The sequence below is a fragment of the Gammaproteobacteria bacterium genome, assembly GCA_041395445.1.
GTDB lineage: Bacteria > Pseudomonadota > Gammaproteobacteria > Xanthomonadales > Marinicellaceae > NORP309.
In genome coordinates this window covers 1-42,624 of the sequence record JAWLAO010000011.1, presented here as the reverse complement: position 1 = coordinate 42,624, position 42,624 = coordinate 1, and the positions used below count along the sequence as shown (strand labels likewise).

The 42,624-nt window shown below is 37.5% G+C and carries 50 protein-coding genes and 1 tRNA gene; 22 read left to right on the top strand and 29 right to left on the bottom strand.

Annotated features, from left to right (window positions below; translation table 11 throughout):
* Positions 1–329 (top strand): hypothetical protein (locus tag R3F25_13265; protein MEZ5497768.1); only part of this gene is annotated, 329 nt, incomplete at its 5' end.
* A 39-nt stretch (positions 330–368) separates the two neighbouring features.
* Here R3F25_13265 and R3F25_13260 read toward each other — a convergent pair.
* The 3 genes from R3F25_13260 to R3F25_13250 all read right to left on the bottom strand — a co-directional run bounded on the left by R3F25_13260 (position 369) and on the right by R3F25_13250 (position 2,584).
* Positions 369–764 (bottom strand): hypothetical protein, encoded by a 396-nt coding sequence (locus tag R3F25_13260; protein ID MEZ5497767.1) that lies wholly within the window; start codon positions 762–764, stop codon positions 369–371.
* A gap of 22 nt (positions 765–786) precedes the next feature.
* On the bottom strand, positions 787–1,035 hold the full coding sequence (locus R3F25_13255) for a hypothetical protein (GenBank protein ID MEZ5497766.1): 249 nt from the start codon (positions 1,033–1,035) through the stop codon (positions 787–789).
* A gap of 1,078 nt (positions 1,036–2,113) precedes the next feature.
* Entirely contained in the window at positions 2,114–2,584 is a 471-nt protein-coding gene (locus R3F25_13250) for a hypothetical protein (protein MEZ5497765.1), read from the bottom strand.
* Between the two features lie 337 nt (positions 2,585–2,921).
* Between R3F25_13250 and R3F25_13245 the strand changes: the two genes are divergently transcribed.
* Complete coding sequence (locus R3F25_13245) at positions 2,922–3,191, top strand: GNAT family N-acetyltransferase (GenBank protein MEZ5497764.1); 270 nt, start codon at positions 2,922–2,924, stop codon at positions 3,189–3,191.
* 66 nt (positions 3,192–3,257) lie between these two features.
* On the opposite strand, the gene R3F25_13240 is transcribed toward R3F25_13245, so the two are convergent.
* Positions 3,258–3,776 (bottom strand): hypothetical protein, encoded by a 519-nt coding sequence (locus tag R3F25_13240; GenBank protein MEZ5497763.1) that lies wholly within the window; start codon positions 3,774–3,776, stop codon positions 3,258–3,260.
* A gap of 79 nt (positions 3,777–3,855) precedes the next feature.
* Here R3F25_13240 and R3F25_13235 point away from each other — a divergent pair, with 79 nt between their 5' ends.
* From R3F25_13235 to R3F25_13215, 5 genes are all read left to right on the top strand, one after another.
* A complete protein-coding gene (locus R3F25_13235; protein MEZ5497762.1) occupies positions 3,856–4,398 on the top strand; it encodes a DUF1697 domain-containing protein in 543 nt (180 codons plus the stop codon).
* Between the two features lie 116 nt (positions 4,399–4,514).
* Positions 4,515–6,725, top strand: coding sequence for an NADP-dependent isocitrate dehydrogenase (locus R3F25_13230; GenBank protein MEZ5497761.1), 2,211 nt, complete (start codon positions 4,515–4,517; stop codon positions 6,723–6,725).
* Positions 6,726–6,989: 264 nt separating this feature from the next.
* Positions 6,990–7,199 carry a type II toxin-antitoxin system VapB family antitoxin gene (locus tag R3F25_13225; protein ID MEZ5497760.1) on the top strand — a complete coding sequence of 70 codons (210 nt, stop codon included), beginning with the start codon at positions 6,990–6,992 and terminating at the stop codon, positions 7,197–7,199.
* Entirely contained in the window at positions 7,196–7,561 is a 366-nt protein-coding gene (locus R3F25_13220; GenBank protein MEZ5497759.1) for a type II toxin-antitoxin system VapC family toxin, read from the top strand. The genes R3F25_13225 and R3F25_13220 overlap by 4 nt, the downstream gene beginning before the upstream one ends.
* 2 nt (positions 7,562–7,563) lie before the next feature.
* On the top strand, positions 7,564–8,034 hold the full coding sequence (locus tag R3F25_13215; protein ID MEZ5497758.1) for a hypothetical protein: 471 nt from the start codon (positions 7,564–7,566) through the stop codon (positions 8,032–8,034).
* A gap of 1,783 nt (positions 8,035–9,817) precedes the next feature.
* Here the strand turns inward: R3F25_13215 and R3F25_13210 are convergent.
* The 7 genes from R3F25_13210 to R3F25_13180 form a co-directional block, all read right to left on the bottom strand.
* Positions 9,818–10,156, bottom strand: coding sequence for a glycosyltransferase family 2 protein (locus tag R3F25_13210; GenBank protein MEZ5497757.1), 339 nt, complete (start codon positions 10,154–10,156; stop codon positions 9,818–9,820).
* Positions 10,157–10,708: 552 nt separating this feature from the next.
* Positions 10,709–11,008: a hypothetical protein gene (locus R3F25_13205; protein MEZ5497756.1), complete on the bottom strand. Its 300-nt coding sequence runs from the start codon at positions 11,006–11,008 to the stop codon at positions 10,709–10,711.
* Between the two features lie 598 nt (positions 11,009–11,606).
* Complete coding sequence (locus tag R3F25_13200; GenBank protein MEZ5497755.1) at positions 11,607–11,909, bottom strand: hypothetical protein; 303 nt, start codon at positions 11,907–11,909, stop codon at positions 11,607–11,609.
* 415 nt (positions 11,910–12,324) lie between these two features.
* On the bottom strand, positions 12,325–12,615 hold the full coding sequence (locus tag R3F25_13195) for a pilin (protein ID MEZ5497754.1): 291 nt from the start codon (positions 12,613–12,615) through the stop codon (positions 12,325–12,327).
* A gap of 335 nt (positions 12,616–12,950) precedes the next feature.
* Positions 12,951–13,415 (bottom strand): pilin, encoded by a 465-nt coding sequence (locus R3F25_13190; GenBank protein ID MEZ5497753.1) that lies wholly within the window; start codon positions 13,413–13,415, stop codon positions 12,951–12,953.
* A 220-nt stretch (positions 13,416–13,635) separates the two neighbouring features.
* On the bottom strand, positions 13,636–13,827 hold the full coding sequence (locus tag R3F25_13185; GenBank protein MEZ5497752.1) for a hypothetical protein: 192 nt from the start codon (positions 13,825–13,827) through the stop codon (positions 13,636–13,638).
* 946 nt (positions 13,828–14,773) lie between these two features.
* The gene (locus tag R3F25_13180; protein ID MEZ5497751.1) at positions 14,774–15,100 is read right to left on the bottom strand and encodes a hypothetical protein; all 327 of its coding nucleotides are present in this window, start codon (positions 15,098–15,100) and stop codon (positions 14,774–14,776) included.
* Between the two features lie 853 nt (positions 15,101–15,953).
* Between R3F25_13180 and R3F25_13175 the strand changes: the two genes are divergently transcribed.
* The 4 genes from R3F25_13175 (at position 15,954) to grxC (ending at position 18,300) form a co-directional block, all read left to right on the top strand.
* On the top strand, positions 15,954–16,166 hold the full coding sequence (locus tag R3F25_13175) for a shikimate kinase (GenBank protein ID MEZ5497750.1): 213 nt from the start codon (positions 15,954–15,956) through the stop codon (positions 16,164–16,166).
* Between the two features lie 34 nt (positions 16,167–16,200).
* Positions 16,201–17,289 carry a 3-dehydroquinate synthase gene (aroB, locus tag R3F25_13170; GenBank protein MEZ5497749.1) on the top strand — a complete coding sequence of 363 codons (1,089 nt, stop codon included), beginning with the start codon at positions 16,201–16,203 and terminating at the stop codon, positions 17,287–17,289.
* Positions 17,244–17,960, top strand: a complete 717-nt coding sequence (locus R3F25_13165; GenBank protein ID MEZ5497748.1) for a hypothetical protein — start codon at positions 17,244–17,246, stop codon at positions 17,958–17,960. The genes aroB and R3F25_13165 overlap by 46 nt, the downstream gene beginning before the upstream one ends.
* 73 nt (positions 17,961–18,033) lie before the next feature.
* The gene (gene grxC, locus R3F25_13160) at positions 18,034–18,300 is read left to right on the top strand and encodes a glutaredoxin 3 (GenBank protein MEZ5497747.1); all 267 of its coding nucleotides are present in this window, start codon (positions 18,034–18,036) and stop codon (positions 18,298–18,300) included.
* A 12-nt stretch (positions 18,301–18,312) separates the two neighbouring features.
* On the opposite strand, the gene R3F25_13155 is transcribed toward grxC, so the two are convergent.
* The 11 genes from R3F25_13155 to aroQ form a co-directional block, all read right to left on the bottom strand.
* Positions 18,313–19,380 carry an AI-2E family transporter gene (locus tag R3F25_13155; protein ID MEZ5497746.1) on the bottom strand — a complete coding sequence of 356 codons (1,068 nt, stop codon included), beginning with the start codon at positions 19,378–19,380 and terminating at the stop codon, positions 18,313–18,315.
* A gap of 85 nt (positions 19,381–19,465) precedes the next feature.
* Complete coding sequence (locus R3F25_13150; protein MEZ5497745.1) at positions 19,466–20,743, bottom strand: hypothetical protein; 1,278 nt, start codon at positions 20,741–20,743, stop codon at positions 19,466–19,468.
* Positions 20,744–20,886: 143 nt separating this feature from the next.
* Positions 20,887–22,182 (bottom strand): phosphoribosylamine--glycine ligase, encoded by a 1,296-nt coding sequence (gene purD / locus R3F25_13145; GenBank protein MEZ5497744.1) that lies wholly within the window; start codon positions 22,180–22,182, stop codon positions 20,887–20,889.
* Between the two features lie 11 nt (positions 22,183–22,193).
* Complete coding sequence (gene purH, locus R3F25_13140; GenBank protein MEZ5497743.1) at positions 22,194–23,777, bottom strand: bifunctional phosphoribosylaminoimidazolecarboxamide formyltransferase/IMP cyclohydrolase; 1,584 nt, start codon at positions 23,775–23,777, stop codon at positions 22,194–22,196.
* A 70-nt stretch (positions 23,778–23,847) separates the two neighbouring features.
* Entirely contained in the window at positions 23,848–24,090 is a 243-nt protein-coding gene (locus tag R3F25_13135) for a helix-turn-helix domain-containing protein (protein ID MEZ5497742.1), read from the bottom strand.
* Positions 24,090–24,377: a DUF3426 domain-containing protein gene (locus R3F25_13130; GenBank protein ID MEZ5497741.1), complete on the bottom strand. Its 288-nt coding sequence runs from the start codon at positions 24,375–24,377 to the stop codon at positions 24,090–24,092. Before R3F25_13130 ends, R3F25_13135 begins: the two co-directional genes overlap by 1 nt.
* Positions 24,344–24,916 carry a zinc-ribbon domain-containing protein gene (locus R3F25_13125; protein ID MEZ5497740.1) on the bottom strand — a complete coding sequence of 191 codons (573 nt, stop codon included), beginning with the start codon at positions 24,914–24,916 and terminating at the stop codon, positions 24,344–24,346. Before R3F25_13125 ends, R3F25_13130 begins: the two co-directional genes overlap by 34 nt.
* A gap of 31 nt (positions 24,917–24,947) precedes the next feature.
* On the bottom strand, positions 24,948–25,823 hold the full coding sequence (prmA, locus tag R3F25_13120; protein ID MEZ5497739.1) for a 50S ribosomal protein L11 methyltransferase: 876 nt from the start codon (positions 25,821–25,823) through the stop codon (positions 24,948–24,950).
* A 1-nt stretch (position 25,824) separates the two neighbouring features.
* Positions 25,825–27,171: an acetyl-CoA carboxylase biotin carboxylase subunit gene (gene accC / locus R3F25_13115; GenBank protein ID MEZ5497738.1), complete on the bottom strand. Its 1,347-nt coding sequence runs from the start codon at positions 27,169–27,171 to the stop codon at positions 25,825–25,827.
* A 9-nt stretch (positions 27,172–27,180) separates the two neighbouring features.
* A complete protein-coding gene (gene accB / locus R3F25_13110; GenBank protein MEZ5497737.1) occupies positions 27,181–27,648 on the bottom strand; it encodes an acetyl-CoA carboxylase biotin carboxyl carrier protein in 468 nt (155 codons plus the stop codon).
* Positions 27,649–27,665: 17 nt separating this feature from the next.
* A complete protein-coding gene (gene aroQ, locus R3F25_13105) occupies positions 27,666–28,115 on the bottom strand; it encodes a type II 3-dehydroquinate dehydratase (GenBank protein MEZ5497736.1) in 450 nt (149 codons plus the stop codon).
* A 208-nt stretch (positions 28,116–28,323) separates the two neighbouring features.
* On the opposite strand from aroQ, the gene R3F25_13100 reads away from it, so the two are divergent.
* The 10 genes from R3F25_13100 to R3F25_13055 all read left to right on the top strand — a co-directional run bounded on the left by R3F25_13100 (position 28,324) and on the right by R3F25_13055 (position 34,347).
* Positions 28,324–29,241, top strand: coding sequence for a hypothetical protein (locus R3F25_13100; GenBank protein MEZ5497735.1), 918 nt, complete (start codon positions 28,324–28,326; stop codon positions 29,239–29,241).
* A gap of 12 nt (positions 29,242–29,253) precedes the next feature.
* Positions 29,254–29,330, top strand: a tRNA-Arg gene (locus R3F25_13095).
* A 189-nt stretch (positions 29,331–29,519) separates the two neighbouring features.
* Positions 29,520–30,776: an integrase arm-type DNA-binding domain-containing protein gene (locus tag R3F25_13090; protein MEZ5497734.1), complete on the top strand. Its 1,257-nt coding sequence runs from the start codon at positions 29,520–29,522 to the stop codon at positions 30,774–30,776.
* A gap of 96 nt (positions 30,777–30,872) precedes the next feature.
* Positions 30,873–31,877 (top strand): hypothetical protein, encoded by a 1,005-nt coding sequence (locus tag R3F25_13085; GenBank protein MEZ5497733.1) that lies wholly within the window; start codon positions 30,873–30,875, stop codon positions 31,875–31,877.
* Positions 31,878–32,044: 167 nt separating this feature from the next.
* Complete coding sequence (locus R3F25_13080) at positions 32,045–32,233, top strand: AlpA family phage regulatory protein (GenBank protein MEZ5497732.1); 189 nt, start codon at positions 32,045–32,047, stop codon at positions 32,231–32,233.
* Entirely contained in the window at positions 32,233–32,613 is a 381-nt protein-coding gene (locus R3F25_13075) for a hypothetical protein (protein MEZ5497731.1), read from the top strand. The genes R3F25_13080 and R3F25_13075 overlap by 1 nt, the downstream gene beginning before the upstream one ends.
* Complete coding sequence (locus R3F25_13070; protein ID MEZ5497730.1) at positions 32,606–33,103, top strand: hypothetical protein; 498 nt, start codon at positions 32,606–32,608, stop codon at positions 33,101–33,103. Before R3F25_13075 ends, R3F25_13070 begins: the two co-directional genes overlap by 8 nt.
* A gap of 257 nt (positions 33,104–33,360) precedes the next feature.
* Positions 33,361–33,513 (top strand): hypothetical protein, encoded by a 153-nt coding sequence (locus tag R3F25_13065; GenBank protein MEZ5497729.1) that lies wholly within the window; start codon positions 33,361–33,363, stop codon positions 33,511–33,513.
* A 122-nt stretch (positions 33,514–33,635) separates the two neighbouring features.
* Positions 33,636–33,938, top strand: coding sequence for a hypothetical protein (locus R3F25_13060; GenBank protein ID MEZ5497728.1), 303 nt, complete (start codon positions 33,636–33,638; stop codon positions 33,936–33,938).
* 49 nt (positions 33,939–33,987) lie between these two features.
* A complete protein-coding gene (locus R3F25_13055) occupies positions 33,988–34,347 on the top strand; it encodes a hypothetical protein (protein MEZ5497727.1) in 360 nt (119 codons plus the stop codon).
* Positions 34,348–34,422: 75 nt separating this feature from the next.
* Here R3F25_13055 and R3F25_13050 read toward each other — a convergent pair whose 3' ends face one another.
* The 7 genes from R3F25_13050 to R3F25_13020 all read right to left on the bottom strand — a co-directional run bounded on the left by R3F25_13050 (position 34,423) and on the right by R3F25_13020 (position 40,043).
* On the bottom strand, positions 34,423–34,731 hold the full coding sequence (locus R3F25_13050) for a type II toxin-antitoxin system MqsA family antitoxin (GenBank protein ID MEZ5497726.1): 309 nt from the start codon (positions 34,729–34,731) through the stop codon (positions 34,423–34,425).
* A 1-nt stretch (position 34,732) separates the two neighbouring features.
* Positions 34,733–35,035, bottom strand: coding sequence for a type II toxin-antitoxin system RelE/ParE family toxin (locus tag R3F25_13045; protein ID MEZ5497725.1), 303 nt, complete (start codon positions 35,033–35,035; stop codon positions 34,733–34,735).
* Positions 35,036–35,124: 89 nt separating this feature from the next.
* A complete protein-coding gene (gene radC / locus R3F25_13040; protein MEZ5497724.1) occupies positions 35,125–35,622 on the bottom strand; it encodes a DNA repair protein RadC in 498 nt (165 codons plus the stop codon).
* A gap of 174 nt (positions 35,623–35,796) precedes the next feature.
* Positions 35,797–36,216, bottom strand: a complete 420-nt coding sequence (locus R3F25_13035) for an HD domain-containing protein (protein ID MEZ5497723.1) — start codon at positions 36,214–36,216, stop codon at positions 35,797–35,799.
* 66 nt (positions 36,217–36,282) lie between these two features.
* The gene (locus R3F25_13030; protein MEZ5497722.1) at positions 36,283–37,167 is read right to left on the bottom strand and encodes a hypothetical protein; all 885 of its coding nucleotides are present in this window, start codon (positions 37,165–37,167) and stop codon (positions 36,283–36,285) included.
* Between the two features lie 81 nt (positions 37,168–37,248).
* The gene (locus R3F25_13025) at positions 37,249–37,650 is read right to left on the bottom strand and encodes an OsmC family protein (GenBank protein ID MEZ5497721.1); all 402 of its coding nucleotides are present in this window, start codon (positions 37,648–37,650) and stop codon (positions 37,249–37,251) included.
* On the bottom strand, positions 37,647–40,043 hold the full coding sequence (locus tag R3F25_13020; GenBank protein ID MEZ5497720.1) for an ATP-binding protein: 2,397 nt from the start codon (positions 40,041–40,043) through the stop codon (positions 37,647–37,649). The genes R3F25_13025 and R3F25_13020 overlap by 4 nt, the downstream gene beginning before the upstream one ends.
* Before the next feature lie 77 nt (positions 40,044–40,120).
* Between R3F25_13020 and R3F25_13015 the strand changes: the two genes are divergently transcribed.
* Positions 40,121–42,624: bifunctional aspartate kinase/diaminopimelate decarboxylase (locus R3F25_13015; GenBank protein MEZ5497719.1), on the top strand; the 2,504-nt coding region annotated here is incomplete at its 3' end.

Here is a 42,624-nt window from a genome sequence, read left to right as displayed (position 1 = left end):
TCTGGATTGTCTCTCCGCTCCTGCTTCGAGCCCCTCGGGTCGCTTCGCGTGGCAAAACGGCTGTCCTGCCGTTTGGTCCCTGGTCAAGCCAGAGGATGACAGGATGGGATATCTCGACTACACTGGATATGACGATGTTTTGTAACATTCCCCTCAATCCCCTTTCAAAAGGGGAGGTTTTTATCGTGTCTTTTCCTCAGATGCACAACATTAAAAAGTATATCGGAAGTTCTGTTTTTGAGATACCTGCCTACGCAGGTATGACGGTTTTTACTTTCAAAAGGATTGGTTGGTATCAGCTATTCATCCAACATTATTTTAAAAGTTAATAACTTTATCCAAAAAATTACCAACTACCCGAATGTTATTTATCCAAACACTTCCAAAATTCTGTTTTTATTAACCTCTTTATCAACAAGGAACTGTATAGCCAATTCCTGACTGTATTTTTTAGAATCGTCACTTTCGCACATGCCATTTTCAGAAAGTGGTTTAAGTCCGAGTTTTTGTCTTTTGGCGTTGACTTTGTTTTGATAATCTTTGCTCATTGGGTTTATGCCTCGTTGTCTGTCTTTAGCATCGACATTGTCATCAAGCATAAAGTCGAATTCTTCGGGAAATAAAACGCCATGAATCGAATTGTGCAATCGTTCAAAATTTTCACGGCAGTTCATGATTTTCTGTAATAACTCCAGTTGATTGTCAGACAACCCTTTTTCCAGTTGTTTTTGTTTTTTGACTTCTTCTTTTTTGAGTCTGTTCATAATATTTTCCTCTGTTTAGTATTTATAAATCTTCAATTTTGACTCTGATCGTTCCATTGTTTTCTTGCATTCGATTAAGAGCCCATTGGACAAGCAGGTCGTTTTCAAATTCGTCTTCTGTCTGTCCTCGTTCACGAGCAATCAAGCGAAATAATTCATCTTCAGACATGCCGTTTTCTTTGGCAAAAGTCTTAAAGAAATCTTTATCATTTTTGCCACGGAGTTGGTATTGCTTTTTGAATTCGTCTTCGATTTTGATTTCTTTAGTCATAATAACCTCTTTATGTTTGTATCTAAATCGTGCTTGTTATTTCTGCAAAGGAGAAAATAACGGTGTTTTCATCAGATTCCCGCCTTCGCGCACTAGTGTCCGGTTAAATTTTTAGAGTATGTTCTGAAAGCATTGCAATGTTTAGTTTATAAGCATTTGTTTTTCCTTGCCGTCGATAAAGTAGTATTTATTCTGTTTTTATGAATAATCCATTTATAATTGTAAATCGATTAACATTCACCATTTATTATGCTTTTTGGACAATTTCATACCAAATAACTTATCAGTGGTTTTAATACTCAATAGCCACTATCATTGAACACTTCAAAATGAAACGCTCTACATTTTTCAGAAGCTTACAGACGTATCAGGCCTAAACAAATTTGTGAATCTAGGGTCATTCTCATCCACATAAATAGTAACATAAGGTCTTTATTGATTTTGATTCTCCCCGCCGGGGCTGTGGGCATTAGATGAATGATTTGGTCTGACATTGGAATTATGGCCTGATCTTTCTCCAATGTTTCCATTTAACACTTTCATGATATTATTGTGCACGAACGAAACCAAAAGCCTATATGTTTTAGATTATACGTATAACTTGGATAAAACAATGAATCCTTTTTCATTGTTCGTGCAAACTAATATCATTAAATTTTGTTAAAGAAACATTGAGAGCAAATGAGGCTATAATTCCACAGACCAAATCATTCATCTAACCCACAGCCCGGCGGTGGGAATCAAAATCAATAAAGACTTATGGTTCTATTTATGTGGATAAGAAGCCCATCAGATTCACAAATGTTTAATCGTAGTGCTTAATGCTTCTGAAAAACAGCGTTTCACGTTTGAATTATATGATAGCTAGTTGAAACTAAAAACATATTTTGGTTTGAGAATGCCGTAAAGCAATATGTGTGATAAGTTTTGAATGAAATTGCTTGCAATTTAAAGCATCAAATGGTCAAAGAAAATCGTTTCAAACTCTTCAACATGGATTTTTAAGTCTGAAAACTGGTTATATACCGCAAAACCAAACATTGCAAGCTTCAAACAACTCTAAAAATTTAACCGGACACTAGTGCGCCTTCGCGGGAATGACGATATTTTTAAAATTTGTACATTTTGGGTTTATGCACCCGGGGTTTATTCCAATTACCATCACATGCCTGATATCCCCATCTTCATAAATCACATCAGATCCCATGGGCATGTTTATTGGTTCCTGGCATTTGTCACAGGTTCTGTGACCACATTTTTGGCAGAACCATGGATGTAAATTTTGTTTGAATAGTTCGATTGCGTTGTTAATGTTAGATTGTGACCATATCGACCATATTCCCCACACCACAACATAAGTCTCAGGATTTTCACTCAGTTTAAATGATTGAAAAGGGTAGTCTTTATTACCGCCACCCTGAAACTTTTTTGATAATTTTATCCCTCTAACTCGCTGATGAACAATTCGCTTTCCACCGACTTGTTCAATGGTTTTGTTACAAAAAATACAGTTGGGTGCCGGTAAGAGTTTTTTTGTTTTTGCATTCATGGTTTTTTCCTCGCTCCTGAATAATGAAAAAAGCAGGACGGATTGAGGAGCAAGCAAACGCCACGCTTTAGCCGTATTTGTGAATCGCCCGCAAGTTGTCTATTAAATCGGCGATATTCCTTTTGGAACAGTTTTAATTATAGACAGTTCATTCTCAAAACCTGAGAATGGTTGAAAATTTCAGTTTTTTTTTGATATTTTTAACAATATTCAATATAAATACTATGTAATATCTGAGAAATCATATGACAATTAAAAATTTAGAAGTTGAAATTATTCCCTGGCAACCGGAGCTGGCAGAGTATTTTATTCAATCAACGAACAATGGGTCAGTGATATGTTTGTCATGGAGGCGATTGATGAGCAAGTATTGTCACAACCTCAAAAACACATCATCGATAAGGGTGGACAAATTTGGTTTGCCAGAAATCCTGAACTGGGGATTATCGGAACCTGTGCAGTCAAAAAATACGATGAAGGTTGGTATGAACTCACCAAAATGGGTGTTTTGGAGTCATCCCGTGGATTAAAAGCCGGTGAGATTTTGTTGAAAAAAGTCATAGAAGATTGTGAGAATAATCCGGATGTAAAACTCTGTTTCTGCTAACCAATAAAATCTGCGAAGCTGCTATTCATCTGTATGAGAAAAATGGTTTTGTGCATGATGAAATGATTAAGCAGAAGTTTTCCGGAATTTATAAACGCAGTAATGTTTATATGCTTTATACAGGCAAGAAGTTATAGAATCGAGCAAAGTCTCTAGAATTTTAATCCCAAACGTACTTCCAACTGCCATCAGGTTGTTTTTCCAAACGGTGTGGAAAATTCCCTCTCCGGATTTCAGATTTCCGTCTTTATCAGTGTATTCGTACTGATATTGACCATAGGTGTAGGCTAATTCTTTAGATTCGGCGACATCAATAAAATCCGGTTTCCAGAGAAATTTACTAAATACGATAGAGTGATTATCAAAATATTGAGCAATTTCTTCTTTGCCTTTATATAGCTTATCATTTCTCATAATGACTGCATCATCAGCTGCAAAGTGCAGGAATGCAGTTTTTAATCCTTTTTTGGTCGCCATTTCGTTGAAAGCCGCTTCTGTATCGAAGATTTCTTTTCTCAAAAAATCTAATGTTTCGCCTGCCATTGCTGCACCTGTTATAAAAACTAAAACGATTATTTTAAACATGAAATTCCTTGCTGAAATATCAGATACTCACAATCTTACGCTAAAATGTTTATAAATTTGAAAAACAAAACGATAGCCTATGAAAAAAGTAGCCATTCTGCGTGGAATTAATGTCAGCGGCCACAAAAAAATTAAAATGGAGGATTTAAAGAAGATGTTTGAGGATTCAGGTTGTACTGATGTGACAACCTATATTCAAAGTGGCAATGTGATATTTAATTCAGAGATAGATAACAACTCAGAGCTGAAACAAATTTTAGAAAAAGCCATAAAAGACACCTTTGGCTTTGATGTTCCTGTAATTATCCGCAGTCATGAAGATTTGCAAAATATTTTGAATAATACTCCATGTGGCTCAATCAACTTGGAAGCTGATGGAGCAAAATATCTATTAACAATGCTGGCGGAAGCACCTGATACCGACAAAGTCGAAACACTGATGAGCTATGTTAAAGAGCCGGAACAATTGGTTGTAAAAGAAGAAAATATTTATCTCTATTGTCCTAATGGATATGGAGAGACGAAACTCTCCAATGTTTTTATCGAGAAAAAACTCGGAGTGCAGGCGACAACCCGTAATTGGAAAACCATCACCAAATTACATGATATGTGTGAGGGATGACCGCATAGACTTTAGTTTAAATTAAAGAGAGCAATTTCTTCAACTCTGTTATCTGTTCAGCAAATCCATTATAATGTCAGGTTGATATTCAGAATAAAATTACTGAGAGATTTGCAATGACAAAACCAACCATCATCTACACACTAACTGACGAAGCGCCGGCTTTGGCAACAGCTTCTTTTTTACCTATCGTACAGAAATTCGTACAAACTGCCGGCATCAATGTCGAAACCAGCGATATTTCTTTGAGTGGAAGAATTTTAGCTAATTTTTCCGATTATTTGACGGATGAACAAAAGCAATCGGATGCTTTGGCAGAACTCGGAGTTTTGGTGAAAAAACCGCAAGCCAATATCATTAAACTTCCTAATATTTCAGCATCAGTTCCGCAATTGAAAGCTGCCATTGCCGAGTTGCAAAGTAATGGTTATGCAATTCCTGATTATCCGGATGAACCGGCGAATGAGAAAGAAGTTGAAATCAAAGCCCGATATGCGAAGAATCTAGGTTCAGCAGTTAATCCGGTTTTGCGTGAAGGAAATTCCGATCGTCGTGTGGCTGCTCCGGTTAAAGCTTTTGCAAAAGCCAATCCGCACTCAATGGGAGCATGGAACTGTGATTCCAAATCTCATGTAGCACACATGACTGATGGAGATTTCTATTCCAGCGAGCAATCCGTTGTGATGGATGCTGAAGATGATGTTAAGATTGTTTTGAAAACCGCTGATGGCGAAACTGTTTTAAAGCAAAGCACACCATTGCAAGCGGGAGAGGTTATTGATTCCTCTCGTATGAGTGTTAAAGCCTTACGAGCCTTTTTTGCCGAACAAATCAGAGAAGCAAAACAGCAGGGTGTTTTGTTTTCATTGCATTTGAAAGCAACCATGATGAAGGTATCCGATCCCATCATGTTCGGACATGCAGTAAAAGTTTTCTTTGCCGATGTTTTTGATAAACATGCTGATACTTTTGAGCAATTAGGTGTGAATGCCAATAATGGTTTTGGTAATGTTTTGAACAAAATTTCAGAGCTGGATGAAAATAAACGCTCCGAAATTGAAGCGGATATTGAAAAATGTTTCGCTAATGGACCGGATATGGCAATGGTTGATTCTGACAAAGGGATTACCAATTTGCATGTGCCTAGTGATGTGATTATTGATGCCTCCATGCCGGCAGCGATTCGCACTTCGGGCAAAATGTGGAATAAAGACGGCAAACCACAGGATATGAAAGCCTGTATTCCGGATCGTTGTTATGCCGGAATTTATCAGGAAATCATCAGTTATTGCAAAGAACACGGTGCTTTTGATGTCACTACAATGGGCAATGTTTGTAATGTTGGCTTGATGGCACAAAAAGCGGAAGAGTACGGCTCGCATGATAAGACTTTTGAAATTCCACAAGCTGGAACAGTACAAGTTATCAATCAAGCCGGTGATGTTTTAATGCAACACGAAGTTGAAAAAGGCGATATCTGGCGCATGTGTCAAACCAAGGATTTGCCGATTCAGGATTGGGTTAAATTAGGTGTCACTCGTGCGAGAAACACCGGAAGCGCCGCTGTTTTCTGGCTCGATTCCAACCGAGCTCATGACAGAAGCATTATTGCAAAAGTTGAAAAATATCTGCCTCAGCATGATACAAGCGGATTAGAAATTTCTATCAAATCACCGATTGAGGCGATGAGATACACCTGTGAACGAGTCACAGCAGGCTTGGATACGATTTCTGTCACAGGCAATGTTCTGCGTGATTATCTGACCGATTTATTCCCGATTCTGGAACTGGGAACTTCAGCAAAAATGCTTTCAATTGTTCCATTGCTCGCCGGAGGTGGCTTGTATGAAACCGGAGCTGGCGGTTCCGCTCCTAAACATGTTCAACAATTTGTCAGTGAAGGACATTTGCGTTGGGACTCACTTGGTGAATTTCTGGCATTGGCTGTTTCCATCGAAGAAATCGGTCTCAACGGCAATGCCAAAGCAAAAGTTTTGGCAAAAGCATTAGATAATGCGACCGCCAAATTTCTGGAAACCAAGAAATCCCCATCGCGCAAAGTCAACGAAATTGACAACCGTGGCAGTCATTTCTACCTGACAATGTATTGGGCTCAGGCTCTGTCCGAACAAAATGATGATTCCGAACTCAAGTCACAGTTCACTCAATTAGCAAAAGATTTATCCGATAATAAGGGTAAAATCACTCAAGAATTGCTTGATGCTCAAGGTGATGCAGTCGATATTGGTGGATATTACTTCCCGAACCCTGAAAAACTATCCAAAGCCATGCGTCCGAGTGAGACTTTGAATAGGTTGATTGGTTAATTTTTTATCATTCATATTGTAAAAATTGTAGGGTGGGCTGCGCCCACCTTACGGCTAAGCATAGCGCATGGAGAAAAATTCTTCTGGAAAGAATTTTCACGCAAGCCCTCAGGGATGATGGTAAGCATCATGGATGATACGCATAGATATCAACAAGATTTCTCGATTCGCTTCGTTGACTCGAAATGACGGAAAAAGGAAGAACCAATCATACAGATCAACAGATAATTGCAATTTTAAATCGGCTATCGTATAATTTATCGTATGAAAGTTACAGCATTAATATCCGATGAATTAATTGAAGAAGTGAAAAGATTGACAGAGGGGAAAAATATTACCGAGTCAATCACTATTGCTTTGCGTGAATGGGTTGAAAACCAAAAGCACAACAGGGATGATTTATCTCAATTTGTTGGAATTTGGAAAGACAGAGATATTTCAAAAGAATCTATACGAAAAGAAGCCTGGAAATGATTGTTTTAGATACTTGCGTATTAATTGAGGTTCTTAAAGGCAATCTGAAAGTTCTGGAAAAGTTAAATTCTAGCGACCAGCAATTTGTTATTTCTTCAATTTCAGAAATGGAACTCTATTATGGAGCATTAAACAAAAAAGAATTACTCACTTTGGAAAAGTTTTGTTCCAAGTTCAAAGTGATACATATCAACTCCAATATTTCAAAAATATCTATTAAACTTATCAAGCAATACGCAAAAAGTCATCAACTGGATATTCCAGACAGTTTAATTGCTGCCACTTGTTTAGCCGGTAGTTTTAAACTTTACACTCTAAACATTAAAGATTTTAAATATATTGAAGGTTTGGTACTGTATTAACGATGAATAAAATAAAACAAATAATAACTATTTCCCTATTTTTGATTCTCATAGGTTGTTCTTCCGAGCCCGAACTCACCAAAGACCAACTCCTCAAACAATCTATTGAACGATTGGAGCAGCGATTTGAAGCGAGAAAACTGGGTGAAATTGTTGAATATGTGAGTAAAGACTATCAAGACGATTCCGGACGTAAATATGATGACGTCAAGCGAGTTATTCAGCTCCAACTCATGCGACACAAAACGGTGCATATTTTTTCAGTAATAAAGGATATACAGTGGGCGGATGATTCCAATGCAACCGTTCAAATCACAGCCGCCATGGCAGGCAAACCAATAACTGATCTGAGTTTATTACCGACACTTAGAGCAGATATGCTTAGCTTTACCGTTGATTTTGTTCTTGAGGATGAGGTTTACAAAATCCAATCCGCATCATGGACCTGGGCAACTCCGACGGATTTTTTGTGAGTATCATATTTAATTGTGTTAAACTTAACAGCTAAATGACATAGGCTAACTGATGGACTCCAATAAGAACATTCTGAGTGATTTAAAAGGGGATAAATATACTTCCAAGAATCCAATTGCAATAAAACTGCTGAATAACTTTTTTAATACAATATCTTCGTTGTTGAAGCTAATAGATCCCAATGATATCAATTCAATGACTGAATGTGGTTGTGGAAAGGGACAAGTTACACAATTTATTACTGATAACATTAAGTTAAAATCCGTAAATAGTTTTGATATATCAGAAGAGGATTTTATTTGTAAAGTAATAATATCAAAGAATATGTTAACTTCTATACTAAAAGTATTTATGATATCGATATAAATGAAAAAGCAGATTTAATTGTTTGTTGCGAAGTATTGGAACATTGGATTTTCAGATAAAGCACTGAAAAAAATGTCAGAGCTAAATGCGAAGTATTATTTGTTTAGTGTTCCCAACGAGCCACTTTGGTGTATTTTGAACTTTCTTCGAGGAAAATATATTAGACATTGGGGAAATACTCCTGGACATCTAAATCATTGGAGCACAAAAGATTTATTCAAACAGTGGGAAAATATTATGATGTAATAGAGGTTAAAGCCGTTACCATGGACTATGTTATTAGCACAATTAAAAGTAATCTCCAACAATCAGCACCTATTTCTTTTTATCAAATACACTGTAGTTGCCTTTTCTTTTTATTTTTTACTGAATGTTGTCTATAACAATAGCCAACATATTTTTGATATTTTCTGAAAATCATTTGTAACATTTTACATTAACCATCTTATTTTGTTCAATTATTTATGTATTCTTGTTATTAATACTAGCCAATAGTTGGAAGTGCATATTGAACTTTCTTGAAAATGAAATAATAAATACAGCAGTTGTCTCAGTTTATTTAAAAGTCAGATATACAAATATCTTCCAGGGAATATTTTTCATTATGTAAATAGACAAGCATCCGCTTCACAACGGTATTTCACATAAATCGTTATTCAAGAACAGTTTTTGAGGCGTTTTCTCTGATCATTTCTGCAATATTATGTTCAATTTTAATTATTATTAATACTCATAAGAGTTGGAATAATATCCAGTTATTTTTTATTTTTATTACATTTTTATAGTAGGAATCGTCGGCTAGTCAAAACTATTCAGCTTTCTCAAGTTTATTATTTGGTGTATTTTATCTGTATAGGAGTCATTTGTTTTCTGGTATCAAGTGTTAGAAGTGCAAAATCTAGTAGCAACATCTTGTATTGCTATTTATGCATTGTGCTTGGCTTGCTGGATTTATCATTCAGGAACCCCAGGAGAGCTAGGTGTTAGAGAAAGTGTTTTTATCTTGCTTTCTTCCAGTCAAACAAACTCTACTTTGCTTGATTACTATTATCGCCACCATGAGAATTATTACAACTTTAGGTGAATTCATTATAATTTTGTTTCGAAGTTTGATTCATCTTCCTCAGAGCGATGCATTAGATTCGTAATTGTTCTGATATTAACCCCATCAAGAAGATTATGATCAAGAGGTGCTAAAAGTAAAACACCCATATTGGTAAACCTGCCATCAGTAAAATAGGTATAAATATAATATCCAGCCCCATAATAAATGTTAACAAACTAGCCGGGAAGAATAGTTTCAAGGGAGAATAAAGAGTCCCTATTTTAAAAATTATCAGAAAAAAGCGAGAGCCATCTTTTAATAGATTGATCATGAAACTTTACCTTTCCTTTGGTGTAAAAATTGGCATATATTTAACAGAAAATCCGGCCCTGAAAACGCCATGGTAATCGTTGTTGGATAAGAAAAACCATTAGGTAGTAAATACAAAAACTAAACTTTTTGGCATTCACAATTCTTAATCCAGATGTTAAATCTTCAATTTTATGTCCCGTCATGTATGATGCAATGCGATTATACAAGCCATTGCCAAACAATCTTGTCAGTGATGCCTGAGATTTACTATCTCTGGCACCAACAATCATGTCATAGTGACCAGAGTTATATTCATCAATTAACTTTTTAACATCTTCAACACGATGTTGACCATCGGCATCCATGAAAATCAGAACATCGCCTTTTGCATTTCTCACACCTGTTTTAATAGCGCACCATTCCCTTAGAGTAAGGGTGGTTAACTACATTTATATTATTTTCCAGACAAACTGGTTCTGTATTATCAGTAGAGCCATCGTTACAACAATTATTTCTGAAACTTTTTTATTTTGACTAAATCAGGCAATAAAGAAGTAAAACCCTGTGATTCATTCTTTGCAGGAATTATTATCGATATATTCTGTCTTTCGGTAATTTTTTTCATTAAACAAACTTCATTTATATAATCCCTATCAGTATACCTAAACCTAAATTGTTTTAGCATTTCTTCTAACTTTAAAATGACCAAATTGGCATAATCATGCTGATTCTTTTTCTATATAAATATTGGTAAATTAATAACATCTGCAAAAAAAGCATAATCATCCAAGTACTTTATTGATAATAATGGATAAACTTTCTCAAATTCATTTTCAGGGAAAATAGAATTTTAAATTTGTTAACTACATTTCTGACCTTATTAATTTAATTCCATTAGAATTATCCAGAGTGTTTAATAAGTTCTCCAGATTCATTGGTAATATCCAATATTAGGAACAATCATCATTGTATAATACTTCTAACAACCCATAAATTGATGCAGCATCATGTTTTGTAACTCTATTTTGTCTGATGTAATTATTCAACTGGGAGAAGTCTTCTTTTTTTATGCTACTATCCATACATTTAAGATTAATCAGATTCACTCTCAAAGAAATGTCTCTATGTCTCTTGATAGAGTCCTCCAATAACTCTATGGCGAGGTTTGTATTCCTGTTCATATAGTGATATCTAACCATCTCATCTATAGCACGAATAGAATTTGGATATTTTTCTTGAGTTGCTAGCATTAGTTCTGTAGTATCAGACCACATATTGGTTCTTTTATATGTTAAAGATGACAATATGATTATAATTGAATAACAGCAATATGGTTCAAATAATATTTATTAATTTCTTATAGATGAAAATTGCAACTGGAAGAAATATAAACAATGCAGGCAAATAATTTCTGTGCTCAAATGCCAACTCAAGCGGAATAAAACTGGATTCTAAAACATGTGAGACAAAATAAAATAGAACTGAGAAAGCTATCAGTGGATATTTTTTCTTATTAATACCGAGGATACGATTAGTAATATAAAAATAATTGAAAAAATAGTTGTTATTGGATTGATTAAAGACTTGGATATTTCAACTCCATCAAAGAATACACCCTCTAAAATAGCTGGGGAAAAATAAATTATATAAATAATAAACAAGAATGCGAGTTCCGTCATCAGCCTTTCTATAAGTGTAAGTCTCTCAGAGTATCCGGAGAGAATATTGTTAAACAAAATAGCAAAACCGAGTACAATAACAACCAAAGGCAGAATGAATATGACCTCTACGCAACTTGTTCATGTTAAAGAGTTGTTTTGTTTAGAACCAAAAACTCAATTAGCATATCTATAAAAACGGTAGTATAATACCGTTTTCTTTGCTTAATGTTGCCAGAAAGTACAAACATATAGCCCTAAATATATAAAAATATGACTTCTTGCTATTTTTGTACTTCTCATCTCTTCCTTTCAAATAAAAAAACAAACCCAGCAATACAAAACTGGTTGGCAACATAGCCATTCTTTGGATTACATATAAAGTTGTAGAAACAAAGTAAGGATGAAGTAGCCAAAATGCCATAGTTATTAAAGCCACATTTCTGGCAAATGATTCTTTATCTGTATTAAGTGCAATTATTTTATATGTCACCAGATACAGTAGAACTCCATTTATTAGATGTATAAATAAGTTGAAAACCTTAAAAGAAAATGCATTTACAGTCAGAGTTGTAGTATTGAGCAAGAAAGAAAGCGTGGAAACAGGTCTTTTCAGAGGTCCGGCATCATAACTTAATATGTATCACTTATGAGTGCATCAACACCCTCAGTTGGAATATATTTCAATATTCCTGAGGTTTGGCAAATCATCAAACAAATAACCCCCTAAAAGTCCAGGAAAATAAGAAAATATTGTTAATGATACAGTACAAATTACTAATATGTAGTATCTCATACAATTGGTGTTGTATCTAATTAGAGTTAATACTAAGTTAAAAAAAACCCACAAACAAATCTGTGGGTTTTAAAATCAATGAGTAAAAATATAATACTGAATTAAGCTATATTTATACACATCCACCTGGTTTATGTGCAGGATCAACTATAGTTGTAGTACATGCCCAAGTCAAACTTCCTCCAGCGTCCGTAGGAGTTAAAACTATATTAGCACCTGAAATATCCGGATCAGTACCACCAATCAAGCATGTTAATACTCCACCAGCTGACACAGTAACACTCGTTACATTAGGTCCAGTAATAGTATTTGCTGCACTCATGAATGCAGTTGCGTTATTCGTTATCAAAGCCAATGAGTTAGTAGCACTCCAACGCTCGAGGACATCTGGATACCTTTCCACCAGCCATAATAGCTAAGCACTCACCTGCTTTAGTACGAGTTGAATAATCACGATATGCAGGAATTGCATAAGCCATCAAAATACCGATAATCTAAATAACAATCATTAACTCAATCAGAGTAAAACCTTGTTGTTTTCATTTTATTTACCTCTCTAAAAAAATAATTTTGATTTTAAGAAGGGTCTGGAGTCACCTCGTAAAAACCTTCTTTCCGTCCTTTGATTGTTAGAGTAAATCCTTCAGCACTCAAATACAAAGGTACATTTGTATATTTTATACTATTTGAGAATTTCATCACCACAAAATCAACCGATATTTTCCTTTTGTAAAAAATCTATCCAAGAAAATGACAATTATTGTCATTACAAACAACCCCTGGTTTGTGTGCTGGATCTGGGATGTTGGTTGTACATACCCAAGTCAAACTTCCCACACCTGGGGTTGGTCTCAAAATAATATTTGAGCCAACTATAGCAGAATCCGTACCACCTATTAAACAAGTTACAACACCTCCCGCAGATACAGTAACACTTGTAACATTTGGTCCTGTAATTGTATTTGCGGCAGCTAGAAAAGCTGTAGCATTATTTGTAACCACAGCCAAATTATTTTCTGTATTCCATAATTCTGAAATTGCTGCTTTCGCTGAACTCATCATTGAAAGGCACTCTTTTCTTTGTCGGGTTGCATAATCTCTGTATGCAGGAATAGCATAAGCCATTAAAATACCAATGATTGCAATAACAATCATCAACTCTATTAAAGTAAAACTAGTAGTTTTATTAACTGAACCAAACATTCTGACACCTCAAAAAATTATTTGTTACATTAACGTAAACAATAATATAATAAGTGACGTTTAATGCTTATGTTCAACGGACTCGAATTTTAGTTACAATACATTTTTCAGGAAAAAGTGTGGTCTATTTCTTAAAATATGGAATAATTAAAATTACAATAAATTGACACAAATTGTTGCATTTACCTATTTTTATTGAATTTATCCCAGACCGAAAGTTTCATCTTTTTACGAAATCGACAGATAGATGAATATGATCTCTGAAAACAATCGTATTATCATTGACTGCATAACAATGCTTTTTTGGACAAACGATATCTTCCATATTAATAAAATCGACATCCTTATAACTCATTGATATTTCATTTTGCCAATCCCATGTTTCACTTTCAATCATCTCATGAACAGATATCCAGACTGATTTTGGAGAACTCTTGATAACAATCTGCTTCCATCAAACATAAATAATTGGACTAAAGCTCATTTCTGGGGTTCCTGCAATTATCTTAATTTCATCTGAAAATAATAACAATTCATCAATTATTTCTTTGCTTCCATTTATCCAATCATCTTTTCCAAATGGGTATGTTGTTGAGTTGTAAATAATTACTAAGCTGGGTTTTTGTCTTTATTTCTTCCAAGACCGAATTTCTCCAAATCTACGCTTGTGTATTCTGCTCTGATTCTGTAATAAAAAAAAAGGTCTGTTAATAATCAGTTAGCCTGACTTTGTAAAAACTATTATTTTCCATGAATTTCTCTCATAATACTCTTTAATTGTAGGAAACCATTGCAATAGGAAATGCTATCGCCAAAAACAACAACTCTTTTCTCTGAATTTAGATTTCCATAAACACAGTTTTAAATCAGAGGAGTGATACCAGTCATCACAACCATCATCATAAACTATAGGCAGTTTATTCATCACTCTTACAATTTCACTTTGTCTGGGATCAGACTCAAAGTTTCTCAGATACTTTTTTTAATAAATATAACAAGCTGGCTACTAATAACATAATTAGTAGTGAAAAAATTATAGTTAGTTTTGCTCTAGCCTTTATCTTCACACTTCTCCTAATTGGTTGTTCAATGAATTGATATGTCGCTATAGACAATAGGATGGTTAAGACAAAAGCAAAAACAGGGTGCATAAAATGATAGTACTTTTGCAATTTTTCGCTAAAAACCAAAATAATCAATGCCAAAGATAAAAAGAATAAGAAATATTTCCGAGGAGCACTAAAGGTTTAAGTGATAATAACTTTCCAAATCCACTATAACTACCACTATAATTTGGCAAAGTAGTAGTAAGGATGAAGGTATAAATACCTGCCAATTTGGATAAGGGGATTGAGGAGTCAAACATAGTCGGTAAATAGTATGAGAGTTATGCCAATAATTGTTGAAAGTTCCATAACTGATGACTTAGGGTCAAAGACATTACTTTGCGGTTTACTAAAATGAAAAATAGCAACTAAACAACCTAAGCCAAATTGCCAAGCTCTAGCTGGCATCATATAGAAAGCAAGATTGCTAGAGTCTTTTGTAAAATAATACTGTAACACAATTGATGATACAATTACTGTTGAGATGAAAATGATAAGATAACTTCTTTTTCTTAAACGAGCCAGCCCAAATAATACTACCAACGGCCATAATAAATAAAACTGTTCTTCAACGCCCAAAGATACTATGTATGCATATAGGTTCTTTATCTGCAATTGGCGAAAAGTAGTTTATTTCACTAAAACTATAAAATATTACTAAACCAGAAAATCGCACTTATCGCACTATCATAGTATGAAAACTTGTACTACAGGCGGTAGAATTATTAATGTTGCTATTGCTGTAGAAATGATAACTACTATCAAAGCAGGTAATAGTCTGCAATCTTCTAGCATAAAATCGATCAAATAAATTGTTTCAGATGCTTTATAATCTTTTAATAATAACAATAAATGAGATGACATAGCCTGAAATCACAAAAAAAATATCAACTCACAAAGCCACCAGAAAAAGCTGCCAATTGGCATGAGCAAAAAGACGAGAAGTAACACTGATATAGCTCTTAACCCTTGTATATCTAATGTAATCTTGTTTCATAAATCAATGTAAGCAAACAGATGACATATTATCACTGAAAACTTCTAAAGCAATATAGTTAGTTAAAATTTCATGCTGAGCTTTTGTATCTTATTGAATATGGATATTTGTGGAATTCGCAAAAAATAAACACATCATTCTAGTTGGACCTATGGGTGCAGGGAAGTCCACGGTTGGGTCGATTCTAGCAAATAAATTGGAGATGGATTTCTACGATGTTGATGAGGAATTAGAGAAAAGATGTGGTGTGAGTGTCAATATCATTTTGAAATTGAGCAAGAAGAGGGGTTTCGTAAGCGTGAGACGACAATGCTGTCTGATCTTTTTGGAAAAACACCTCCTTCAATCATTGCAACCGGTGGTGGAATTATTGTTAGGAGGGAGAAAATTTATTAATTCTGCAAAGTGGTTCGGTTGTTATTTATTTAAACAGATATCAATCAGCAATTGTTGCGATTGCGAAAGGATAAAAAAAGGCCGTTATTGCAAGGAAGTGACAGAAGAAAAAAGCTCAAGGCTTTAGCCAAGGTTCGTAATCCGCTATATGACTCGATTGCAACTGTCAAAGTCAAGACCGGTCACCAATCCGCATATCGAATGGCTTCCATCATTATGAAGCACTATTTGAAACCTTTGCTTGATTCGTGATTGTTTTAGATGTGGAATTGGGGATAATGGTCACATGCAATCAACAATCGTAAATATCACCTTAACTGGAAGTAGCTATCCAATAATAATTAATGACAGTTGTTTCGATTTAACTTCGGTTAAGGAGATTCTAAGAGGGCGTAAAGTGGCTCTGATTTCCAATGATAAAGTGACTCCTTTATATCTTGAAGGTGTTAGCAAAGAATTATCTAAATATTGTTCTGGTGTTTTTCCGCATATTTTGGCAGATGGAGAAGAGTACAAAAACTTGGATTCATGGCGTGGCATTCTTGATTTTTTAGCTGAAAAAAATTTCAATCGCTCGGATTTATTGGTGAGTTTGGGCGGTGGTGTGGTTTGTGACATCACGGGTTTTGCTGCTGCCAGCTGGATGAGAGGTGTTGATTTTATCCAAATTCCAACCAGTCTTTTGGCTCAGGTTGATGCATCGGTTGGTGGCAAAACCGGAATCAATCACCCAAAGGGTAAAAATCTGATTGGAGCCTTTCATCAACCTAAAGCGGTCATTATCAATACCGCAACTTTAAAAACTTTGCCGTCAAGAGAATTTAAATCCGGCTTAGGTGAAACTGTCAAATATGCTTTCATCAATCAACCGAAATTCAAAAAGTGGCTGGAGGAAAATTCTGATAGAATTAACCAGCAGGATTTATCAACTTTGACTGAAATGATTGCTCAATGTTGTCAATTTAAAACCGAAATTGTGCAACAGGATGAAAAAGAGCTTGGAGTTCGCGCCTTATTGAATTTAGGTCATACCTTTGCCCATGCCATCGAAACTTTTACTAAGTACAAGGAATACACTCATGGAGAAGCTGTAGCAATCGGAATTGCAATGGCAGCTGAATTATCTGTTATAATGGAAAAATCGAACCAGAGACTGATAGATGATGTTCGTGCGTTGATGGCTAAATTTGAATTGCAGGACACTATTCCTAAAAGCATTAATCCGGAAAAATTAGTTGAACTGATGAGATTGGACAAAAAAGTAAAAGGAAACACTCATAGGTTAATTCTAATGAAAGATATTGGGGAATCTTATATCCAAACAAATGTATGCGAAAAAGATATTTTACAGGCAATAGAAAACTGTCAGAGTTAAAAATTCTGATTTGTTTATTTGGGGGCTGGGCTTTTTCTGTAGCGGCAGAAAAAAAGTCTGAAGACATTGATATTGTTTGTTATGCGACACCAAAACAATGGGTTTGCGCTCCTGAATCGGAAAAGCAAAAGGCTAATGAAAAGGCTGCCGAACTCGTTGAAAAGTATGAAAAGGAAGCTCCATCAAACATTGTGATTAAAACGATAGACATTCCGAAATTTGAATCCGCAGAACAGGTTAAACAAGATGATTTCTATTCAGCAATTCTGCCCCGTGAAGAAGTCGTAAACAAAGACGAAGTTGTTGAAGATGCAGTTGAGACCGAGCAATCAGCAACAGAACCTGTAGCACAATCTCAAAAGCAGCCACAAAATAATTATACACCTGTCGATAGCAACCCTTATGCCAAGCTGTGGTCTCATCAATTGATTGGAGTTAGTACCCCTCAAAATGCAGTTAAGTTTGTTGTCAGTAAAAAACTGAGAAAAGAAGATGTGCTTATTATTAAAACAACACGAGCCGGAATGGAGTGGTGGGTTGTTTTATTTGGGTTGTATAAAGACAAACAAACCGGAATTGAAAACGAGGTGAATCTTCCAACGAATCTTGATAAGCCGTGGTTGCGACCATTACTTAACCTTGATGTATTGGGCTTTATCGAAGATTTTTAAATAATTGCCTTGATTTAAACAATTTTTAACATTCCACGGGTTACAATATCGCAAAAAATGACCGGAATAATAAATGTCTAAAGTTGTACTTTATGGAACACTATTTTGCCCTTACTGTTTTGCTGCCAAGCATTTGCTGAAGCAAAAAGGGGTCGAATTCGAGGAAATCAGAGTTGACAAAAACCCTTCTCTCAAACAAGAAATGATTGAAAAATCAGGACGTTTCACCGTGCCTCAAATTTTTATTGGCGATTATCATGTTGGCGGATATGACGATTTATCCGAACATGATCGATCCGGTAAATTAGATAGTATTCTTACAACTGACCTGGCAAGTTAAATAGCTTGATATTCAGTCAAGTGCGATTTCTGTTTCTGCTTTCTTTGGCCAAGCGTTGATAATCGCATTAACCATTGTTGCCAATGGAATAGCAAAGAACACACCCCAAAACCCCCAGATTCCTCCAAAGAAGAGCACAGCCAGAATGATGGCAACCGGATGGAGGTTGTTCACTTCAGAGAATAACCAAGGTACCAAGACATTCCCGTCAAGCAATTGAATAATGCCGTAACTAACCATTATCCAGGCAAAATCAGGCGTCCAACCAAACTGAAAGAACGCAACCAGAGCAATCGGCACAGTCACCAATGCTGCTCCGATATAAGGTATCAGAACAGAAAAGCCGGTTAAGGTTGCTAATAATATTGAATACTTGAGGTTAAATAGAATAAAGACGATATATGTCACTAGTCCGACAATAAAAATTTCCATAACTTTGCCTTTGACATAATTTCCAAGTTGCTCATCCACTTCATTCCAAATTGACATGGTCAAACTGGAATCTTTTGGGGTGAATTTAGAAATCCATTTGATAATATTTTGTTTGTCTTTAAGCATAAAAAACACCAAGATTGGTGTCAAAACGATAAAAATCCCAATTGAAATCACACTAAAAACCGATGAAACAGTTTTGGTTAATACACCTTGTCCGAGTTGGGTCAGTTCAGTGGATATGGTAGAAGTTAGAGAAGTTGCTTGTTCTTCTGAGATGATATTGGGATAGTTTTCATGTAATTTACGGACGAACTCTAATCCCGTACCAAGATAAGTCGGAAGTTGCTGAACTAATTCCGAAATTTGAGTAATTAATACAGGAATCACCCAAAATATAAAAAACATCAATAAAGCCACGAATAATAAAAACACAATGAGTACGGATAAAATTCTTGGAACTCTGAGTTTTTCCAGACGTAAAACCACACTTTCCAGTAAATATGCGAGAACTACGCTACTTAAAAAAGGCGCAAGTGGTTTACCAAGGAATATAATCACTGCGAATAATGTGATTAACAAACTGATTAAAATCACTACTTGAGGATTATCAAAATTTCTTTTAAACCAACTGGAAAGTACGTTCATGTGATTATTTTATTTGTTAGCGCAATGTTTTCATTCTATAGCAGTGTTCAAAGAATTGCTATCTATTGAATGAGGCGAGATTACTTTAGAATTGAACACTCCAAGACATCACACCTTCGATATGATCTCCTGCAGAAAATCGGTTGACCCGTCCAAAATCAGTTTGACCAACCAGAATTGGTTTATTGGCATAACTCGCTGAAAGATTAAACTCTCCACCAATAAGAGCTTTTGAAAGACTTATCTTATAACTCAATGCTGCTGTGTCATTTTTAAGAATATCATTCAAGACTTTAGCTGTAGCAGGAGCTTGTTGTCTGGATGTAACAGTGAAGTTGAGTGATAAGTTTGAATGAACCATTTTATCATAACTGACAGAATAAACCGTTAAATCATCCAGTTTGAAAATTGGACTGAAAATACCATTAAAAACATTTAGAAACTGCTGTGAATAGCCGTAACTGTCAACAGTTTGGCGATTGGTGTCGATACTACTGTAGGCAATGTTTTTTGCAGAAAAAGACAAATTATTAGATTGTCCAATTGGCATATTTAAAGCAACTGAGGTATTTTTGGGAATATCGAAATCACCGGAATCAGAGTATTGTTGTCCATATAAATCAAACTCGTTCATGTGAACACGGCTCTGATACCCGAAAGCAAGACTCATGCCCCAAGGCAGGTTCTGTGAGTATCTCAATTGATATCCGGTGCCTTTATTGGTTCTGGAAAATGACTCATCATTAGATAACGAGTAAGAATCGGTATCGGCAACTGTTACCGAGCCGAAAGAGTTATCGAGAAAGCGTTGTTGCACAAGAACTGCCGAAATTCCGAAAGAGTTGTAGTCACTGGAATATACATATCCCGGTGCATAAAACTGCTGCTCTACGATTGGAGAATAGCTGCTTTTTCTTGAACCCTGAGCGAGACCAGAAAAATATTGATCTGAAATTTGTTGAATTGTAAAAGACGTTGCCTGAACGGTTTCATTAGAAAATAAAAATGAAATTTCACCATTACCAAGAAGGGAAAAATTGTTATAGTCTTCAAAAACCGGCACAGATATAAAGGCTCTGGTTAAATTATAATCACTTATAATATTCTCACTTACGGTGTTATAGACTGAAATATAACTGCTTCCCAATCTTGATAAGTCGCCAAAATAACTAGGATTTAATCGTGATGAAATCTGTTCACGCCATTGACCCAAATACATAGAACCTTTCAAATCAACAGCTGAAGCATTGGATTGATTCGACAGAGAATAGCGAGACGGTGACAGCATAAAAGCCGACGACGAACAAGCTGTTCCTATCAGAACGGAAAACGCTGCTATTTTTTGGAAAAGTTTCTTTTTCAACTTATTAAGTTTCTTAAATATTTAAACACTGGTAATTTTATCACCCTCATCAGGAGGAAATAATGACAAAAATACAACAGTTTGTCAATTAATGTAAACATCACTAAAGCTTTTCCCTAATTTGTTGTAAGTATGCAACAGGTCTAACTTCGCTCGCTTTTGATAGCTTTAAAGCCAATATCTGTTCGATTGTACTTGCTTTTCCAATTGATTTTATCGACACATTTATATGCAGATTCCTGCGCATTTTTAATGGTATCTGCAAGGGCACAAACACACAATACACGTCCGCCATTAGTCACTATTTTGCCACTTTTTTCAGCAGTTCCGGCATGGAAAACCTTACACGAGTCTTGGGAAATACTTTCTAACCCCAAGATTTCAGAGCCTTTTTCATAATGATTGGGATACCCTTTTTCAGCTAAAACGACACCTAAACAGGCTTGATGATTCCAGTTAACCTTGCATTGATCCAATTGTCCTTTGATTGCAGCCAGACAAAGCTCATCCAGATTGCTTTGGAGTCTCATCATGATTGGTTGAGTTTCAGGGTCGCCAAATCGGACGTTGAATTCAAGAACTTTGGGGTTGTTATTTTTATCAATCATTAGGCCTGCATAGAGAAACCCAACGAATGGAGTTCCTTGTTGTTTCATTCCACGAATCGTCGGTTTGATAATTAAATCAATAGTTTTTTGGAAAACTTCATCTGTAACAACAGGAGCCGGAGAGTAGGCCCCCATTCCGCCGGTGTTGGGCCCTTTGTCTCCATCATCTCTGGCTTTATGATCTTGTGATGTTGCCATTGGCATGAAGTTCTCACCATCTGAAATCACAATGAAAGAGGCTTCTTCACCTTGTAAAAATTCCTCAATAATGATTCGATGACCCGCTTCACCAAAGACATTGCTTGAAAGCATATCGGCGACGGCGTCATGTGCCTGATTGAAATTTTCGGCAATTACCACTCCTTTTCCGGCAGCCAAGCCATCAGCCTTGATAACAATCGGATATTGATTCTGTTTTTGCAAATAATCAATGGCTTTGTCCTGATTGGTAAAGCTTTCATAAGCGGCTGTCGGGATATTGTTTTTCTGCAAAAACTCTTTACTGAAAGTTTTTGAACCTTCGAGTTGAGCGGCATCAGCCGTTGGTCCAAAACAGTTAATACCGGCATTAGTCAACGAATCAACAATGCCATCGCAAAGTGGTTGTTCGGGACCCACGACAACTAAATCAATATTATTGTCTTTACAAAAAGTAATGATTACTCTGAAGTTATTAATGTCAATATCTACATTTTTAATATTTTTTTCTCTGGCAGTTCCGTGATTTCCCGGAGCGACAAAAACCTGACTGACAGTTGTCGATAGACTCAGTCTCCATGCTAAAGCATGTTCTCTTCCACCTGAACCAATAACTAATACCTTGTTTTGCATAATCGCTCTCTTTAGTGGTTGAAATGGCGAATGCCGGTGAAAATCATAACCATGTTGTGTTCGTTAGCGGCATCAATCACTTCTTGGTCTCGAATCGAGCCACCGGGTTGAATGACAGCAGCAATTCCGCTGGCGGCAGCTTCGTCAATTCCGTCTCTGAACGGGAAAAATGCATCCGACGCCATCACAGAACCCGATACTTTCAGACCGGCATCATGGGCTTTAATATTGGCAATACGAGCGCTCATAACACGGCTCATTTGCCCGGCACCGACACCAATCGTCATTAAATCTTTTCCATAAACAATCGCATTGGATTTCACTCTTTTGGCGATTTTCCATGTGAATTTCATGTCTTCGAGTTGTTGTTCGGTTGGCTGAAGTTTACTAACAACTGTCAAATCTTCGTCTTTTAATTGCAAAGTGTCGGCATCTTGCACCAGCATTCCGCCATTGACACGTTTGTACATTAACCAATGCTGTTCATCCGTTTGCCAGTAGCCACACTCAAGAACTCTTAGGTTTTTCTTGCCTGAAAAGATTTCAAGTGCATTTTTACTAAACTCCGGAGCAATAATCACTTCAACAAATTGCTTTTCCAAAATAGTGGTTGCCAATTGCTCATTCACTTTTTCATTAAATGCAATGACTCCGCCAAACGCTGAGGTCGGATCGGTTGAAAATGCTTTTAAGTAGGCCAATTCAAGATTTGATTCGAGCGCCACTCCGCAAGGGTTTGCATGTTTGATAATGACACAAGCCGGAGTTCCGTCAAATTCTTTCACGCATTCCAATGCGGCATCGGCATCGGCAATGTTGTTATAACTGAGTGCTTTTCCCTGAATTTGTTTGGTAGCTCCGATAGTGCCGGATTGAGGATTTTTATCCACGTAGAAAGCTGCTTTTTGATGAGGATTTTCACCATAACGCAAATGAGCTGCATGACGGTATTGAGTGGTTAAAAAACGAGGAAAATCATTTTTATCGCCGGTATCTTTCGTTGATGACAAATAGTTAGCGATAAGTCCATCATATCGGGCTGTGTGAGCAAATGCTTTTGCTGCCAAAATGTGTCGGTTTGCGTGTGAAATGCCGGAATAGGTCGTCATCTCGTCGATAAACTCTTCGTAATCATCCGGATCAACCAAGACTGTCACTCTGTCATGATTCTTAGAGGCGGCTCTAACCATTGCCGGCCCACCAATGTCGATATTCTCAATGGCTTGATCAAGAGTGACGTTTTGATTGCTAATGGTTTGCTCAAACGGATAAAGATTCACAACCAACAAATCAATCGCTTCAATGCCGTTTTGTTGCATTACTTCATCATCCGTTCCGGTTCTTCCGAGCAAAGCTCCGTGAATTTTCGGATGCAGAGTTTTGATTCGTCCATCCATCATTTCCGGATACCCCGTGTAATCTGAAACTTCGGTCACTTCATAGCCGAGTTGCTTGAGGTATTTTGCCGTGCCTCCGGTTGAAAGCATTTCAACACCCAGTTCATTCAAGCCAGCAGCTAGTTGATTGAGGTTGGTTTTATCGGAAACACTGATAAGTGCACGCCTGACAGAAATTCTATTTTGAGTCGTTGACATTGTGATTGTTTGTTTGGATAAAGAATGGCGTAGTATTATAACGCCTTTGCTAAATGAGGAAAAAGTATATTTACAATTTGTGCTTTCTAATCTTGTTTCTCAGCGTGGTTCGGGTGATACCAAGGATTTCTGAGCATTTGGTGTGGTTATTTTTGGTGAATTCCATCACTTCCAGAATAATGCCTTTTTCCGCTTCATTGATGAAAATATCGTATAATTTTCTTGCCTGATGTCCGTCCAACTGCTTGAGGTAACGCCTTAGCATTTTGCGGGTGAAATCTTGCAAATTATACTTGTCGGTGACGCTGGTCATTATTCTGCACCATAGGTTGGAGTAAATCCGACTTCGAAAGTTACTGCATTTTTGCCGGGACTTTGTAACTCCAAACTCACAGGTATCAAAACCTGAGAAATCATTCCTTTGGAAATAGTAGCTTCGTCCAGATATTCGTGTGGAAGAAATCTTCGCATCGCCACAACATCTCCGTGTAAGTTAGACATTTTGACTTGCAGTGCCGGGAAATCCAAAGTTTCATTAGAATTATTCATAATTCCCGTGGTTATAACTAACGCATTGTCACGCCCGCCATGTCGACGGATGCTTCTGGAGACCAGAACAAAATTGGATAAATCTTCGGTTTGGATTCGCTGTAGCAGTTAACGTATTCGCAAACCTTTTGTTTAAGAGTGCCTTCAGGCAGTTGCAAGCTGCCGTTTTCCAACGCGGCGTTGGTTTGCCAAGCTAATCCACCAAGACCCAGTAAGGTTAAAAGCACCAAGAACCACGATGATTTCTTTTCAGGTTTGTCATCAACTACAAACTCAGGTTTAATATTGAGGGTTTCAGACTCATCAGAATCCTGCTCAAAGAGATCCTGTGTTGCGGAAATTTTATCGTTTGAAGGAGTGATTTTCTCTTTAACGATGCTTTTTTTGAACTCATGTGTGAGTAACGGTGGCGGATTATCATTTTCATGTAAAATCAAATCCTGTGAATGTTGCGGTTTATATTCGGACAAAGTGTCTAAAGCATTAAAAACCGTGCCACACGAGCTGCAACGAACCATTGCCGCCGCTGCCACCAGCTCGTCAACACTCACTTTAAAAATTTCTCCGCAACCCCTGCATTGAGTAAACATCTGATAAATCCGAAATAATTAACAATAACCCTTATTTTCTTCGGGCATAAACTGAAGCCCAATCATCTTTAAAATTCACTTGAAAGTCAACAAATGAGGGACTAAATTTTTCAACTATTTCATCAGCTTGTTCTGCCAGAATGCCCGACATAATTAAGTGTCCGCCGCTGGCAAGCATGGTATAAAATGTATCAACAAGAGTCATCAATGGTTTTGCCAGAATATTGGCTAAAATTACATCCTGATTTTTTACATCTTCAAAATTACCCGGTTGAATGATTTCAATTCCATCTTTGACGTGATTTTTTTTAGCGTTATCAAGTGTCGCAGTGATTGCCTGAGGATCAATATCTGTACAAAGAGCTCTTTTCGCTCCGTGTTTGAGAGCTGCAATTGCAAGGATTCCTGAGCCGCAACCAAAATCAATCACGTTCAAATTCTCAAGATTGTTATTATCAATCCAGTCCAAACACAATGCGGTTGTGGCATGAGTCCCTGTACCAAAAGCTAAACCGGGATCGAGAAAAATATTGACGGCTTTTTCATCTTCGGCTTTAAACTCGCTGGGAATAATCCAGGTGTTTTCTCCGAATTTCATGGGTTTGAAATGTTCCAGCCATGTTCTTTCCCATTGTTGATTTTGCAGCCGCTTGATTTTTGCATTGCGAGAATATTGCTTTTCGACAGCTTCACAGATTTGATTTTCATCATAATCAGTAGTGAACATACCGGTCATTTCAATGTCTTGCCACAATGGCATTTCACCCGGAGCCGGTTCAAGAATGGCGACATCTTCAGCGTCTTCAAAAGTTACCGAGCAAGAACCTAATGAGAATAAAAATTCCTCAATTTCGTCAACTTCGTTGTTCTGACAAGGAATTTTTATCTCAAAATAGTCATAATCCACTTTATTTATCCTTCTCCAGTAATTTTTCCAGATAGTGGATATTCTTGCCACCCTCTACAAACCCTCGATCGTACATGATTGTTTGTTGCAAAGGAATGTTGGTTTTAATTCCGGAAACTACCGTTTCTGCTAATGCCAACCTCATACGTTTAATGGTTGTGTTACGGTCTTCGCCACGAACAATAATCTTGCCAATCATTGAGTCGTAATTCGGAGGAACTTTATATCCGTCATAAACGTGTGAATCCACTCTCACACCGGGACCGCCCGGTGCATGAAACACATCAATTGTACCGGGACTTGGCATAAAAGTTTTGGGGTCTTCAGCGTTGATCCGGCATTCAATCGCATGTCCTGTGAGGACAATATCACTTTGTTTGATGGCTAGTTTTTCACCGGCTGCAATCAGTAACTGTTGTTTGATTAAATCAACACCAGTGATTGCTTCAGTGACCGGATGTTCCACCTGAATCCGAGTATTCATCTCGATAAAGTAAAATTCACCTTCATCGTACAAAAACTCAAAAGTACCTGCGCCTTCATATCGGATACGTTTACAAGCTTCAACACAAACAGATCCAATTTTTTGGCGTTCTTCCTCAGTGATTCCGGGAGCCGGAGCTTCCTCAACCACTTTTTGATGACGACGTTGCATGGAACAATCCCTTTCGCCCAAATGAATCGCATTTCCATGTTTATCAGAAAGCACTTGAATCTCAATGTGCCTTGGATTCTGCAAGTATTTTTCCATATAAACCGTACCGTCCCCGAAAGCAGCAGCAGCTTCAGTTTGGGTCATTTTGATGGCGTTATTCAATGCTGCCTCGGTGTGAACCACTCGCATACCACGACCACCACCGCCGGCTGCTGCTTTAATAATTATCGGGTAGCCAATTTTTTTGGCAATTTTCAGATTTCTTTCAACATCATCAGTTAATGGTCCGTCAGAGCCGGGAACACAAGGAACACCGGCTGAACGCATGGCTTCGATAGCAGCAACCTTGTCTCCCATCAAACGGATGGTTTCTGCTCGAGGACCAATGAAAGTGAACCCTGATTTCTCAACTCTTTCAGCAAAATCCGCATTTTCAGCAAGAAATCCATAACCCGGATGAATTGCTTCAGCATCTGTAACTTCGGCTGCGGCAATGATTTTTGGCATGTCCAAATAGCTGTTAAGCGATGGCGGAGGACCGATACAAACAGATTCATCTGCCATACCGACGTGCTTTTGGTTTCTGTCAGCGGTGGAATGAACGGCAACAGTTTTGATTCCCATTGTATGGCAGGCACGCAGTATCCGGAGTGCGATTTCGCCACGATTGGCGATGACTACTTTTGAAAACATGGCAACAACCTAACTAATTACAAACAATGGTTCATCAAACTCAATGGGTTGACCATTTTCCACCAGAATCTTAGTCACTGTGCCACTAAACTCTGACTCGATTTGATTAAACATTTTCATTGCTTCGACAATGCAAAGAGTGTCGCCCACTTTAACTTTTTGTCCAACTTTGACAAAAGGATCGGCTTCAGGAGATGAAGATGCATAATATGTGCCAACCATCGGACTACGTTGGATGTGCCCACTTTCTTCTCGAACCGATGATTCGTTACTGTTTTCGGTATTTTCAAGAGGAGCTGATTCTGCTGCTTTTGCAGTGGCAACAGGCTGAGCAACAACGGACACGGGTTGCGCAGTGGCAACGCTTTGTGAATGTCTTGAAAGCCTGACTGACTCTTTTCCTTCATGAATTTCCATTTCTGCTAAAGACGAACTTTCCAACAGCTCGATAAGTTTTTTGATTTTTCTGATATCCATGCGGTGTCCCCGATTGATTATTTGTTATTTGATTCGATAATGTATTCTAACGCCAGCCTGTATCCGCTAGCTCCAAGCCCTGTAATAGTGCCTTTGGCAATATCTGAAAACCAGCTTTTATGTCTGAATTCTTCGCGTGCAAAAATATTTGACAGATGCACCTCAATAAAAGGTATTTGCGTGGCTAACAAAGCATCCCTGATTGCTACGCTGGTGTGTGTAAACGCTGCCGGATTAAAGATCATCCAGTGATTTTTTTCACCTAACAAAGATTGTATTTTTTCAATTATCTCATATTCCCTATTAGATTGAAAAAACTCTAATTCAATATCACTTATTGAATGTTTTGCTGTAAACTCCGTCAAATCGGTCTTTATATCCTCTAAAGTTTGTGAACCATAAATTTCCGGTTCTCTTTTTCCCAAAAGATTCAAATTTGGACCGTTTATAACAGAAACTTTCAACATAAATTCAGAGTATGTGACGCTAAAATGCCTTTAAAAGAACTGATTTTGCATAAAAACTACCTTAATGTCTAGAAAAACACTGTTTTTAACATTGATACGACATTTGGCTCAAACGTTCGTTTTAGTTGTTGTTTCGCAATGATGCTATTAACAAAAGTGAATTATTTTTGCTATACTGCCATGAAATAACTCAATGTGGAAAATAACCATGAAAACACTGATTCTGTTTATATTTGTTCTGATTATGCCTGTTTCTGTCTTTGCTGAGCAAGAAACGGCAAAAGAAACACAGGAGAACTCTCCACCGGGTACGGAAATTGTATTAGCTAACTTAAAAGTTTCCAAAGGAAAAGTTCAACTCAGTAATCCGCAAAATGTGACTTCGAGAACGGGTTATGATTCCCAACCTGTTTTTATGGAAAAGGATAAATACATCTATTTTACACGCTTCATTAATAAACAGTCGGATATTTACCGCTTGAATCTAAAAACCAGAGAAGCCACTCCATACATGCGAACTCCACAGAGTGAATATTCAGCAACTGAAATAGCTGATCGCGACGGAATTAGTGTGGTTCGTGTCGAATTAGATAAAAAATCGGATGGTAGCGATGCACAACACGTTTACTGGTTACACAAAAAAGGCAAGCAAGACAAAGCAGCATTAATGAGCGATATGGACAATATCGGCTATCATAACTGGACCGGTAAAAATCAACTGTGGATGTTTATTATCAATGGTGAGCAAGGCGATTTGTATTATCAAACCACCGGTAAAAAGCCAAAACTCATGGCATCCAATATTGGCAGAACCCTCAAACCGGATGAAAAATACAAAAATATGTACTTTGTCGATAAATCCATGGATAACTGGTGGATTAGCAAGTTTGACACCAAGAAATTCAAAAAAAGCAAAATTATAAAACTTCCGCAAGGTGTGGAAGATTTTGAAATGGACAAAAAAGGTAACTTCTGGTGCGGAAAAGACAACACGCTTTATTTCAGTGAAAACGGTAATAACTGGATGATTGCCCATGAATTCAGTATTCCGGGATTATCAGGAATCAGCCGAATCGCAGTCAGTAAAGATATGGAAAATATCGCTATCGTTTTCAACGAAAATTAAAAACCAAGCAAAGCGCTTGTAGCTCAGCAGGATAGAGCAGCCGCCTCCTAAGCGGCAGGTCGGACGTTCAAATCGTCTCAAGCGCGCCAACCCCATTTCCAGAGTAATCCAGTACCGTCCAAAATACCTCTTAAAATTCAGTAACTTATTCTAATTATTTGTCCAGAAAAGTCCAGAATAATCCATTGAAATCCACAAAAAAAAGGGGTACAATTAGGGGTATAAGCGTTTTTAACGAATATTTGTACCCCTTTTTAGTTCCGATTTATACCCCTTTTATGGCAAAAACTCAGTACAACAAAAAGCTATTAACCAAGTCTGGAATCGAAAGTTTCAAGCCTAAAAGCAAGCAATACAAAAAAAGTGACAGCGACGGGCTTTATCTGTTAATTCATCCCAACGGCTCAAAATATTGGAGAATGAAATACATACTTTTTGGCAAGGAAAAAACCTACTCCATAGGTAAGTACCCTGATATTTCATTATCCCATGCCAGAGAAGCCAGAAATGAGGCTAAAAGGCTAATTAACAAAGGTATTGACCCCACTCAAGATAGAATCAGACAGAAACAAGAAGTCGAGAAACAGGCGACAGGCACATTTAAGAAAATTGCCCTGCAATGGCATCAACATAAAACCAAATACGATTGGAAAGCAAATAATTCTCGTGAAATCCTGAGTGCTATGGAAAGAGAACTATTTCCACATATTGGCTCAATGCCGGTCAAAGACATAACCACACGAACTCTCAAAAGAGTTTTAAAGCGAGTAGAGAACAGAGGCTCACTCGAATTACTCAGAAAATTAAAACAATGGTGTGTCAATATTTTCAATCTTGCCATTGAAGATGAACATATTCAACACAATCCGGCAACGGTGATAACCATTCCCAAGAGGACAAAGAAAAACTTCAACTGCATTGAACTGGAAGAATTTCCAAAGTTGATAAGAGACATTCGCAATTATGACGGTGACTTGGTAATCAAGTACGCAATGCAACTCACATTGCTAACAGCACTTCGGACAGAAGAACTCCGCAAAGCTGAATGGAAAGAAATCGACTTTGAAAATAAAGTCTGGACTATTCCGGCACAACGACTCAAATGGTGGCGAAAGTACAAAGATGTGGACAAGGTTCACATAGTGCCATTATCAAAACAGGCTATTGAATTATTCCGCAAACTGCAAGAAATCAACGGTCATAGAAAATATGTCTTTGCTTCCTTGGTTAAGCCAACTCAAGCGGTAGCCAATAACAGTATGCTTTTCACCTTGTATCGCCTCGGGTACGCTCAGCGAATGACAATCCACTCTTTCAGGCGACTGTTTTCAACTTCTGCCAATGATGCCGGAAAAAACAGAGACCACATAGAAGCAGCACTTTGTCACCGATTGGAAACGTCCGTGCATTCTGCTTACAACAAATCAACTTATGTGGAACAAAGAAAAGGACTGATGCAATGGTGGGCGGATCACATCGACAGACAAGTGACAAAATCGGATGTAATACCGATTGATAAGGTTAAAAAGAATTGATGAACAAACCAAGTCCTAGAGTAGCTCTCGAAAAGCGGACTCTTTCACCGCCCGGGCTTGGTTTTTAATTGAAAGGTATCACGGGAAAGGGTGATTATGAGTAAAAGAGCAATAGATAAAATCCCAAAATTAAATGGCGACTGTAAATTCATAAGAATGCCTGATGAGTTTGATTATGAGAAATACAGGGAATTAAGTTATGAAACCGACCTCGATAAATGGGCTTATGAATTTCAATGCAGACAGAAAAACGGTGCAGACAAATCAGATGTTTCTCAATTCATTTCTGTTAAGGATTTTCATGTACATTTAAGATTTTCTGAAACAAAAATTGACAATACATACTCAGGTAAAAGCCATTGGGTAAATGGAGTTTATACTCATAATGATTTTTCAATGAACGCCCCTAATAGTTATTTAATAGGCAAAACTCTAAGAAGTATTGAAGATTCGGGTGCTATTTCCACTAATGATGAAAATTACGAGAACAATAAAGAAAAATATCCTATAACCACAACAAGAATCCACCCGGTTGACGGAGGAAAATTACACTTTATAAGCGAAAAAGACTTTTGTAAGTTTGTAGAATTACAATCTAAATATAAATTCAATAGAGCATTTATGGTAAACCTTGAAATGCCGACTGAAATATTAGTAAATCAGATAAGAGAGTTTATTAATTCAGAAAAAACTAAAATCAAAGCAGATGAAACAGTTATTGCAGACAAGATCAAAAAACTTAAGATTAAGAACAAAAACAACACTATCACTACTCAAGAAACACGCCAACTTAATAACTTGACAAGCAAAAGATATAAAGCAGTCAATGGACGAAAGTTTAGGGAGTTAGATGTTCCCCGTATGAGAAATACGGATGATAAAACCCCATATCTGTATTGGGCGATAGGACTTGCATGTTATGACTTAATAAATGACTTCCAATTCACTCAAGCAGATGTGTATCGCAAGTATCTTTGTTATTTACAATTTGGAGAACAAGATTTTTATGCAACACCTGATCACAATATTTTAAATACAACTCTTTATACAGTACAAAAGATGATTAATAACGGCTGGAAAAAACTAACTGGAAAGCCTTGAATTTATTATATTCTATGGGTTAACACACACACTTAACCCAAGTATTAAATGTTTACTATCAACAACATATACTTTTAAAACCTAAAATCAATTTCTAAACTATCCCCACAAGTCCAAGAAATAACTATTTCGTTTCTTGGTTTTATTAACTAACTTGTGAGGTAAATATGATCGAAAAACTATTAAGACTCCCAGATGTTATAGACATGACGGGCAAGTCAAAGTCTGCAATCTATGACGACATGAAGAACGGCTCTTTCCCCAAACCTATACGCTTGGGTGCCCGGGCAGTTGCTTGGAAACTGAGCTCTATCCAAAGGTTCATTGAAAGCCTTTCCACTGAGGAGGCAGCATAATGAAGTTATCACCGCAAAAAACCAGAATGCTACAGGCATTATTAGACAAGCCTCACACATCCAGAGAACTGATGATTGCAACAGGCTGCAATAATCCTGCCGACCATGTTCAGCACTTCCGAAAAAATTACGGATTTCATATTCAATGCAAAATGATTCCGTTTGTTAATCGAGATGAAAAGACTATTTCCATAGGGGAATATTCAATCTTGGAGTGTGAAAGAGAAAAGGCTCAAAGGTTACTGGAAGCGGCGGCAACCACTTCCAGTGATGTAATTAGCAACTTACCAAAGACAACTAATGACGAAGCTAAGTATAACATAATAACCTCCTCTGAAAGCAATAAAAAGGAATTAGCGGAGGAACTGTTACATGAGTAATATTATTGAACTAAATCCTGTTGCTGAACTTAGAGCCAGTCAAAAGGCTCAGGAAAACAAAGTCAAGGACATAATGAACAGCTACTTCGTAAGAATCCCGGAGGGAGACTACGAGGCTACACTTACCCATTATTACACCTGCAATATTCACGGTGATGACAAAGTTGTGTTCTTGTTTACTATTATTGATTTTGGCGATTATCACAATGTGATTATTCCAAGATTTTACCCGGTTAAACGAGTTATCGGCAAAAAGGGAATGAACGGTCGGTTTATTCCCAAATGTTCACCAACATCTGCATTTATCAAGGATTATTATTCAATGTACCCAACAGCTCCAAAGTTAAGACCGGATAGAGTTCCAATGACTAAGTTAATGGATAAACCATATCTTATAACAGTAGGAGATGTCAGACACGGAAGCGATAAGAAAAAAGTACACCCTGAACAGGTCATATACTCAACTGTTAGAGAGGTAAAATTGAATTAAAAAGATTTTTTTTTAATTAGTTTTTGTTTTAATTTTAGTTACAACAAGAACAACAACAAGAGCAACTTAAAAACAGCAATCTGATAGCTTTTAAACTATTGCAAAAAAAGGGTTTGAGAGGGATTGAGAAGAACAAGTTTTATGGCAAAGGATTTTTAACAAATAACCATTGGGATAATGTTTTGGTTATATTACAAAGAAACTAAGAAACGGGGCAATCTTCACCGGTTGCCCTCCCAAAAAAGAGACAAAGAATTATGAACAAACAAGAAAAAAAAGCGACATTCAAAACAGAATGCTGGAACTGCACTGGATCAGGAAATCCCAAAGCCCCGAAAGGACTTGTAATTAACATCCGCAACTGTAAAAAAACAGAGTGCGAATCATGGCAACACAGGAACTACAAATGAGGATTAACAGACACATAGGCACGGGGGTAGGTTTGAAACTTGAGGCACACAATCACCGATACGCGCCCTGAGGGAGATTTTCACTCCCCCATTATAAAATTTTGAAATAAGAGAATAAAACAATGACAGACAAGCCAAAAAACTCAATTACAAGTATTTCACACAATGGCAAAAATAAAGCCGTTGGCAACCCTCCTGATTACTTTACTGACGATTTAAAGGAAATATGGCAGGAAATAAAAAACAATGCAATAAATGGAGTATTTTTCAAAAGCGACCGATTGATATTAGAGTCAATATGCCATCTAGTAGATTTGATGAGAACACCCGGAGAGGAAATGACAGCCGAACATCATGAGGTTTTGATTAATTGCCTAGATAAATGTGGAATGACTCCTGAATCAAGGCAAAGATTAGGATTATAAATTTAAAGAGGTAAACATCATGCCAAAACCCAGAAAACCAACCGCCATAATGAATTTGAACGGAGCTTATAAAAAGAATCCGAGCAGGAGGCGAGAGAACGAACCAAAGATTGATAAGCTGGTAGGCAATCCTCCTGCCTACTTTGACAAAGAACAATCTGCAATGTGGCATGAGATAAAATCATGCCTTGTAGAGGGCGTAGCGTTGCTCAGTGACAAGTTTTCTCTGGAAATCCTTTGCAATACCCTTGTAGAGTACCGGAGAAATCCCTTTGAGTTTACAGCGGCGGATAAAGCCCAACTCAGAGCCATGTTAAACAGCTTTGGCATGAGTCCGGGTAGTAGAGCCGGTATAGAGATACCTAGGTCCAATGATGATAACCCTTTTACAAAATTCATGAATATGTAGAGCCTCAAGTGGAAAATCGGCTTGAGGGTTAATCTTATTCTGTTTTTCCGGATGGGGCTTTAAAGTATTGGTAAATCACAACTCAGCAGCTAATTCAGGGTGATTATTGAGTAACTTGGCTAAAGATAAAACAACACCACTTGCCTCGATCCGTCCTTGTTCCCAATCTCGAAGTGTGCCAATAGGTGTTTTAATCAATTCAGCAAATTCAAGTTGATTCATGGATAATTTATTGCGAACATTCTTTAGCAGAATATTAGTGGGAGTATGAGCCACAAAATTACCGGTATTGAGTTCTGCCAGTGATTCTTTTAACCCGGGCAATTCATGACCGGCATCAACTTCGGCAGCTTCAACCATTTTATCAATTTCTTTTTTGTTCATATCAAGCCTCATCAATTAGTTTCTTCTTCTCATTGGGTGAAATATCAGACTTATCCTTTTTACGATAAGCAAGAAGCAACACAACTTCACTTTCCGTCATATTCAGGTAAATTATGCGATTACCACCTCGTTTGCCAGTACCCTTGCCAGACCAGCGAAGTTTACGCAATCCATTACCACCGGGTATCACATCACCGGCATTGTAGTTAATCGAAACATACTCAATCAAATTATCAATCTCGATTTCCGACATGATTTCACGAGAAGTTTTGATAAATGTACTCGTTTCAATGACTGTTTTCATGTTTATTCCCTATTATACGGATAATCCGTAGTTATTCAAGTTTTCAATAAATTATTATAGTTGAGAAAATTTTACTTTCTGCTTGATCGTCAATTATCCATCATTCCATGCTCAGCCATAGAAAAGGTTTTTGAATGACCTACAATAACATGATCAAGCACTCTGACATCTATCAATTCCATTGTTTGAATTAAACGGGAAGTTATTATTTTATCTGATGTGCTTGGTTCAATATTTCCTGATGGGTGATTGTGAGCAAAGATAACGGCACCGGCATTTAACTCTAACGCCTTTTGAGCAATTATCCGTGGATAGACATTGGTTTTGTTGATAGTTCCATGAAAGAGTTCTTCAAATTTAATAAGCCGGTTCTTGTTATTTAAAAACAAACAGGCGAATGTTTCATTTTTTCTCAGCCTAAACCTTGTAAGTAAATATTTCTTTGTTATTTGAACATCTGTAAATGTCGTTTTTGATTCATATTTGATTTTGTTTTCCATTACACTCATCATCGTGTCCATGATGAAGTCAAAATTAGAAGGATTGGTTAATTGTTTTGTCAGGTTTTTTGTAGCTGCAATATTCATTGTTTTTTCCTCTTATTTTTGATTAAAAAATTGTCTGTTTATCTGAAAATTTAAGAGAAAAAGGGGTATAAATGTGGGGTATAAATTTATGATACTTTTTTTATTTTATTTAATATCAATAAGTTAAATGTATCATGTGTCGCATCTCAAGCGCGCCATCTTTTAGTATTTATATTAACTATTAAGAACCATCCACGCTTGGTGATATTTTTTCACTCTTTGCAGGTCGTCGGGATTCAGTGATTTAAGTCTGAGGATGTTAATATTATCTTCCAGGTCGGCGATTTTGACTTTCTTTGCTAAAGGATTAAATTTGACTCGTTCGATAAATTCCTGATAGGATTCGCCGTCAATTTTGGTTAAGGATTTAACCGCATTGACGACATGTTCAGGTATTCCCTGAGATAATAATGTTTCATCGGAAAAATCGGAGTCTTCAATCACATCATGCAAAAGGGCAACCGCTTTTTCGTCATCTGATTTCATCTTGCTCATTAAACGTAACGGATGAAGAATATAGGCTTCGCCCGATTTGTCGGTTTGTCCGCGATGGGCTTGCAGGGCGATTTCCAGAGCTTTTTCTATCAGTTTCATGATACAGGATTAAATTGAAAATTTATCTCTCCATTCTATATCAACTGACTGATTTATTATATCGTTTTATTCAAAGCCATCGGCAAATATCAAATCGTTATCATCATATTCAAACGCTCCAAGGTCAAACAGTCCCAGACCATCCGATACGTTTGGATTATCAACACCACGGGGGCGGTTTTGAAAATCAGTACCCGGTTGATAGTTGCTGTCATCACAGAAACTGTTTTGAGCATAAACTCCACCACCATTATTTGTGGCAGTGTTATTTGCTAGTGTAACTGGCTGAGTGTTGTTGCCAATAGTTCCACCAGTGTTGATATTGCCCATCAAAACAAGTCCGGCAGCCAAATCCAAATAAACCCCGCCTCCATTCTGGCTTGCAGTATTATTGACTATGCCTCTGGGAAGTGTATCGGGATCTGAGCTTCCTGAATACATTACCACTTCACAACCATTGACAGCATAAATTCCACCACCTTCTTCAGCGGTATTCCCAATAATAACAGAGTTATGTATTTCAATGATTCCATTGGAGTCACCAATTTCAATTCCATGACCATTATTACCAAAAATAGTATCGGTTCCACCGGTAATTTCAAGGTTATACAGTCTGACATTGGGCTCACTAATTGAATCTATTGTTATGGTAGCCGCCCCCAGGGAAACGGATCCATCAATCTCTGTATTTGGACCTAAAGCATTGTCCAGACTGGCTTGAAGACACGATGTATAACCGCCTTTGATATCAATAGAGCCTGAAATTAAAATATTTTCAGTAAATGTCTGGTTGTTTAATACTCTTATCTCACTATCACCAAAATCAATGGCCGCCTGTATGGTTGTGTAATTATAGGTTCCAAATCCCGGAGATGAACCTACTGAAACCCATGCTTGTACCTGCGATGTAAAGATAATTAAAAATATTGATGTGATGGTTATTCTAAACATTTTTGCACCTATTAAGTTGTTGATACTTAATACATACAAAAAAGCGAATCGAATCACCTCATTTAATTTTAATTATTTTTCTCAGGGATAAACAAATCTCACATTTTGCACCAAATCCGAATGCAAACTTTGACTGACAGGGCAGGTGAGGGCGGCTTTTTCGAGAATTTTTCGGGTTTTATCATCAAAGTTTTGATTTAATGTCATTATGACTTCAACTTGGCTGATTCGTCTGGGGTTTTCACTCATGTGCTTTACCACATCGGCATGAGTGCCGCTAAGGTCGATGTTCATCGACTCGGCTTTAATTCCCATAATCGTCATCATACAACTGGCTAATGCGGTTGCGACCAAATCGGTTGGAGAGAAGGCTTCTCCCTTTCCGTGGTTATCAACCGGAGCATCAGTGATAACTACTGAATTTGATTGTAAGTGGACAGCGTGTGTCCGCAATTGTCCTTGGTAATTTACTTTAGATGTCATAAGTCGTCATATTTATTGTTGTTAGTATTTTTCCAGAAAAGATGTGATTTTTGCATGGCCTCATGAAGGATGGTGTCTTTCGCATATTCACCATTTATCAGTTCGCCTGCCGGTTTTTCACAGAGAATTTCAAGAGCCTGAGTAATATGTGTGACGGCATGGACTGCGAAGTTTCCATCTTTTACTGCTTGCTGAACATCATCACGCAACATTAAATCTCCGGCATTGGATTGTGGGATGATAACCCCTTGAGTTGTTGTTAAACCTTGTGACAAGCAAGTGTCATAAAAGCCTTCGATTTTTTCATTCACTCCTCCAATGGCTTGCAATCGCCCGTGTTGGTCAATCGCACCGGTCATGGCGTATTCCTGACTAATTGGAATACCGGTAATTGCCGAAATCAAACAACAAAACTCAGCCCCTGATGCTGAGTCCCCATCAATTCCGCCATAGCTTTGTTCGAACGCAATCGAAGCACTAAATGTCAGTGGATGTTTGGTTGGCAATAAATGTCTGAGCAAGCCAACCAAAATTTGAAAGCCTTTGGTATGAATCGAACCGGACATGGATGCCTGACCTTCGATATTCACCACACCGGCTCTTCCGGGAGCGACAGTTGCAGAAATTCGTGATGGAAAACCATAAACAATCGGCCCGGCATGAATCACCGCCAAACCGTTGATTTCGCCAACCAGTTTATCTTTAGTGAAAATATTGATAGTGCCGCTACTAATCATTTCCTGAAACTTTTTTGATGAAAGTCCGGCTCGTTTTTTGGTTCGGGCAATCGCTTGTTTGATATGTGTCCCGCTAATGATTTTCGCATTTGCATTTTCCGCCAGATAATGTCCTTCTCTGGCCAAATCAGCAACTCGCGAAAAATTTGTGGTGAGTTTGTCTTTTTGAGCACAGATTCGAGCACCATGTTCGACTAATGCGGCAATAGCCGACTTATCGAATGGCAACAAATTTTCTTCAGTCGCCAGTTTAGCAATGACGACGGCGTAATTATCATACCCTCGAAGATTGCGATTGATTACAGTATCAAAATCAACCAAAACCTTGAAGAGTTCAGGGAAATCAGGGTCGTAATTATCAAGCATGTAGTAAGTTTCAGAATCGCCGATCAAAATCACCCGAATGTTAACTTTAATTGGTTCGGGTTTTAAGGTTGGTTGTGAAAACGGCCATGCCATTTCAGCCGGAACAATCTCAAGCAATTGATTTTTTAGTGTGCGAATCAGTATTTTCCAGGCTCCGGGCTCGGATAATAAATCTCTGGCATCAAGAATTAAAAATCCGCCATCTGCGCGAAGCAAAGTTCCGGCAGTGATGCTCATGTGGTCGGATAGCTCGGGTCCTTTTTCACTCCATTTGGCTTCAATTGTTCCCAGTAATTTATTCAATGCAGGTACACGTTCTACAATAATTGGGCATCCGGTGTCTTTTTTATGGCAAACCAGAATATTGACGCTGTAGCGTAAGTGTGGATAAAACGAGTCCTTTTCCGAGTAAAAAAACTGTTCGATAACATCCTCACAAACGTCATGCAAATATTCTGCAACAGCTTGAGTATGGAATTTCTTGGATATTTCAGCAGTTTCTGCATGAAGAGCTTGTCTTATTTTTGATTCATACAAATCCTGAGTGTCTTCGCCACTTTGGTATTTAACCCGATTGATTTGTGAAATCAAAGATTTGAGCTCTTCGGAATATCTAGCCAGATTTTCCTGAGTTTTTTTGACTTGCTCCTCTGTGATTTTATTGTTTTGAATCAGCTCCTGCCATTCTGTCGGGTTGACCGGTTTATTTTCAAAAAGCGGAGATAAAACTGTTTGCACGCCGGTTTCTGATTTAAAGTTCACCATTGCTAGATTATTTTTTGAAAGTTCGGTTTCAAATGGAAGAGTAATTTCTTTTATTTTATCGCTGGCTTGATTCTCAATTTCAGACTTGCGGTTCTTCACATCTTCACTTTCCAAAATTTCATGCAATTCTTTACGGACGAAGTCAGCAAATTTCTTCATCCAGCGTTTGAAAAACCGAGCCTCACCGGCCGGTAATGTGATTAACTTGGGTCTGTCCGGTTGCTGAAAATTACTGACATAGCATTGATCAGATTTTACAAAATCAGGGAGTTTTGCTTTCTTTAATAAATTCTCAATCAACTCGATACGGGTTGTTCCCTGCAGTCCTTTAACATAGGCATTTTGCCCGAATGCCCGACTTTCAATAGCGTATTCCAGTGCTTCTAAAGCATCATCCTGTCCAATCATTGAGCTACCTATGTCGAGATCATTCGTTGTGTTGAAATTCAATTCTGAAAGGTCGCAGTTCCAGCGAACTTGTTTCCAGTTGAGTTTGGTTTGTTCAATTGAGGATAGTTTGGACATATTGATTAATTTTCTTGCATATATGACTTTCAGATTATACATTCAAAGATGTTATATTTCATCTTCAATCAAAGATTATGAGTATCGATAAACCGGTTGTAGTTTTAAAATTTGGTGGAACCAGCGTCTCAAACCTAAGTCGTTGGCAACAGATAATCAGTATCATTAAACAGCGAATATCCGAAGGATATAAAGTCGCAGTGGTGCATTCAGCTAAATCAGGAATCACTAATTTATTGGAAGAGTTTTCGACCAGTCGTAACAGCCAATTGATTGATGAAATCAAGGCATCGCTTGAACTGTTAGCAGATGAATTGAGTGTGAAAGTGGACTTGTCCGCATACTTTAAAAAGTTACAGGACTACTCTCATCAAAAGATTCTAACATCACACAATATTGCAGAGATTCTTTCCTTTGGAGAGTTAATGACTCATGAAATTGCTTGTGAGTATCTATCCAAACAGATTGAATTAGAAAGCATCAATCCCAAAAACATTTTTATCAGTAGTTCTGATGACAATCGCGCTTTGGCAACCAAAATCTTATCAGCGAAATGCAATGTCGGCTCCACAAAAATCATAAAAGATTGTGCCATTATGCCGGGTTTTATTGCTGCCGATGAGAACGGAAAAACAGTGGTTTTAGGTCGGGGAGGTTCTGATACTTCCGCCAGTTATCTCGCCGTTTCCTTAGGAGCAGAAAGAATTGAAATCTGGACCGATGTTCATGGAATTTTTAGTGCCAATCCGCATGTGGTTCCAACGGCTCGTTTGATTGAAAAAATTGGCTACGAAGAGGCTCGTGAAATTGCAGCCAGTGGCGGAAAGGTTTTACATCCTCGTTGCATTTTACCGGCAGAGCAGAATTCAATTCCAATTCATATTTGCAACACCATGGATGCCGGAGGAAGCGGAACTATATTAAAAAAAGGTTATGAATCCACAAGTCCTCGTGTCCGAGCCATCAATGTCAGGCACAAAATCACGCTTGTTTCCATGGATTCAATCAATATGTGGCATCAGGCAGGGTTCATGGGTCGAATTTTCTCGGTTTTTCGGGAATTGGGTATTTCCATAGATATTGTGGTGACGGCTCAAACCAACATCACGGTTTCATTAGATACTGCGGATAATGTGATTAATAGCGAAGTATTAGAGAACCTGAAAAATGAATTGTGTCGGTTTTGCCAAGTAACTATTTATAAAAATTGTTCGGCAGTCACTTTAGTTGGCTATCGCATGAGAGCTCTTTTGGGGCAGATTGCACCGATTATTTCAAATTTTGCTGAGCAAAGAATTTATCTGACATCTCAATCTTCCAATGATCTGAACACCAGTATTGTTGTTGATGAAGATCAGGCAGATAAACTGCTCATTGCACTTCATGATGGATTAATTACGGAAAATGCCAATCAATACGGTTTCGGCCCTACTTGGGAACAATTAGTCAGCAAGAAATTCGAGAATCCTCCACAATCAGTGATTTGGTGGAAAAAAGAAAAGGACAAGTTGCTTGAAATCGCAAAGGAGAGTTCTCCTTGCTACGTTTACAGTAAAGACATAATTGAGTATCAAATCGGCCTGTTAAAAACATTGACTTCTATTGATCGAATCTTTTTTGCGATGAAATCGAACTTCAATCCGGATGTTTTAAAAACCATCACCCAAAATGGTTTGGGAATTGAGACGGTTTCACCGGGCGAAATTGCACAGGTTAAAAATGTTTTGGGAGAATTTGACAAAGAAAAACTATTATTCACTCCTAATTTTGCGGCTATTGAAGAGTATCAGCAAGCATTAGAGCAAGGTTATTATGTGACCATTGATAATTATACTGTGATTCGAGATTATCCCGAAGTTTTCAAAAGCCAAAGCATAATTCTACGGCTTGATCCGGGTCATGGAAGCGGACATCATCGTTATGTCCGAACAGCCGGTCAACATTCAAAATTTGGAATTACCGAATCCGAATTGCAAAATGTCAAAGAGATATGTCGGGCTCATAATATTACCGTCAAAGGTTTGCATGCTCATGCGGGAAGTGGGATTCTGGAACATCAGAACTGGCATCGAATCATTAAATATTTAACCGATAAAACCAGTATTTTTACTGAAGTTCAAATCATCAACATTGGTGGAGGTATGGGAATTGCCGAAAACCCTTATGAACATGGTTTGGATTTAGAACAATTGAATTTAATCGTTACAGAATATAAAAATCAATTCCCTCATTTACAATTCTGGATGGAACCAGGGAGATTTTTGGTGGCTAATGCCGGAGTTTTACTGGCAAAAGTGACACAAACAAAACTCAAGGGAGACAAAGGTTACATTGGCTTGGAAACAGGAATGAATTCACTAATCCGGCCGGCTCTCTATGGTGCATGGCATAATATCGTCAACCTCAGCCGAATAGATGATGAATTGAATATCACAGCGACTGTTGTTGGTCCAATTTGTGAAACCGGAGATATTCTGGGCGTGGATAGAAAACTTCCTGATTCTCAGGCTGGAGATGTGTTTTTGATTGCAAATTGTGGCGCTTATGGTTATTCAATGGCATCTAGGTACAATTTACGTCA

Bases quoted from the DNA above. Each gene is read 5' to 3' on its own strand.
- R3F25_13260 (MEZ5497767.1), bottom strand. From the start codon at position 764: ATGAACAGACTCAAAAAAGAAGAAGTCAAAAAACAAAAACAACTGGAA.
- R3F25_13255 (MEZ5497766.1), bottom strand. From the start codon at position 1,035: ATGACTAAAGAAATCAAAATCGAAGACGAATTCAAAAAGCAATACCAA.
- R3F25_13250 (MEZ5497765.1), bottom strand. From the start codon at position 2,584: ATGAATGCAAAAACAAAAAAACTCTTACCGGCACCCAACTGTATTTTT.
- R3F25_13245 (MEZ5497764.1), top strand. From the start codon at position 2,922: ATGTTTGTCATGGAGGCGATTGATGAGCAAGTATTGTCACAACCTCAA.
- R3F25_13240 (MEZ5497763.1), bottom strand. From the start codon at position 3,776: ATGTTTAAAATAATCGTTTTAGTTTTTATAACAGGTGCAGCAATGGCA.
- R3F25_13235 (MEZ5497762.1), top strand. From the start codon at position 3,856: ATGAAAAAAGTAGCCATTCTGCGTGGAATTAATGTCAGCGGCCACAAA.
- R3F25_13230 (MEZ5497761.1), top strand. From the start codon at position 4,515: ATGACAAAACCAACCATCATCTACACACTAACTGACGAAGCGCCGGCT.
- R3F25_13225 (MEZ5497760.1), top strand. From the start codon at position 6,990: ATGAAAGTTACAGCATTAATATCCGATGAATTAATTGAAGAAGTGAAA.
- R3F25_13220 (MEZ5497759.1), top strand. From the start codon at position 7,196: ATGATTGTTTTAGATACTTGCGTATTAATTGAGGTTCTTAAAGGCAAT.
- R3F25_13215 (MEZ5497758.1), top strand. From the start codon at position 7,564: ATGAATAAAATAAAACAAATAATAACTATTTCCCTATTTTTGATTCTC.
- R3F25_13205 (MEZ5497756.1), bottom strand. From the start codon at position 11,008: ATGCTAGCAACTCAAGAAAAATATCCAAATTCTATTCGTGCTATAGAT.
- R3F25_13190 (MEZ5497753.1), bottom strand. From the start codon at position 13,415: ATGTTTGGTTCAGTTAATAAAACTACTAGTTTTACTTTAATAGAGTTG.
- aroB (MEZ5497749.1), top strand. From the start codon at position 16,201: ATGCAATCAACAATCGTAAATATCACCTTAACTGGAAGTAGCTATCCA.
- R3F25_13165 (MEZ5497748.1), top strand. From the start codon at position 17,244: ATGCGAAAAAGATATTTTACAGGCAATAGAAAACTGTCAGAGTTAAAA.
- grxC (MEZ5497747.1), top strand. From the start codon at position 18,034: ATGTCTAAAGTTGTACTTTATGGAACACTATTTTGCCCTTACTGTTTT.
- R3F25_13155 (MEZ5497746.1), bottom strand. From the start codon at position 19,380: ATGAACGTACTTTCCAGTTGGTTTAAAAGAAATTTTGATAATCCTCAA.
- purD (MEZ5497744.1), bottom strand. From the start codon at position 22,182: ATGCAAAACAAGGTATTAGTTATTGGTTCAGGTGGAAGAGAACATGCT.
- purH (MEZ5497743.1), bottom strand. From the start codon at position 23,777: ATGTCAACGACTCAAAATAGAATTTCTGTCAGGCGTGCACTTATCAGT.
- R3F25_13135 (MEZ5497742.1), bottom strand. From the start codon at position 24,090: ATGACCAGCGTCACCGACAAGTATAATTTGCAAGATTTCACCCGCAAA.
- R3F25_13125 (MEZ5497740.1), bottom strand. From the start codon at position 24,916: ATGTTTACTCAATGCAGGGGTTGCGGAGAAATTTTTAAAGTGAGTGTT.
- accC (MEZ5497738.1), bottom strand. From the start codon at position 27,171: ATGTTTTCAAAAGTAGTCATCGCCAATCGTGGCGAAATCGCACTCCGG.
- accB (MEZ5497737.1), bottom strand. From the start codon at position 27,648: ATGGATATCAGAAAAATCAAAAAACTTATCGAGCTGTTGGAAAGTTCG.
- aroQ (MEZ5497736.1), bottom strand. From the start codon at position 28,115: ATGTTGAAAGTTTCTGTTATAAACGGTCCAAATTTGAATCTTTTGGGA.
- R3F25_13100 (MEZ5497735.1), top strand. From the start codon at position 28,324: ATGAAAACACTGATTCTGTTTATATTTGTTCTGATTATGCCTGTTTCT.
- R3F25_13090 (MEZ5497734.1), top strand. From the start codon at position 29,520: ATGGCAAAAACTCAGTACAACAAAAAGCTATTAACCAAGTCTGGAATC.
- R3F25_13085 (MEZ5497733.1), top strand. From the start codon at position 30,873: ATGAGTAAAAGAGCAATAGATAAAATCCCAAAATTAAATGGCGACTGT.
- R3F25_13080 (MEZ5497732.1), top strand. From the start codon at position 32,045: ATGATCGAAAAACTATTAAGACTCCCAGATGTTATAGACATGACGGGC.
- R3F25_13075 (MEZ5497731.1), top strand. From the start codon at position 32,233: ATGAAGTTATCACCGCAAAAAACCAGAATGCTACAGGCATTATTAGAC.
- R3F25_13070 (MEZ5497730.1), top strand. From the start codon at position 32,606: ATGAGTAATATTATTGAACTAAATCCTGTTGCTGAACTTAGAGCCAGT.
- R3F25_13065 (MEZ5497729.1), top strand. From the start codon at position 33,361: ATGAACAAACAAGAAAAAAAAGCGACATTCAAAACAGAATGCTGGAAC.
- R3F25_13060 (MEZ5497728.1), top strand. From the start codon at position 33,636: ATGACAGACAAGCCAAAAAACTCAATTACAAGTATTTCACACAATGGC.
- R3F25_13055 (MEZ5497727.1), top strand. From the start codon at position 33,988: ATGAATTTGAACGGAGCTTATAAAAAGAATCCGAGCAGGAGGCGAGAG.
- R3F25_13050 (MEZ5497726.1), bottom strand. From the start codon at position 34,731: ATGAACAAAAAAGAAATTGATAAAATGGTTGAAGCTGCCGAAGTTGAT.
- R3F25_13045 (MEZ5497725.1), bottom strand. From the start codon at position 35,035: ATGAAAACAGTCATTGAAACGAGTACATTTATCAAAACTTCTCGTGAA.
- radC (MEZ5497724.1), bottom strand. From the start codon at position 35,622: ATGAATATTGCAGCTACAAAAAACCTGACAAAACAATTAACCAATCCT.
- R3F25_13035 (MEZ5497723.1), bottom strand. From the start codon at position 36,216: ATGAAACTGATAGAAAAAGCTCTGGAAATCGCCCTGCAAGCCCATCGC.
- R3F25_13030 (MEZ5497722.1), bottom strand. From the start codon at position 37,167: ATGTTTAGAATAACCATCACATCAATATTTTTAATTATCTTTACATCG.
- R3F25_13025 (MEZ5497721.1), bottom strand. From the start codon at position 37,650: ATGACATCTAAAGTAAATTACCAAGGACAATTGCGGACACACGCTGTC.
- R3F25_13020 (MEZ5497720.1), bottom strand. From the start codon at position 40,043: ATGTCCAAACTATCCTCAATTGAACAAACCAAACTCAACTGGAAACAA.